Genomic DNA, 57,671 nt, shown 5'->3' with positions numbered 1-57,671 from the left:
GTAGGTAGCTTAGGCTCCATGGACACGGCTCGTGATGTTCGCGGGTTTGCAACGAAATTTTACACGGATGAAGGAAATTATGATTTAGTGGGCAATAATATTCCAGTCTTTTTTATTCAGGATGCCATTAAGTTCCCAGATTTAATCCATGCAGTAAAGCCTGAGCCACATAATGATATGCCGCAAGCTGCCTCTGCTCACGATACGTTTTGGGATTTTGTTGCGAACAATCAGGAGATTGCTCATATGATTATGTGGCATATGTCTGATCGAACAATACCTAGAAGTTTCCGTATGATGGAAGGTTTCGGCGTGCATACATTCCGCTTTGTTAATGACAGGGGAAGATCGAGATTTGTGAAGTTTCATTGGAAGCCTATACTTGGTGTACATTCACTAGTTTGGGATGAGGCTCAGATAATTGCTGGGAAGGACTCAGATTTTCAACGACGGGATTTGTGGGAAGCCATTGAAATTGGAGATTATCCAGAGTTTGAGTTAGGTGTGCAAATACTTGAACCGGAGGATGAATTTAAATTTGAATTTGATATTTTAGATGCAACAAAGCTTTGGCCAGAAGAACTAGTACCAGTAAAGAAAATTGGCAAGATGATCTTAAATCGTAATGTGGATAATGTATTTACTGAAACTGAGCAAGTTGCCTTCCATCCAGGAAATGTTGTACCAGGCATTGACTTTACCAATGATCCACTGTTACAAGGTAGACTCTTCTCTTATTTAGATACACAGTTAATTCGTTTAGGGGGCCCCAATTTTGCGGAAATCCCTATTAATCGTCCTATTTGCCCTGTTCATAATAATCAACGTAATGGTTTTAGTAGACAAACAATTAATCTAGGTAGAGTGAGCTATCATAAAAATTCATTGGCTAATAATACTCCTGCGACTTCCACTGCAAGGGAGGGGGGATATGTTCATTATGAGGAGAAGGTTGAAGGGAGGATCACAAGAGCACGCAGTAAATCTTTTGACGATCATTTTTCACAAGCAAGGCTCTTTTGGAACAGTATGTCCCCGCCAGAAAAACAACATATTATTGACGCTTTTAGCTTTGAGGTTGGAAAAGTCAAAAGTAAATCGGTGCGACAGCAAGTTGTGGATATGTTTGTCCATGTAGATAAAGCAATGGCTTCAACTGTAGCCGACAATGTTGGCGTTAACCGCCCTATTGGCGAACAGTCCAAAGTTACTGCCTCTTCACCTGCACTTAGTCAAGCCAATACCATTAAATTGCCTTATACGCTTAAAGTAGGTGTTTTAATTGGTGATAGCTTTGATGCCACTGAGGTAGGGGAAGTATTGAAGTATTTAACAAGACAAGGTGTACGCTACAGCATTATCTCTGATCGACTAGGAGTTGTGACAGGGAATAATGGTGTTCAATTAACGGCTAGTGACACGTTTATTACAACCGATGCTGTATTATTTGACTCGTTATATGTTGTTGGTGTAAAGGCAAGTAATCAAGCAAAATTTAATACACATATTGCAAATTACATTAATGAGGCATACCGTCATTATAAACCGATTGGGTTTGCTGTTACTGGCACAACGTTTTTTAATATGTCGAATGCGAATGTAGGGCCAGGAATTGTTTTAGCAACTGGTAATAAAGATTTCGCTAAAAAATTTGTAGATGCCATCGCACAACAAAGATTTTGGCAACGAAATATTTATTAAAGTAAAAAAGCAAATACAGTGTAAGATAAAGTGGCCTTTCATTGAATGAAAGGCTTTTACTATTTCTGCAACTTCGCTTGAGTTAACAAATGTTTTTTGTATCGAAAGCGTCAGGTACAGAAGGCTCCCTCCTGAATGGCTGTTTTGCTTTTGATGACTAACATCATGTCGCCACAAGGTATCTGGCTAGAAGTGGATGCAGCTTCACCATGGTGTCATTGATGATATTGCATTCAATTTTTCCAAATGATATGGTGATACATGAGGTGAAAAATATGGAAAAATTTGATATAGCTATCATTGGGGCTGGACCAGGTGGCTATGTGGCTGCCATTCATGCGGCGAAGTATGGCAAAAAGGTCGCATTAATTGAACGAGATAAATTGGGAGGGGCCTGCTATAATGTCGGCTGCATTCCATCTAAGATTTTATTAGAGCATAGTAAACTAGTACAGGCAATAAAGCGGGGAAACAGCTGGGGTATTGAAGTGGCCAATATGGAAATAAATTTTCCTCGATTGATGCAACGAAAAGATACAATTATTCAAGAGCTCCTAACAAATATTGAACAATTTATTATCAACAACCATATAACTTTATATCGCGGTGAGGCGACATTATCTAAAGATTTAACGATTACAGTTGGGAAGAAAACTTTGACTGCAACAGATATTATTTTAGCAACAGGTAGTAAACCATTTGTTCCACCATTTGAAGGGTTAGAAACCTCTACCTATTTTACAACAGATACATTCTTTAATCTTGAAGAGCTACCAGCACAATTAACGATTATTGGTGGTGGTGTGATTGCAGTGGAAATGGCCTTTAGCTTAGCGCCATTAGGAACGAAAGTTACAATGCTTAATCATAGTGAGGATATTTTACAAACGGAAGAGGCAGAAGCAAGACCACTTATTCGAAAAAAGATGAAGGAACTTGGTATTGAGCTTGTGACAGATTTCCAATTTGAAAAATTTGAAGGCAATACCATTCATACATCTAAAGGTATATATACATATGAAAATCTTTTATTTGCCACAGGTCGTCGTCCTAACACAGAAATTGCTCAGCATTTAGAGTTGGCATTTGAAGGGCGTTTAATTGCTGTCAATGAGCATTTACAGACGAGTAAGCCCCATATTTATGCAATTGGTGATTTAGTGGGAGGTTATCAATTAGCGCATTCTGCGAGCACGGAAGGAATCTATGTTGTAGATTATATTGTGGGCAATCAACTGACAACAATTGACCAAACATCTATCCCACGTTGTGTTTATACACATCCTGAAATTGCTACATTTGGTTTACTAGAAGAACAGGTTAAAGAACCTTACACGATGACAAAAATGCCCCTACAGACAAATCCAAAGGCTTTAATGGAAGGGAATACAGATGGCTTTGTGAAGCTGATTACCAAAGAGGGTAGCGGTCAAATTTTAGGTGCTTGTGTTGTGGGAGATGGTGCAACAGAAATGCTGAATGCTATATTGGCGACAAAAAATGCAGGCGGTACAGCCCATTCATTAGCCCAAATGACCTTCCCTCATCCGACTGTGTCTGAACATATTGGAGACGCTGCTAAAGCTGTTTTTGGAAAAGCTATTCACCGATAATTAAAAAGCTATTGACATTAAAAAAATATATGTTAGATTAATTTTATAAGAATACTTGGTATTGAAAAGTTGACTAGGCATCTAGAGGCTTCTATTTTACAAGACGATTTTCGTTTGATTGTAAAATAGGGGCCTTTTTTAATGGCTTAAAGTAAAGAAGAGATAAAAGGAGTGGGAACAATGACAAAAGCAGTAATCATTAATGGGAGTAACTCAAAAAGTTCTAGGGTTATGGCAATCCATGAAAAGGTTGAAAATCATTTAAATGCACAAGGAATAGAAGTCCATTCTAATTATGTTCATGACCTACCAGCTATAGATTTAATAACAGCCAATTTCGCAAGTGAAACTATTCAGGTAGAAAATAAAAGGGTTGAAGAAGCACAAATAATCGTTATTCTAACCCCGATATATAAAGCATCTTTTACGGGGATCTTGAAGACTTACTTAGATCTACTACCCCAAAAAGCACTACTCGGAAAGGTAATATTACCGATCGCAGTTGGCGGTTCTATTGGTCATTTATTAGCATTAGAGTATGCTTTAAAGCCCGTTTTAGCTGTTTTAGGGGCCACATCAATGACACATTCTGTTTATATTGTGGATAAACAAATTATTCGTCTTGATGAAGGAGGTTTTGCCATAGAAGAAGAAGCTATCAACAGATTAGAAGCTGAGTTAAAGCAGTTACGACAGGTATTAATCGTTAATTAAACATGATAAAAGCGCATTATAGGGACATCCTATAATGCGCATTCTTTAATTTACTTCAAGATCTTCTTCATTCTCTACCGGTGTTGGAGAAAGATATAAGAAAGCCTCATCTTGCAAAAGCAATAATTTTTCTTCACAAATTCCATGCGATAAAGGTCCTGAAAAAATAGACTCCCACCATGTCGTTGTTGTTGTCATACATCTACGCCCCCGTTTCGTTTAATATGTAGTTGTATATTTCCCGAGATGAAAAAACTAAAACATTTCATTTGCTCAAATTTCATCGCCCCCTGATGAAGAAAGAGGATTTTTTCCTCTTGATGTTGTATCGTATAGACAATGATAGTTTGTTTCGAAATGAAAAAACTATGTATGTCATTTTTTAAAAAGGGGTGCTTTATTGATGAATTTTACGTCTCAAGATGTGGAAAATATGATTACAGAGCAACGTCAATTTTATTTCTCTCGTGCCACAAAAAGTGTGAAGTTTCGAAAAGAGCAATTAAAAAAGTTAAAGAAATCCATTTTAAAATATGAGAAAGAAATATTGAATGCACTATACTTAGACCTTCGTAAAAGTGAATTTGAAGCATATGCAACTGAGATTGGCATTGTCTTAGATAGTATTTCATATATGGTGAAGCATGTGGAAGAATGGACGCAACCAGAAGCTGTCAAAACACCCGTTCAATATCAGATGGGTAAAAGCTTTATTGTTCGTGAGCCATATGGTGTCACCTTAATTATTGGTCCGTTTAATTATCCATTCCAACTTGTTATGGAACCACTTGTAGGAGCGATAGTTGGTGGAAATACAGCCATCGTCAAACCTTCAGAAACATCTGTACACACTGCAGCCATCGTAAAAAAGGTAATTGAAGAAACATTTCATCCTTCCTATGTACGTGTAGTAGAAGGTGAAAAAGAAGAGGTCACTGCCCTGATCCATGCTTCTTTTGACTATATATTTTTTACAGGAAGTGTAGCAGTTGGCAAAGTGGTGGCTAAGGCAGCTGCAGAACGATTAACGCCCATTGCTTTAGAACTTGGAGGAAAAAGTCCAGCTATTGTGGATCAAACAGCGAACCTTGAAGTAGCAGCGAAGCGAATTGTATGGGGAAAATTCACAAATACTGGACAAACATGTGTGGCACCAGATTATTTACTTGTCCACAAAGATGTTTATGACCGTTTTATGAAAATATTAAAAGAAACGATACGTACTTTTTATGGGAAGAATCCACTGAAAAGCCCTGATTACGGTCGCATTGTGAATCTTAGACAGTTTGATCGTTTACAGCAAATTATCAAGGAAGAACGCGATGCTATTACATTTGGTGGGCGAATAGATCGTGATGATTTATATATTGAGCCAACGATCATTGAGTATGTTAAGTGGACAAGCCCTTCGATGCAGGAAGAGCTCTTTGGTCCCATATTACCTGTCATGATGTATAACGATTTACCACTTGCTATTCATCAAATTCGCCAACTGCCGAAACCTTTAGCGGCATATTTCTTCTCGGAGCATGACAAAGCAATTCAATATTTTTTAGAGGAACTGCCATTCGGTGGAGGATGTATTAATGATACTATTACACATGTTGGTAACTTACATTTACCTTTTGGGGGTGTTGGACCTTCAGGGGTGAAAGCATATCATGGCAAAGCGAGCTTTGAAAACTTTACACACGCTAAATCTATTTTAAAAAAATCTTCCAAGCTTGAGACAAATGTACTTTTCCCACCCTATAAACAAAAGGTGAAAATTGTACGTTCTATTATGAAATAGTAAAAAGGGGGTATCTTAAGATATCCCCATTCAAAAAACCCTCCTTTGTATAGAAGAATGTCCCCAAAAATCCCATCCTAGGCATGTCGAAAAATGCCGATTCGTGATTATAGTTGAAAAATTCGAGGAAAACATATTTTTTTGTTCAAATGAAAGCGTTTTCGTTGAAAAAACAGCGCGGAGACATTTTATTTATCGCGAAATAAGTAGTAAAATAAGTTCAATAGAACGTGGGGGGATTCATATTGTCGTTTTTTGTCGAATAGTAAAAAATGATGACATGAGTGTAGAGATTGATTGGAGGACTATGAAATGTATGCAGAGGAATTGTTAAGTGCATTACCTTTGAAAAAAATAATTGGCATGCTGCCAGACCAAGTAACTGATATCGTAGTAGATTCAAGAAGTGTACAACCAAATAGTATGTTTGTGTGTATTAAAGGATATACAGTGGATGGGCATGACTATGCTCAAAGGGCTGTGGATGGCGGGGCTAAAATTGTTGTAACGGAGCGTGAATTACCGCTAGGTGAGACAATTGCACAAGTAATTGTGAAAGACACAGATCGTGCAGTTGGCTTACTAGCCGCAAAGTTTTTTGATTATCCTTCCAAAGATATTACGATGATCGGGGTAACGGGAACGAATGGTAAAACATCTGTAACAGGTATTATTCAAAATATCATGCATGGTATGGGTGAAAAATCTGCCTTAACTGGCACAATTGGCTTTAATTTAAATGGAATTTTATATGAATCTGCCAATACAACGAGTGATGCGTTATCGACGCAACAAATGATTTTTAGAGCAAAAATGGAAGGCTGTCGTTTAATGACGATGGAGGTTTCATCACATGGGCTAGCACTTGGACGTCTAGCAGGTGTTGACTATGATGTAGCTATTTTTACAAATCTAACGCATGATCATCTTGATTTCCATGGTACGATGGAGGAATATGGCCACGCTAAAGGTTTATTATTCTCCCAGCTTGGACAGGATTTGGAAAAGAATAAATTCGTCGTGCTGAATGCTGATGATGCTTGGTCAGAACGATATGCAGCAATGACACCATTTCCAGTGTGGACATATGGTTTAAAAAATGAAACAGCAGATTTCCGTGCAATTAACTGTGAATATCACGATTATATGACATCTTTTGATGTGGAAATGGCTGAAGGAATTTATCGTGTGAAAATGAATTTACTTGGTGAATTTAATATTTATAATGTATTAGCAGCAATGGTGGCATTTTACGGTCGTGGCTATTCTATGGAGGCCATTATCGAGCAAGTCGAGCAACTTCCACCAGTTAAAGGTCGTATGGAGAAAGTATGTTCAGACCTACCTGTACAAATCTTTGTTGATTATGCACATACACCAGATGCTATTGAGAAAGCGATTGAAGCAGCACAACCATATAAAAAGGGCAAACTTATTTTCTTAGTTGGGACAGGTGGTAATCGCGATAAATCAAAGCGTCCTGCAATGGCTGAGAAGGCGTCGGCAGCAGAGTATGTCATTTTGACAACAGATGACCCACGCTATGAGGACTATAATAGTATTACAGGTGATTTGGCCAAAGGGATGCTACATGACAATTATGCCTGCATCGGAGATCGTGCAGAGGCAGTACGTCATGCCATAGAGGTTGCTGAACCAGGCGATATGATTATTTTTGCTGGTAAAGGCCATGAGGATTATCAAATTATTGAAAATACTAAATTTCCACATAGTGATGCAGAAATAGCAATAGAAGCTGGCCATTTGAAATTTGTTTGATTGAAGATAAGATCTTAGGAAACCCTTTTAGATAGTACTAAAGGGTTTTCTTTTTGGCGATTTCATGTAAAAAGGTTGTACGAAAGGCAAGTCTTCTTTTATTATTATTAAGTATGAAAAAAGGAGAATGACGAGATGAATTCAAATTTAGAAAAAGATATACAATCGCGTCGTACTTTTGCCATTATCAGTCACCCTGATGCTGGGAAAACGACGATTACAGAAAAGCTTTTACTATTTGGTGGCGCCATTCGTGACGCAGGAACAGTAAAAGGGAAAAAAACAGGTAAGTTTGCAACATCTGACTGGATGGAAATCGAAAAGCAACGTGGTATTTCTGTTACTTCTTCCGTGATGCAATTTGATTATAATGGCTCGCGTGTGAACATCTTGGATACCCCTGGTCACCAAGACTTCTCAGAAGATACGTATCGTACATTAATGGCTGTAGATAGTGCTGTCATGGTAGTGGATGCTGCCAAAGGGATCGAGGCACAAACATTAAAGCTATTTAAAGTTTGTAAAATGCGCGGTATTCCGATTTTTACTTTTATTAATAAATTGGACCGTCAAGGGAAAGAGCCTCTTGAGCTAATTGAAGAGCTTGAGGAAGTACTGGGGATCCAAGCATATCCTATGAACTGGCCGATTGGTATGGGAAAAGAATTTCTTGGTATTTACGATCGTTATAATAAACGTATCGAACAGTTCCGTACGGATGAGACTGAGCGCTTCCTGTCAATAGATGAGAATGGCGAGCTTGCAGTAGAACATCCGATGAAAGTCACTTCTTATTATTCTCAAGCAATGGACGACATATTACTATTGAATGAAGCTGGTAATGAATATTCGGAAGAGAAAATTCGTCGTGGCGAATTAACGCCAGTATTCTTTGGTTCAGCTTTAACAAACTTTGGGGTGCAAACATTCCTAGAAACTTACTTACAATTTGCACCAATACCACAGCCTAGAATTACTGAAGACGAACAATTTATTGATCCACTTGAACAAGATGAATTTTCAGGATTCATATTCAAAATTCAAGCAAATATGAATCCTGCGCACCGTGACCGTATTGCCTTTGTACGTATTGTCTCTGGTAAATTTGAGCGTGGTATGAATATGACATTGTCTCGTACAGGGAAATCCTTTAAGGTAACCCAATCTACACAATTCCTTGCCGATGATCGTGAGACTGTAGATGAAGCTGTTGCTGGAGATATTATCGGTTTATATGACACAGGAACTTATCAAATTGGGGACACAGTTGTGGGTGGTAAGAAAACATTTCAATTTGAAAAGTTACCACAGTTTACACCAGAGTTATTTGTCCGTGTGACAGCTAAAAACGTTATGAAATCGAAGCAATTCCATAAAGGGATTTTACAATTAGTACAAGAAGGTGCCATTCAGTATTATAAAACGCTGCATACAGAGGAAGTTATTCTTGGAGCAGTTGGTCAATTGCAATTTGAAGTATTCGAGCATCGTATGAAAAATGAATACAATGTTGAAGTAAGAATGGAGCCAATTGGTTCAAAAATTGCCCGTTGGATTGAGAATGAAGAGGATGTTAAAGAGTCTATGTCTTCTGGTCGTTCAATGCTGGTGAAAGACCGTTTTGACAATCTTGTTTTCTTATTCGAAAATGAGTTTGCCATGCGTTGGTTTGCCGATAAAAATGAAAACATCAAACTTTATAGCCTTCTATAATAGCCAAACACGAATCGACAATTTTGCGATTCGTGTTTTTTTGCAAGGAAAATTGACGCTGGTTGTAGAATATATACAGTAATAGGAAATAGAAGTCTGCAATCGCTAGTTGGAGGGAAATTAGCTAATTTATAAAATAATCTCCTTTTCGGCTATCCTAGGAAGGAAGAGATAGAAAAAGGAGTTTGTTATATGAACATCAGTAATTTTTCAATTAAAAGACCTGTCTTTACTATTGTGACAATGCTTTTTGTCATTCTATTAGGCGGTGTATCGTTATTAAAAATACCTATTACTTTAATTCCGGAGTTAAACCCTCCAATAGGTGTAGTTGTCACCTCTTACCCTGGGGCAAACCCAACGGAGGTGAATGAGAAGATAACCAAGCCTTTAGAGGTCACATTAGCCACTTTACCTGGTATCAAGAAACTACAGTCAACCTCACAAGAAGGAACCAATTTAATCGTGCTTGAGTTCAATTGGTCCACAAATTTGGAAGATGTCCAACTTGATATTTTACAGCGGATTGATATGACACCACTCCCTAATGATGCTAGCAAACCAAGTTTTTTAAAATTTGATCCCTCCCAATTTCCCATTATTCAGCTTTCATTGCGTGCAGAAAATGATGATGTAGATGTGCGCTTATTAGCAGAGGATTTGGAAAAAGAACTGCGTAGGACAGAGGGTGTCGCAAGTGTAAATGTTTCCGGCAAGCTTATAGAAGAAATACAAATAACATTAGATGAAGCAAAGCTAGTCGAAAAAGGCTTAACACAGACAGACATTATTCAAATCGTTCAAGCGAACAATGTATCACTTCCTGGTGATCCTGTTTTAACTGATGATGGAAAAATGTTAACAACACGTATTATTAGTACATTAACTTCACCTGAAAGTATTGCCGATTTAATCGTTTCAGTGAATCCTTTAACGGGTGAAACGTTAACAGTCGGCAATCTTGCAACTGTCAAAAGGGCAGAGCAACAATCCATTACGACAACACGTGCCAATGAGCATTCAGCAGTTCTTATGTCCGTAATACAGGAATCAGGTGCGAATACAGCAGATGTTTCGAAAGAATTTCAACAAACATTACACGAATTGCTAGAGAAGAAACAATATAAGGGAATTACTGCGGATATATTAGTGGACCAAGGCAACTATGTAGATATAGCGATTAGTAACATCGGCTCTTCCTTAATTTTAGGAGGATTATTTGCGATGTTCGTCCTCTTTGTTTTCTTACGAAGCGTGAAGAGCCCTATCATCATTGGTATCGCCATTCCATACTCCGTTATTGTGACATTTGTATTGATGTTTTTTGCCGATTTTTCCCTCAACATTATGACATTAGGTGCTTTAGCATTGGGTATTGGCATGTTGGTGGATAATGCCATCGTTGTTATTGAGAATATTGAAAGACATTTAGGGTTAGAAAAGGACCCTATCGCAGCAGCGACGGAGGGAACAAAGGAAGTTGCTCTTGCTATCACTGCTTCAACGCTAACAACAATAGCGGTATTTATCCCTGTTATGTTCATTGAAGGATTGATTGGTCAAATTTTTACAGAATTTGCGCTCACTATTTCGTTTAGTTTAATTGCTTCTTTAGTAGTTGCTCTCACAGTAGTACCGATGTTAGCGAGTCGCCTTTTAAAAATGAAAAGTATCAACTTTTATGAACAGCGCAGTAAGTCTCTATTTTATAAGCGATACAAATCTTCTATTGTATGGGTTCTACAACATCGTTTGCTAATACTTATTTTCACGATAGTGTGCTTCAGCCTGTCATTATTTGGACTAACTAGAATCGGTACTGAGTTTTTACCACCCACTGATGAAGGTTTTACAACGATAAACGTCAATCTTGAACAGGGTGTCGCTGTATCTGAAACAGAAAAGGTTGTTAGGAAGATTGAGGAACGTTTAAAGCGGGAAAAAGATGTAGATGTTTATGTTAGTTTAATTGGTGGTTCACAACAATCTCAATCACGTGGACAAACTAGCCCCAACCAAGCTGAAATGTATGTGAAGCTAGTGCCTTTAGCAGAAAGAGAACGTTCAATTTTTGAATTTGTCGAGGAGCTAGAGCAAGAATTACAAGAAGAGCTAGATGAGAAAGCTGAACTTACATTTAACGTATCGACAGCCACTGGCTCATCACCACATACGTTAACATTCCGATTAACAGATTCTGAAGAACAAAGGCTCCAACAGGCTGTCCATAAAGTACAGCAAGAATTACAAGCTATCCAGGAAGTAACAAATGTTTCCACGGATTTAGATAATACCGTTCAAGAAATTCAAATTGAGGTCAACCGAGAGAAAGCCAAAGATTATGGATTTGTACCGGCACAAATTGCACAAACTGTAAATCAAATGACAAAAGGGCAGTTAACCTCCCAATTGATCGCAGAGGACGGTGCTGTGTTACCTGTCTACACAGGCTTTGGGCAGACTTTTAATAATAGTGTGGATTCACTAAAAGCTATGCAACTTCGTTCACCAGCGGGATTGTTTGTGAAATTAGAGGATGTTGCAACTGTTTCCATACAGGAGGGTCCGGTCTCCATTCGTCGATCTGATCAGGCAGCAGCAGTGGCATTTTTCGTTGATTATGAATCGAAGGAATCTTTGGGGGGAATTTCCGCTAAGGTAGATAAAGCAATAGAAAGGGTTCATTTATCACCTACTACACAAATTGTGTTTAGTGGCGATCGAGAACTTTATGATAGTGCAATCGATGATATGCTACTAGCGGTAGTCCTAGCAATTGTACTAGTTTATATTGTGATGGCTGCTCAATTTGAATCATTTAAATATCCGTTTGTCATTATGTTTACAGTTCCATTAATGATTATTGGAGTAGCGATTGCCATGTTTGCCACACATACTTTAATCGGTGTGACATCTGTAATAGGAATCTTAGTTCTTGTTGGGATTGTTGTTAATAATGGTATTGTTTTGGTTGATTATATTAATCAACAAAAAGCGAATGGTATGCCAGCTTATGAGGCCATTTTACTTGCTACTCAGGATCGTCTTCGTCCCATTTTAATGACTGCGCTAACAACTATTTTAGGTCTGTTGCCACTTGCACTTGGTATTGGTGAAGGAACAGAGATGAATCAACCAATGGGGGTTGCAGTTATTGGAGGACTTGTGACCTCCACATTACTAACACTTTATATTGTACCGATTGTCTATAGTTTAGTGGATAAAGAAACAAGGAAGATGCGCTAGAATCAAGGGGGGAATGGGAGATGAAAGTTCATTTTTTTACTGGTTTTCCTGGTTTCATTTCGAGTCAATTAATTCGAACGTTGTTCCAAAAAAAACAGACGCAACAGGTCATAGCAATCGTGTTGGCTGGCGAAACCATTAAGGCTCATAAAGAGAAAAGCAAAATATTAGACGAGTTTCCTAATTGTACGATTCGTATTGTAGAAGGCGATATTACATTACCGAATCTCGGTATAGATAATCAAATGATCGAAGAAATTGTACCGCAAATAGAAGTATTATGGCATTTAGCAGCCATTTACGATTTAGCCGTACCACGTGATATCGCGTGGAAGGTGAATGTACATGGGACAACGATGGTTAATGACTTTGTACGCACTTTACCCAATTTAAAACGCTATATGTATTTTAGTACGGCCTACGTGGCAGGTAAACGTGAGGGGATATTGCGTGAAAATGAACTAATTCGACCATCGGCATTTAAAAATAACTATGAAGAAACAAAATACGAGGCTGAGCTCCGAGTGGAGGATTTAAAATCGGAAATTCCACTGACAATTATTAGACCTGGCATTGTGCGGGGACATTCGGAAACAGGTGAAACTATTAAGTTTGATGGGCCTTATTTCTTTTTAAATGTAGTAGAACGTTTAAAATGTTTACCTATTATTCCGTATATTGGACAATCTACTTCTACGATCAATGTAGTACCAGTAGATTATATATTAAATGCTTCAACTTTTCTGGCAACAGAACAGGAGGCTGAAGGCAAGACTCTCCATTTAACAGATCCGAATCCTCACCCCGTGCAGGAAGTGTATCGTACTATGGTGAAGTTAGTGACGAATGCTTACCCGAAGGGACGTTTCCCATTTGCATGGGCGAAACTATCCTTGCAGGTTCCGTTTATTCGGAGAAAACTAGGGGTGGAGCAGGAAACATTAGATTACTTAACATGGAATGCCACATTTGACACGACGGAGGCTCATCATATTTTACAAAAGGGTGGAATTACATGTCCTGATTTTATTCGGACGATGCCGAGAATGATTGATTTTTATTTAGCACATAAAGAAGATAAGAGCTATCACATACAAATTAAGTAAAGTAAAAAACAACATAGATATTTTTGTCAGTTGTAAATGATAGTGCTATAATGTTTGAAAGAAGATACCTTCGACAGTTTGTCAAAGGGGAGTAGCTAACAGGTTTTATAAATTTACCTGGTTTCATATTCGTCAAGATATGGTTTTTGCCAGAATGTGATAGTGAATGGCTCTATGCGTAAAATGATTACTGATGACGTGTAGATGTACCCATACGGTACTAATTTACTTAGCGAGACCTTTGCCTAATTAAGGCAGGGTTTTTTTTCTTTTGTACTTTAGTAGAAATAATTATTTTGGGTATTTAGAGCTTAGAGGAGGCACTAGCATAAATGGAAGCAATATTATTACAATATGGCTGGGTATTGATTGTCCTAGTTGTATTAGAAGGATTACTTGCAGCTGACAACGCAGTAGTAATGGCTGTAATGGTCAAGCATTTACCACAAGAGCAACAAAAAAAGGCACTATTTTATGGACTATTTGGCGCCCTAATTTTCCGTTTCGCTGCTCTTTTTGTCATTACAATTTTGGTAAACTATTGGCAAATCCAGGCGGTAGGCGCAGCTTATCTGCTATTCATGTCAGCGAAAAATATTTATGATTTACGTAAACATAAAGATGATGAGGAAGAAGAATCGACTGAAAAAGCTAGGAAAAAAGGTTCTGGATTCTGGTTAACCGTGCTCAAAGTTGAAGCAGCGGATATTGCATTTGCTATTGATTCAATGCTGGCAGCAGTTGCTATCGCTGTCACGTTGCCTCATTTGGGGAATTTTGATGTTGGTGGCATTAATGGTGGACAATTTATCGTCATGCTTCTTGGTGGATTTATTGGGGTCATTATGATGCGTTTTGCAGCACAATGGTTTGTCAAAGTATTAAATGATTACCCTTCACTTGAAACAGCTGCATTTTTAATTGTTGGCTGGGTAGGTGTGAAACTGGTTGTTTTAACATTAGCCCACGAAAAAGTAGGTATACTACCAGAAGAGTTTCCACATTCCACTGCATGGGAGTTAACATTCTGGATTGTCTTACTAGCCATTGCATTTTTAGGTTATCTAGTAGGCGTTCGGAATAAAAAATAAATTATACGTATTTTGAAAAATAGCTTAGATGGACTCTAAGCTATTTTTTTATAAGTTATATCAATAGGGTTAAATTAAAATTCTTTAATCCATTGTTCATTTTCATACATAATCGTTACTTGGGCGTGTTCGATATTCAGTTCATAGCGAAGATAATCATTCCAAAATTCGAACATTTCTTCTTTCTATATTTAATATCAATGCGGCATAGTCAAATCGATCATGTTACTGACCCACTATGTACTCGACACCAGAGATTTCGTATTTCATAGTAGGGTAGTTCGCAAGTAAGTATTGTTCAGCTTGTGACTTTACCTTTGCTTCTTCATTTTCATCCGGCTGTAAAGATACCCTGAAATTATGAAATAATAAAACAATCCCGACTATTAGTAATAGCACTATTCCTCCGATTGAAAAAATAAATATGCTCCAACCTTTTAACAACCTGTTCATTATTTCTCCTCCAAAATAATAAGTAGTAAACCAGTCGTATTGGGGAAAATTTTTGTTCAATATTACTAATACATTAATTTATATTTATTCTTGTGTCGATAAGTCGAGTAGTATAGATGTAACTATTCCTCTTTCTTTTTTCATGTATTTTTTCTATACTATTATCTATCTAGTTGGGCATCATATGTAGGAGGGGTTGTTAAAGTGCCTTGGAAAAAATCATCAAATAGACTTGTCACACCATTTCAGGTACTTGTTTCTTATTATTTTATAGCAATAGCGATTTCCTTCCTGTTATTACGGCTTCCAGGCGTTCATCAAGAAGGAGTAAGGGTTTCCTTTTTAGATAGTCTATTTACGGCAGTGAGTGCAGTAAGTGTAACTGGTTTAACGACCATTAATATTTCGGAAACGTATACGACATTTGGACTTGTCATGATTCTTGTTATTTTACAGTTAGGCGCGATTGGTATTATGTCACTTGGTACTTTTGTGTGGCTATTAGTCGGGAAAAAAATAGGGATGCGCGAGCGTCAGTTAATTATGATTGATCATAACCAGTACAATTTGTCTGGCGTTGTTAAATTAATACGAGAAATCTTAAAAATCTTAATTGGCATTGAGATAGCAGGTACGATTATCTTAACGCTACACTTTACCAATTATTTTGATACGTTAGAAGAAGCATTCATACACGGAGTATTTGCTTCAATTTCTGCTACAACCAATGGTGGGTTTGATATTACAGGAATGAGCTTATTGCCATTCCATGATGATTATTTTGTACAATTAGTGACAATGGTACTTATCGTGTTAGGGGCAATCGGTTTCCCCGTATTAATTGAATTAAAGACCTTCTTACTCAATCGTCATGCAAATTTTCGATTTAGTTTGTTTACCAAAATCACTACATCTACTTATGCGATATTATTTGTTGGTGGTGCCCTCGTCATTTTACTTCTTGAATCATTCCATTCTTTCAAGGAAATGTCCTGGCATGAGGCGCTTTTTTCAGCGATGTTCCATTCTGTATCAACAAGATCCGCTGGGCTTACAACTTACGATGTAACAACATTTAGTGAAGCGACAGATATTTTCATGAGTTTTCTCATGTTCATTGGATCTTCTCCAAGTTCAGTTGGAGGAGGAATTCGAACAACTACTTTTGCCATCGCCATTTTATTTTTAATTACTTTTGCAAGAGGGAGAGAAGATATTCAAGTGTTTGGACGAGAAATCCATTTAATTGATGTTTTCCGCTCGTTTGTTGTAATCTTATTAGCATTTTTCATGGTTTTAATTGCTACGATTATTTTGCTTATTACAGAGCCACATGCATCGCTTATTCAAATTATTTTTGAAATCACCTCAGCGTTCGGTACCTGTGGTATGTCATTAGGAATTACTTCAGATTTATCGGTGATTGGTAAAATCATCATTATAATTTTAATGTTCATTGGTCGAGTTGGCTTAATATCCTTCTTGTATACATTAGGTGGTGGGGGACGAGGTAAGAAATCGACCTTCCATTATCCAAAGGAACGAGTGATTATTGGCTAATTTATAAGAAGTATACGATGTCTGATAGCTGATAAGAGAGCATCATTTCATCGTATAGTTCTTACTAAAACCGCTAAATGAATAAACTGACATAAAATTTTCAAAAAATTTAAAATAATATTTCCCGAGTGTGAAAATATTTAATGGGTATAATTTACAAAGTATAGATAACCTTTCTTTAAGAATTTTGCCCTAAACTATTTATGGATAGCTATGAATACTTGACTAATAGAACAAGTATGGCAAAAATGGCATAAACAGCTCCGAAGTTCTTTTCATAGGGAAATTTAAGAATTGTTTAAGACAATAAAAAAAGCTAGTCCTGATAGTTAATACAGGGCTAGCGTTTCTTATTAAAGAGAGTGGATTGTTGCAAAGTAAGGTGCTTGACCGTGACGGAAATAGGTTAAAAGATAGCCATCTTTTTGTACAATTTTGCCATCAAGGAAATCTTGGTAATTAAGAGCATGAGGGATAACCAATGTATGCTTAAACAGCTCTTTCTCAGATAGATTAAAGCCTGCAAATTCCTCACCTGCAATAGCTGGATTTTCACGTAGGGCCTGGTATATTACTTTTTGTTTTTCTACTGTTGGACGTTCCTTCCACCATAATTTACGTGGTTGGAATTGCTGAGCCATCAGATAATCCAACTGCATTAAGCCCTTAATTATGTTTAAATTAGCGCCGTCCACAGTTTCTAAAAACATTAATAAACGTCGGAATAAATCTTCTAACTGATGACCAATACGAGACCATCCCTTAGTTTCCCAATACGTACCAAAGCTTTGGAAAAAGTCAAATGGTGTATCAAAGACTTGGGTAACTAAGTATTCGATTGTACGATCCATACGATGATCATTCCAATATTTCTCTAGAACATCCTCTGCATGTTTGATGCGAACAATATCATCAAATGTGAGGACATTATTTGAAAAGATTTCATAAGGGGCTAGATCTACGTAGGTATAACCAAACTTCTCTGCTTCTACTCGAAGTCCTGTACCACGTAAAAGTTTTAAAAACCCAAGCTGAAGTTCTTCTGGTCGCATGGCAAAAACATCATTAAATGTTTGACGAAAGCTTGCGTAATCCTCCTCTGGTAACCCTGCTATTAAATCTAAATGTTGATCGATTTTTCCGCCTTCTTTAACCATGGTCACTGTTCGTTTTAGCTTTTCAAAGTTTTGACGACGTTGAACAAGTGTATTTGTTAAATCATTTGTCGACTGAACACCGATTTCGAAGCGGAACAAACCACTTGGTGCATTGTCATTTAAAAATTGAATAACCTCAGGACGCATAATATCGGCGGTAATTTCAAACTGGAATACAACACCAGGTTTATGTTCATCAATTAAAAACTGGAACATCTCCATGGCATAGCTACGACTTATATTAAAAGTGCGGTCCACAAATTTTATTGTTCTAGCGCCATTATCCATTAGGAATCGAATATCTTCTTTTATTTTTTCACGGTTAAAGTATCGAACACCTACTTCTATAGAAGATAAACAGAATTGGCAGCTAAATGGACAGCCTCTACTTGTTTCAATGTACTGAATCCGTTTCCCAAGATGGGGAAGATCCTCTTCGAAACGAAACGGACTCGCTAATTCACGCAAATCAATTTTAGGTGGTTGAGCGTGAATCTTAACTTTTCCATCCTCCAAATAGCAAATTCCAGGAACATCCTCCAGTAATATTTCACCGTGTAAATAGCGTAACAATTGTTTAAATGACGTTTCTCCTTCGCCCATCACAATGAAATCTACTTCAGGGATACGGCGTAACCAATGGTGAGAATCATAAGATACCTCAGGTCCTCCGAGCAAAATTTTAACATTTGGACAGACCGTTTTTAGCATTTTAATAACGTGAATCGTTTCTTCGATATTCCAGATATAACAACTAAATCCAACGATATCAGGTTTTTTTTGGAATAAATCTGATACAATATTAAAAGCAGGATCTTTAATTGTATACTCTGCTATAATTGGATTAAATTCAGGTGAAGCGGCACCTTTTAAATAGCGTAATGCTAGATTTGTGTGTATATACTTTGCATTTAAAGTAGTTAAAATAGTATTCATGCAATAATCTTCCTTTCAACATCTAATTGTATCAGTCAAGTATCTGACATACAATATAATTCTTTTTACCTATTTATTTTGTGAACGGTTCGTGAAATAATTTAAAATACTTAAATTTACTAAATTTTGTAATAATAGAATCGTGCTGTCATAAAGTATAGTAAAGGCTCAAAATTCGATTTAGAGGTTTTTTACTCTTTTGAAAGGTTCGGTGAGAAAGTTGAAGCAAAATGATATTAATCAATGTTTTGGAAATCTTATGAAAAGTACTTCGTCACCAACACTTATACTCAATAAAGCAGGGAAAATTTTGAACGTCAATGAGGCTGCTATCAAACTTTTTAATCTTAATTTAACGTATATTGGCTATTTGGCAATGGACGAGCCTTCTAATTTTAAATGGACTAAGTTCGTCAAACAATTACAAAATGATTTACGATCGGAAGAAATTTTCAATATTCGCACAGCTGGAAATGAATACGAAATGTTATCTTTTAAATGTTTCTATGACCCAAATACAGAGGAAATTGTTGCGCAAATTTCAACTCTAAATGATGATGTCGCCCATAAATTATACATTAGTCAAGAGCATGAGAGATCCCAATCTTTTAATGCATACGATTACTTACCATATGCTGTTATTGTAAGTGATGCTAGTGGTATTATTCTTGGGCTTAATAAGTATGCAGAGATGTTTCTAAAAGTAGAAAGTTCACAGCTGCTCCATAAAGCCCATCAACATATATTTGATTTATTTACATTGAAAAAAGGGCAGATCACATCATACCTTTCTAAGTTAATGGGTGAAAAACATGCAAGTATTCACGTTGTCGATGAAACACAAGTAAGTAGAACTTGCTATTATGAAATTTCCAGTATCTTTGATGAATACAATAATATTATTGTCACTGTTATTAACGATGAAACAGAAAAGAAGCAACTTCAGCATAAAGTTGAGCATCAACAAGCTTTAAATGTTGTTGGACAAATGGCAGCGAGTATTGCTCATGAAATTCGCAACCCATTAACTTCATTAAAAGGATTTACTGATTTATTAAAGATAAATGCCGATGATGAATCACGCATGTATCTCTCTGTCATTGATAGTGAGCTTCAAAGAATGGAACAAATTTTATCAGAGCTTTTAGTATTGTCCAAGCCGTCAACTATGAAAGTGGAGTTATTAGAACTAGATCATATCGTGAAACAAGTCATTGAGTTCATGCTACCAGATGCTCTCATGAAAAATATTATGATTCAGTACATTTCAACTTCAAATCAAGTATATATTGGCGGAAATGAAAATCGATTAAAGCAAGTGTTAATGAATCTCATCAAAAATGCGATGGAATCCATGAATAATGGCGGTACGATTACTGTAGAAATGACAACAAATGACTGCGCGATTGTTGAACTTACGATCAAAGACGAAGGTGTTGGCATGGATAGCACAACCCTTCAAAACCTATTCCAGCCTTTTTACACGACAAAATCAACAGGGACAGGACTGGGCCTTGCTTTCGTGAAAAAAGTTATAGAAGAGCATGATGGAGTAATAGGTGTTAATAGTGAATTACAGAAGGGGACATGCTTCCATCTGCAGTTCCCGATCTATACATTTAATCAAGTGGATACAATGGAAATGGAAGTATCCACAAAAGATTCTGCCTATTTAGTAACATAAAGAGAGTAAAAATGGTTGCATAACAACAATATAACCTTCTAAATCAAATAATGCTTTTGACAATGCTTTTCTAATATCGCTATAATGTCAAGTATAAAGAGCGAAGTGAGAGGAAAAGAATATGACGTCAGAAGACCTAAAACAATCTTTAAAATTATATATTGTATTGTCACGTGCACTTAAAGCTATCAATGAGACAACACATCAATTAATTCAGGATAATGGTTTAAACCCAACTGAATTTGCTGTTCTAGAGCTTCTTTATCATAAAGGAAGACAACCTTTACAGCAAATCGGCAATAAAATTTTACTTGCCAGTGGGTCTATTACGTATGTCATTGATAAGCTTGAAAAAAGAGGCTATTTATTACGTGTATCTTGTCCTTCAGATCGTCGTGTGACTTATGCTGAAATTACTGATGAAGGTGAAGCATTTATGGCGGAACTATTCCCAAAACACGAGCAGCATTTGCATGAAATAATGAGCGTACTTTCTTCAGAAGAAAAAGAGCAAGCTATTACGTTATTAAAGAAAATAGGACTTTCTATTAAGGATTTATCTTATTAAAAAAGTTGTCTCATTAATTTGAGACAACTTTTTTTATCATGTAAAAAAAGAAAGACGTATGTGGCAAAGATCCAACATCTTATAGCTCAGTAATTGACAAAATAGAAGGACTATAGACAGGGCATTGTCTATAGTCCTTCATGGATTACGAATTATTATTTTTTAGAAATAGTTGCTGCCATGTTCAGCATTGCATCTGTTAAATCTTGCTTATCATTATCGTGAATTGTTAATTTTGTAATGATACCATCTTTTTCAAAAACAACCCCAAGTACTTTCTCTGTATCAAAGTCTACAACATAACCTTCAATATTTTGAACATCTTTGAATACAGCTAATTCATCAGTAGTTAAAGCTACTGTTTCACCTACAGCATTCATATAATCTTGCATAGTTGTTTTTACTTCAGTAAAGCTTGATTGTGATGCCTCAATTGTTTCGATACGCATAAACACTTCATCATCATCATTAGATACTAACATATCTTTTCCTGGCTCTTCTTGTGTCAAAGTGAATCCTGGAAGCTGTTGTAGCTTATAGCTTTGGTCAACACTTTTAGATTCAGTTGCCTTTTCAGTTTTATCTACACCATTTTGTTTATAAGTCACATCTTTTTGTGGCTGTTTGGAAGCATCCTCTGTATTTGTTTCATTTGATGCAGGTGTATCATCTTCCTCTTGTGTCTCACCTGCTGTTTCATCGCCAGATGGTTTTTGATCGGCAGCAGTATTTGACGGCTCATTTTGTTGAGCATCTGAATCCCCTGTTTTTTCAGAGGTATTACAACCCACAACTAATACAGCTGTTAATAATAATGCAAGAATAGAAAATAATTTTTTTTGCATAAAAAACCCTCCTTTTCTAAATTAAACGTTAGTAAAGCTAAAATGTTTCCAAATAATAATGTTATGATGTTAAAGGCAACACTAAAAATAATAATAGTACAAAAACAACATGAGCTACAATAACAAGTGGCATACTTTTCCGCCATTCATACAAGAAGCCCCAAATAATACTTGTCACAAGTGCAGCAACCACACCTAAGATAAAACCACTTAGGGCAATGGAAATTGCACATAAAACTGCAGTAACGAGGACAGCTAAAGTTGGGCGCATAAAGCGTTTTAATTGTTGCTGAATGTAACCACGCCAAAATAATTCTTCACCAATGGCAACAATAAAAACAAGTAAAGCATAGTGCCAAATATTTTGCGGTCCATAGTTTGTTAAAAATTTATGAACAGATTGTACTAAGTTATTATTAATATATGGAGCAAGCCAGTAACCGATGCGAATAACACCATATGTGATGGTACCGTACCCAATACCAAAGAGTAAAAATTGCCATGTAGGTAATTGATCTTCAATCGAACCAGCTAATATGGCAATGGCAATACATACTAGTAAAGTAAATGCATACATGTACCAAAATACTGCTTGGTTAGCAAAGGTAAAAGCAAGCATGCCATAAACGAATAATAGAGAAAGGAGTAATAGTATTGTTTGTTTCGAATTTGTTAGCATATTCGACCTCCATGCTTTAATTTTATCAAAAAAAAAGCCCCATATCATCTATAAAGATAAATAGGGACTATTCAGACTATTAAGCTTCATTAGTATATAAAATTTTGTAACGTTTATGATTGACGACCGTTTTCTCTTCAATTTCAAGGGATTCAAAATTCTCCATATATGATAAATTAACGATTACCGAATTTTCATTTACCTTTTCGACAATACCTTGGAGACCATTTTTAAATTCGATAATATTTCCAACTTCAGCTATTTTCACAGACAGTCAGCTCCTTCATCGACTAATAATATACAGTTTGCATGAAAAATTGGTAAACGTAAAGCTTTTTTTAAATAATTCATAATTTTACACAAAAGATTTAAAAGAAAGGAATAAAACAAATGGAAAAATACGAAAATATGCTTAAACAATTACAAAACGGGGAAATAGGAAGTATCGAAATTCAAAAGGAAGAATTTTACGAATTTCGCGAAATACTTGTAATGCATCCTTTATTTAAACACTTTAGGGGTGAGGCCAAGCAAAATGGACGGATTATCTATACTTACAACGAAATCCCAAGAAGTTAATTTGTCGAACATTGTCGTAAGTTAATGCTGTAAGAAATGAAATATAAATGTATAATAATGGTATGATTATTTGTGTGTGGAGGGTTGTATGAATGGTCAATCTACTCTTGAAACAAATGGAACAAACTCGTGAGATGATGATTCGCTCAGGTGTAGAGAACGGGTTACAAAATGCTAAAACCATTCAACTGAGTCGCAGATTAGATCAGTTAATGAATACTTATTATAGACAGACCGCATTTTTTGATGAAGAAAAAGACCGAGACGAATAAAAAGATTGTTCCAGTATTCAGAGTAATAAACATTTTAAAAATATATGTTTAAAATGCATTTCATTGGGGAAAAACTAACTATGAACACAGCAACATTCTCATTTCCCCCTTTAGAGCAGTGATCCCCCAATCACTTGCTCTCTTTTTTTTGCTTATTCGGTATATATGCAAGCCATATATTTTTTAGTACAAGTTGTAGGAAGAATTTGAATTATTTTATTTATTCGCCTAAACTGAAAGGATAAAGTCACTTAGTGAAACGATTCTAACTTTTATGACAAAGGAGTATGTACATATGAAAAAAGAACGTATTGCATTTATTGGAACTGGCGTGATGGGGGCTAGTATTATAAAACATTTATTGAAAAATGGCCATGAGGTGACAGTGTATACTCGAACAAAAGAGAAAGCAGAGTCACTAGTAGCATTAGGGGCAGCATGGGCCAGTTCACCAGCAGAAGCATTTAGAAATCAAGAAATTGCATTTACAATGGTTGGTTACCCTTCAGATGTTGAGGAAGTTTATTTTGGAGATAGTGGTCTTTTCAAAACAGCTGAACCTGGCAACCTTATCATTGATATGACGACTTCTGAGCCTTCTTTAGCCAAAAAAATTTATGAGCATGCTCAATCTATTGGTGTGGAGGCTTTAGATGCACCTGTATCGGGTGGTGATATCGGTGCGCAAAATGGGACATTGTCCATTATGATTGGTGGCAATTTAGCAGCTTATGATAAAGTTTTACCGCTGATGAAGCATTTTGGGGGAAATATTGTTTATCAGGGTGAAGCAGGTGCTGGGCAGCATACGAAGATGTGTAATCAAATTGCCATAGCTTCAGGTATGATTGGGGTATGCGAATCACTTGCTTATGGTCTCAAGGCAGGACTGGATTTACCAACTGTGTTGCAGTCAATTGCATCAGGTGCAGCAGGTTCATGGTCTCTAAGTAACTTAGCACCACGAATGATTAAAGAAGACTTTGCCCCAGGTTTTTATATCAAACATTTTGTAAAGGATATGAAAATAGCTTTGGATGAATCCAAGAAAATGGGAATCACTTTACCAGGATTAGCGTTAGTCTATGAAATGTATGGAAAATTGGTCGAAGAGGGCTATGGCGAAAATGGTACACAGGCTCTTCTTCAGCATTATAAATAATCAACATTAATATGGATAAAAGAAAACCTGAAGTATCTCAATTTGGAGAGACTTCAGGTTTTTTTTACTCTTTCCCAAAAAGTTGGGCGTCTAATGAAAAGCTAGAAGCACCAGCTAGAGTGAAGTATAGGGCAATTGCACCCAAAGCTAAATCTAATTCGTAACCAGCTAGTCCATCAGCTCCAATAAAGCCAATGCTAAGCTTAGCTGTGAAAATGGCAACAATCATAGTAATTGTTAGTAATGCGCCGAAAATTCTTGTTGCTAAGCCTAAAATAAGGGCAATTCCTCCAACTAATTCAATAATCGCAACGATATACGCCATAAATCCTGGTATACCTAAACTATCAAAAAAGTCTGCAGTGTAGCTGATTCCTCCTTGAAACTTTTGAAAACCATGCACAGCAAAAATAATGCCGAGAACGACACGTAAAATAGTTGAACCAATGTTTTGCATTATAAAGTAGCTCCTTTTCTTTAACTTACAATTCGTAACCTAGTGTATTTTTAAAAACGACTTTTGTCAAGTAACTAAATGTATTTTAAGAACTGAGTGAATAAAAAAGTGATATACTGTTGTATATGAACTACTAACAATGGAGGCATGTACCGTGGATCAAAAAAAAATTTGTCCTCGATTTGAAAAGGCACTAAAAATTTTAAATCATCGTTGGAATACTTTGCTTATTTATCAGTTATTAGATGGTCCTCAGCGGTATTCAACTATTAAAAAACAGTTAAATATAAGCAGCCGCGTATTAACCGAGCGATTAAAGGAGCTAGAGACCGAGGAAATTTTGCTACGCACTGTCATTCCTACTACACCAGTCGTCATTGAGTATGAGCTTACGGAAAAGGGATATGCACTTGCACCAGTGCTAAAGGCAATTGAACAATGGTCTTCTGACTGGGTAACGATAACCAAAGATTAATAAAAAAGATATCCAAGTGAGGGGCTTGGATATCTTTTTTGTTTTTCCTAGAGAAGGCTTGACAAAGGTTCATATTAATGGATCTTTTAGCAGTTATGTTTCAATGAATTTACTGTTATATTGTAAATAATATTAATTTTCTTTAAAAAAAGGTATTTTTTATTACGAAGAGAAATTAATGGATTATTATAGAGAATGTAAGGGAGGGTTTTATGAAAAAGAGTCCAGCAATAGATGTCCAGCATCGAAGTCAGTTAGCGATATACTTATCATTACCGATACTTTCATGGGCTTTCTATGATTTTGCCAATACGATTTTTTCTTCAAATATTAATACGATTTTTTTCCCGTTTTATATGGATGAGGTGTTAGGGACAAATGAAGTCATGCAACAAGTAGCGAGTACCTTTATTTCGTACGCTAATGCTATTGCCAGCTTATTGCTTGTAATATTCTCTCCACTTTTCGGGGTATGGATTGATAACACTGGCTATAAAAAGAGATTTATTGTCTGGTTTGCTTCCATTTCCATTTTGTTTACTTTTATGATGGGGATATTTGCTAATCTACAGACAACAACTCATTACTCAGGCGTACCACTTAGTCTGTTTTTAGTGGTGGCAAGTTTTGTGATTGCAAAGTTTTTCTTTAATTCCAGTCTAGTATTCTATGATTCAATGATGGGGGATTTAGGAACGAAAGAAGAAATGCCACTGATTTCTGGCTATGGTGTTGCAATTGGGTATCTGGGTACACTTTTTGGATTACTCGTTTATTTGTATGTAGGCAGCAGTGATTTTCATCGTGCATTTATACCAACGGCAATATTGTATTTATTATTCTCACTGCCGTTATTTTTGATTAATAAAGATACACCAATCCCAAAATCACAGCGGAAGTCCATGAAATTTTTTGATGGCTATAAAGAAATTATTCAAACATTCAAGGATATGAAGCAATATAAGGCGATCTTTACTTTTATGATAGCTTATTTCTTTTTGAATGATGCCATCGCTACTACGATTGCTATGATGGCTGTATATGCCACTGCCATTGTTGGTTTTAGTTCTGGTCAATTTATCATTCTTTATTTGGTCTCAACTGTCTCAACGATTATTGGCTCTTTGGCATTTGGTTATATTACAAAATCAATAGGTGCTAAACGTGCCATTACGATGGTAGCACTGATTATGATTGTCGCTTTGGTGTTTGCTGTTTTTGCAACAGCACAATGGATGTTTTGGCTTGCTGGTAGTCTATTTGGTATATCACTTGGTTCTATGTGGGTAACATCTAGGACCTATATTATTGAATTGTCACCAGACGAGAAACGTGGACAGTTTTTTGGGTTGTTTGCTTTTTCAGGGAAAGTATCATCCATTATCGGACCAGCCGTATATGGGACAGTTACTTTGTGGATGAAGGATTATGGTACTCTTGCTAGCCGTGTCGCATTATCAACGTTAATTGTGATGACAGTTATCGGCCTATTGGTACATCTAAAAGTTAATGATAAAAATGGAAATAGCAAGTAGGAGAAATGTATTGCCTATGATACAATTGAATTATAAATAGAAGTAGAGAAAGGAGCGGGATTGCATTGGAACATAAAGGAATATTATTAGAAAGTGGCACAAATGAGCTAGAGATTGTTGAATTTGAAGTGGCTAACAATAAATTTGGTATCAATGTTATTAAAGTAAAAGAAATCATTCAACCGATCCCAGTAACATTTATTCCACACGCGCACCCGCATGTAGAAGGAATCATTCAATTACGAGGTGAAGTATTACCAGTTGTGGATATGTTACGAGTATTAGGAATTCAAGGCACTGAGCGTAATCCACAACAAAAATATATTGTTGCTGAATTTAATAAGCAACGTGTAGTGTTCCATGTGGATAACGTGACACAAATTCATCGTATATCTTGGAATCAAATTGAAAAACCTTCAGATATGTATCAAGGTGGAACATCACAAGTAATTGGCGTTATTAAACAAAATGAACAAATGATTCTACTACTCGATTTCGAAAGAATTATGGTGGATATTAATCCTGAATCGGGCATAAGTGTGGAATCTGTTAAAAAGCTAGGCAAACGTGAACGTTCTGGAAAACGTATTTTAATTGCAGAGGATTCGCCATTATTACGTAAGTTATTATTCGATACGATGAGTGAAGCTGGCTATGACAATGTTGAATTCTTTGAAAATGGCCGTGATGCTTATGAATACTTAGAAGGAATTGCGAAGAGTGGTAGTGATATTGCAGAGCATATCCAATTAGTCGTAACTGATATTGAAATGCCACAAATGGATGGTCATCATTTGACAAGAAAAATCAAAGAGCATCCAGATCTTCAAAAGCTTCCGGTTATTATTTTCTCAAGTCTAATTACTGATGATCTTCGTCATAAAGGTGATCAGGTAGGAGCAGAGGATCAAATTAGTAAGCCAGAAATTGCAGAGCTCATCCTACGCGTTGACCAATTGATTCTGTAATGATTGTGGCTTATATGATACTTCACAATTTTAATAATGGGTATCCTGAAAGTATAAATAAATGAAAGTAAAGTCGGATGCCTTTAAAGGATCCGACTTTTTGTATAGGTCTACATAATGTGAACAAAATAAATTGAAGATGTATGAAGGATGTGATTATTTGAATGAACTAAAAACAGCTATTATTGATATCGGCTCCAATACCATTCGCTTAGTGTTATATCAATACAACAATGAAGAAGGGCTTCATGAACTTGGAAATATTAAAACGGTAGCACGTTTGCGTACATATATACTACCCTCTGGAGAGATGTCTCAAGAAGGTATTCAAGTGTTAGTGGAGACTTTATTAACATTTAAAGCAATGTTAGAAGATTTTGAAGTGACAGATGTAAAAGCAGCTGCAACAGCCGCCATCCGTCAAGCAACAAATCGAGACCAAATAATTTCAGAGATGAAAGAACAAACGGGTATCCAAATTGAACTTTTATCAGAAGAAGAGGAAGCTTACTTTGGCTATGTAGCTGTTGCTTATTCCAGTGGCACAAAATCGGCAGTGACCATTGATATTGGTGGTGGTAGTACCGAAATTACGCTGTTTGAAAATAAAGAAATTCAGCAATCACACAGTTTTCCATTCGGGACAGTTTCTCTAAAGCAACGTTTTGTGAAGGGGGACATCATTAATAGCAGTGAAAAAAAGGAACTCATCGCCTTTATTAAAGAGCAATTTCAAACACTATCTTGGATTCAGAATGTTGGTTTACCAATCATTGCAATTGGCGGTAGTGCACGAAATATCGCACAAATTCATCAACAAAAGCATGACTACCCTATTGCCAGTGTCCATGGTTACGAAATGACAAAAGAAAATTTAGATGATTTAAGCTTGTTTTTAGGCCAATTAAGCTTCCAAGAATTGAAGCAACTGGATGGCCTTTCATCTGATCGTGCTGATATTATATTGCCTGCATTAGAGGTATTTAGAGTGTTGATGGACGTTGTCGGAAGCAAGTCATTCCAGCTCACTAAGAAGGGATTACGTGAGGGATTAATCATTAAACGGATCTTACAGACAGATGGGAATGCTTTTGATAAATATAACGTATTTGAAGGGAATGCCAGAAGGCTAGCTCGTCAGTATGGTCGAACTGAAAAAGAAGTTGATTATTTGATGCATTTAGCTGACCAATTGTATCGTGAATGTTGTCATCTAGGCTATTTACAATATAATGCAGAAGATTTGCAGTTATTATCGAAAGCTGCAAAGGTTTTTAACATCGGTGAATATATCGAATTAAGCTCAGCAAGCCAACATACCTTTTATTTGATTGCGAATCAATCTATTGACGGTTTAAATCACCCAGAAAGAGTCAAACTAGCCCTTCTAGCCTCCTATAAAAACAAAGATTATTTTGAACGATTTGCTGCTCCATTTAACTCATGGATGAGTCGTGAGGATTATCGAAAAATACGAGATTTTGGAGCCTTGTTGAAATTTGTCTATGCTTTAAACGTTTCTAAGCGAAATGTTGTACATGCAATTGAGATGCATCCAGAAGAAGATTATGTACAGCTCAATATTTACGTGAAAAATAATGCAGCAGCTGAAAAGTATCAAGCCAACCGACATAAAAAACATTTAGAGCGAGCATTAAAAATTCCAATGACAATCAATTTTATTGAAGAAGGGTGGAATACGGATGACAACGGAAGTAACGAATAATGAGCTAAATGAGGAAGAATTTTTAGAAAATCATAGTCGATTATTAGAGGAAATTGCGAAGCCTCAGTACTATAATAATCGAGAGTTAAGCTGGCTTGCTTTTAATGAGCGCGTGTTAGAGGAAGCGGAGGATGTCAATAATCCTCTGCTAGAGCGGTTAAAATTTTTAGCTATATTCAGCTCGAATCTTGATGAGTTTTTTATGGTGCGTGTTGCTGGACTACAAGATCAAATTCGTGCGGGTTTCCATAAACCTGAAAATAAATCTGGGTTAACACCAAAAGAACAATTAGCCAAAATTGCAGAACGTACGCAAGCATTAGTGCGTCGACAAACTGAAGTATATCGCCATTTAATCTATGATTTACTACCACAGCATAATGTACATATTGCAGACATGAAAGATTTAAATAGCACACAAAAAGCTTTTATCAATGAAATGTTTGCAGAAACTATTTTCCCAGTTCTAACACCTGTAGCAGTAGATGCGTATCGTCCCTTCCCTACATTGCTTGGGAAAACATTGAATTTACTAGTCCTTTTAGAACAGGATGAGTCAGACCTTGAAAGTCGTGAAAAGGTCGCGATCGTTCAAGTCCCATCTGTTTTAGATCGCTATATCAAAGTGCCATCTGAAGAAGGTAAAACAGTAGTTGTCTTGTTGGAGGATGTCATTGTAGCGAATATTGAGAAGCTATTTTATGGCTATAGTGTAAAATCAGCGCAAGCTTTCCGTTTAACAAGAAATGCAGATTTAACGATTCACGAAGAGGGGGCAAGGGATCTTCTCGTTGAAATTGAAAAAGAGCTGAAAAAAAGAAAATGGGGAGTCGGAAGCCGTCTTGAAGTTCGGGTTGGAGAAATGAACGAGGAAGTGCTTCTATACTTATTAGATGAATTTGAAATTGAAGAAAATGATGTTTTTCATATTGATGGTCCTTTAGATTTAACTTTTATGTTCTCTTTTGTCAAAGGCATAGCTGTTGGTCGTGAACATCTTGAGTATGAAAGCTTTATTCCACAACCACCTTTAGACTTACAATCCGATGAAAATATTTTTGAAAAAGCACTTCAACAAGATATCTTTTTCCATCATCCATATGAATCATTCGCACCAATCGTTGATTTTATCTCAGAGGCAGCAGTCAATCCGAATGTATTAGCAATTAAACAAACATTATATCGAGTAAGTGGCAATTCACCGATAATTCAAGCACTGAAGCTAGCCGCGGAAAATGGTAAACAAGTAACGGTCTTAGTTGAACTAAAGGCCAGATTTGATGAAGAAAATAATGTGCATTGGGCAAAACAGCTAGAACAAGCAGGATGCCTTGTTATTTATGGGATGAATAATTTAAAAACACACTCCAAAATCACATTAGTCGTTAGTCGTCGAAATGGTAAAATCGAACGTTTTGTTCATCTGGGGACAGGAAATTATAACGATGCCACTGCAAAAATTTATACAGATATGGGCATAATAACGACAGATAAGGAGTTTGGTATTGATGCGACAAACTTCTTTAACTATTTAAGTGGTTATACCGAAAAGCCCACATTTAATCATTTGGTCGTGGCACCTTTTGATATTCGAGACGAATTTATTCGTTTAATGGATGAAGAAATTGCTTGTCATAAAAAATACGGTAATGGTTTTATCCGTGCCAAAATGAATTCATTGACAGATAAAGATCTCATGATGAAGCTATATGAGGCTTCAATTGCTGGTGTAAAGGTAGAGCTCATTATACGTGGTATTTGTTGTATTAGACCTGGTATTCCTGGCATTAGTGATAATATTACCGTGACAAGTATAGTAGGTCGGTTCCTTGAACACTCTCGAATCTATTGGTTCCATCATCATGGGGAAAATAAAGTATATTTATCTTCAGCTGATATGATGACACGTAATATGATTAAACGTGTGGAAATTTTATTCCCTGTATATGCAAGTGAAGCAAAAACTCGTATTATTGACATAATGAACACACAATTAATGGATACTGCTAAGGCACGTATTCAAGATTCCAATGGTAAGTATCATTATAAAGATTTTGATCGTAGTGAAGATCCGTTGAATAGTCAGGAGATTTTCTTACAGGATGCATTAAAGCCTACGCTGGACGAAGAATAAAGCAAACACGCTACTTAGTGAGGGATAGAATGAAAAAATATAGAGAGAGTGTAGCGCCATTTGCAGATTATCAACAACTCATTCAAATGAATCCATTTGATGCAGTCATCTGTTTGAGAAAAGTTGATAAGAAGGCATTCGAGGTCGTTGATTTTAATGATAAACTACTATCATTTATGGAGCTGCAAGATAAGGCAGCTACGAACGCTGAACGTTTTTTTACCAAACAATGCTGGCTGCAGTTGTCGAATTTTCTAAACGAAGAAGTCCATACACAGCATGTCCTGAAATTAGGTACCGGTCTTCATGAACGAGCATTTGCGATTCATGTACAACATTTTTCTAACTCAATGGTTGCCGTTATTTTGAGAGAAATAAAAATAGAAGAAAAACCATATTTACAATATGTGGAACAGCATGTGGATCCTGTGCTAACGGTAGATTTACAAGGTCGGATTATTCATCAAAATGTTGCTGTTACCTCAGCACTATCTAAAGAGAAGCACAGCCTAATAGGACGAGATATTTTTTCATTATTGGAAAGTAAATATATTAACGAGTTTAAATTATTGTTTGCCAAAACAATTGAAGGTTCAGCTTTTGGTATGCCGAAGTGCTTATTTAAGGACCAATTGCTAAGTAAAGAGCCTTTTTACTTACGAACTCACCCAACCTATTATAATGGTGTGGTGATAGGTGTCCATCTATTTGTTAAAGATGCAAATTCATTTATGAATGATCATGAGGCATTTTATTACCTAGCCTTGATGGATGAATTGACAGGTATTTGGAATCGCAAGGCATTTAAGGAGCATTGGCTACATCATCTAAATGACAAAAAGCAGGAGCACAAGCAAGCAGCCCTTATTTTAGTGGATATTGATCGTTTTAAAAAGTTTAATGAATCCCTAGGTGAAAGTAAGGGAGATGAGCTCATGCGTATGTTTAGCCAAAGACTTAATGAGCTATGCTATTCAAAATGTTCGCTTTATCGCTATAACAGTGATGAGTTTATTTTTGTGCTAAAAGATGCAACTATTCAAAAAATTGAACTTACTGCTAATGCCATCTTGGATATTTTAAAACAGCCATTTATGATAGATGAACAAGAATATTTTATTAGCGTTTCAGTGGGTATCTCCCTTAGTCCAGCAGATGGGAAGGATTTAGAGACACTTGTAAGGAAAGCCGATAAAGCATTATTTTCTGTTAAAGAACATGGACGATCTCATTATCGTTATTATCGTGAAGATATGACAGCAATTTTCCCAAATGAAGCTTTAATGGAGGCTCATCTACGCCGTGCTATTGAATTTAATGAGCTCAGTCTCCATCTCCAACCACAGATGGATTTAACAAATAATAGTATCAACAGTTTTGAAGCTTTATTGCGATGGAATAACCGCAAATTTGGCTTTGTGTCACCTGCACAATTTATTCCTATTGCGGAGGCTTCAGGGTTAATTATTGAAATTGGTGATTGGATTATTGACGAGGTTTGTCGACATCAAAAAGAATGGCAATCGAAAGGTTATCGTCCTGTACGCATAGCTGTCAATATATCACCAAAACAGTTTAGGAAAGAAAACTTTGCCCGAAAAATAAAGGCGGCTTTGAAGAAATACGAAGTGCCACCTGAACTACTGGAAGTAGAAATAACAGAAAGCTCTATGACAAATGTTCATGAAACATTTTCGATTCTTACAGAACTGAAGCAATTAGGGGTATATGTGTCGGTAGATGACTTTGGAACAGGCTATTCATCATTAAGTTATCTGAAGCGTTACCCAATAGATATCATAAAAATCGATCAATCGTTTATTCGTGATATCGCTAAAGATGACAAAAATGAGGCTATCATTAAAGCTATTATTTCGATGTCTCATAATTTAGGGTTAGAGGTAATTGCGGAAGGAATTGAGGAGCTCATACAAGTCGATTTTCTCAAGCGCCATCATTGTCAAAAAGGACAAGGTTATTTATATAATAAACCATTACCAGTTGAAACAATTGTTCAAAAATATTTTGTCAGCTAGTTTACATGTAGCACTCATCACTAAAGAGATGAAGTGCTACTTTTTTATTTGACGCTTTTGATGCCATTCAACACAATCGCTGTAAATTGGTTCATTTCAGCAACGAGATCAAAATCTTCACTGTGGATTAACCAATCATAAACGTTGGCACGCATACAACGTTGTATGATTGCTTGAATTTTAGTAGCTGATAAATCATGTCTAAATTCACCTTGTAGTAGGCCTTCCTCGATATAAGTATTCATAATTTGAAAGATCTTGCGTTCCCGATTGATTAAATAGTGATCCTGTTTAACATGGTCTGTCATTGCAGCAGTATACACAGTGCGCAACAGGTCCTTACCCACAACATTTGTTAAATACCTCATTTGTTCCTGATACACTAATAAAATTTTTTCACTTGCTGGTAATGTATGGCCAATATTTTTTTCAACAGTGCTGTAAAAACTATCTAGTTCCTTAAATTTCTCTAAAATAACATCATATTTAGAAGGGAAATGTGTATAAAATGTACCCTTTGAAACATGACAAGTTTTTGTAATTTGTTCAACACTGACGTGTTCAAATCCAAATTTGTTAAATAAATCTAATGATGTTTTTAATAATTTATCACGCGTTTCTAATGCCTTTTTTTGTCTGCTCGTTAGTGAATCCATTGTAGCGAATTACCTCCAATATTAAGTATTGTAAAATATTTATTAATATAAAAATTCTGAAAATATAAAATTTTTAATTGACGAGATGGATTTCTTTTGATTATGATTTAATTGACCGAGGTCAATGACCGGAGTCGTTAAAATAGCTCGTTTATAATGTTACGACAAAAAATTGGAGTTGGCTAGTGTATCATCCAGCATTATTGCTGAATTTTTCAAGGATTGGGGGAGTTCTAAATGAAGGAGAAGTTAGGTTTTATCGGCTTAGGAAATATGGGATTACCAATGTCTATTAATTTATTAAAGGCAAACTATGAGGTGTATGGCTTTGATACAAATGCGAAAGCTATGGAGCAATTTACAGCAGCTGGCGGTATGGGTCTTGAGACTGCAAAGGATATTGCCATGCAATGTGATGTGGTGATGACTAGCTTGCCAACCCCTCAAATTGTAGAAATGGTGTATCTGTCAGAGCAAGGTATTTTACGTCATGCTAAGAAAGGTGCCTTACTCATTGACTTTAGTACTGTCAATCCCGACTTGAATGATTCGTTACATAAAGAAGCAAAAGTGTTGGGATTACGATATTTAGGAGCACCAGTAAGTGGTGGGGTCATAGGAGCTGTAAACGCTACCTTAACGATAATGGTTGGTGGTGACAAGGAAGATTATGAAAGTGCAACTGGAATATTCGGAATAGTCGGAAAGAATGTCTATCACCTTGGTTTATCTTCAAGTGTTGGTACTCGTCTTAAATTATTAAATAATCTAATGATTGGGTTTTATACTGAGGCTGTCGCTGAAACGATTGTACTTGGTGAAAAAATGGGGATTGATGCAGATACGTTGTATGAAGTTTTAAGTAATAGCTATGGTCAAAGTCGGATTTATGAACGTAACTATTTGGAATATATGAAAAATAACAACTATGCACCTGGCTTTTCGACGAATCTATTATTGAAAGATTTAAAGTTAGCGAAGGAAATGGCAGATGAAGCTGGAGTATCTCTTCGAATCGGCGAAAAATTGGTGGAACTTTATAGTGAAATTGCTCAGCAGGGCTATGGTGAAAATGATATGTCTGCAGCCTATTTAAGCTTAAAGGATAAATGTAAAATAGAACAACTATAAGAGGAGGAAATGATTATGACAACAGCACAAGAGGTAAAAACATTAACGCATTTTATTGGTGGACAGTTAGTAGAAGGGAAAAGTGGCCGTTTTGGTTCAGTATACAATCCAACAACAGGTGATGTCATTGCGAAGGTGCCACTGGCAACAGTAGAAGAGACACGAGAGGCTATCGAGCAAGCCCATGCTTCCTTTCCAACATGGCGTGATACATCAGTGGCTAAACGTGCAGAAATTGTCTTAAAGTTCCGTAATCTTATTACTGAGAATATGGAGGAGCTATTGCAAATTATTTGTTTAGAAAGTGGAAAAACATTGGAAGATGCGAAAGGAGAAATTACACGAGGGCTTGAATCTGTTGACTTAGCCATCGGTGCACCTCATCTCATGAAAGGGGAATACTCTGTTAATGTTGGAGGCCAAATAAACGCTTATTCTGCAAAATATCCATTGGGGGTGGTTGCGGCTATTTCACCATTTAACTTCCCAATCATGGTGCCTCTAGCTCAAACAAGTATGGCCATCGCGGTAGGAAATGCGGTTGTTTTAAAAGCATCTGAACGTGTGCCGATGACTGCTTTGTATGTTAGTGAGCTGTGGAAAAAAGCTGGCTTACCAGATGGCATTTGGACTGTCGTGAATGGTGATAAAGATGCGGTCAATGAACTTTTAGAAAACCCAACTGTGCAAGCGATTTCATTTGTAGGATCAACGCCAGTAGCCAAGTATATTTATGAAACAGGTTCTAAGTATGGAAAACGTGTAACGGCACTTGGTGGTGGGAAAAATAATATGATCGTGATGCCAGATGCAGATCTTGAACACGTTGCGAATGCCTTTATTGGGGCAGCGTATGGAGCAGCATCTCAGCGTTGTATGGCGATATCTACAATCATGCCTGTAGGCAAAGATACTGCAGATCGACTAGTGGCGATCCTAAAGGAAAAGATTACTAATCTAAAGGTAGGGCCATATACAAATCCTGATTCAGATTTCGGCCCAGTTATTTCTCAACAATCAAAAGAAGCAATACTTGCTGCAATAGATCGTGGAGAATCAGAGGGGGCGTCAATTATTTGTGATGGTCGTGAGCTGGACATTGTCAAAGAGTCTAAAGGATTCTATGTAGGACCTACATTATTAGATCATGTAAAGCCTGGTATGGAAATTTATGAGCAAGAAGTATTTGGTCCTGCTCGTAATGTTGTACGTGTAGACTCTCTGGAGGAAGCCATTGAACTCATTAATAAGCATGAGTTAGGTAATGGGGTCACTATCTTTACGAATGATGGATTAGCAGCTCGTAAATTCACAACAGAAATAGATGTCGGCATGGTAGGAGTGAATGTGCCAATTCCTATTCCAGTTGGCTACCATAACTTTGCTGGCTTTAAAGGCTCTCGTTTTGGTGAGGGACATATGTTTGGTCCAGATCAGGCGCGATTCTTTACAAAAACAAAGACAATTTCAGAACGTTGGATGGCAGGTAATGCATCCACTGCATCGACATTTGCATTCCCAAGCAATAACGATTAATACAAACAAAGAGCTGTAGCGATATACAGCTCTTTTTCTAAAATAACAGAAAGGGATGGGGTGTAATCATAGGTACAATGATGGCGATCATATTATTCTCAATAGGGATGTAGGAGGAATGTTGTATGCAAGGAAAAACAGTCTTCATTACAGGGGCCGCTCGAGGGATTGGTCTTTCCATGGCACAGGCATTTGCCGAGCAAGGGGCAAATGTAGTGATTACGGATAAAAACGAACAGCTTTTAAGAGAGGCCGTTGCACAAAATCCTTCCTTAACGGCTTATACATGTGATGTGACAGAAGAACAAGCTATACAAAAAGCCATTGATTTTACAATCAATCAATTTACAACGTTAGATATTTTAATCAATAATGCGGGATTTCAACATGTCTCACTTATTGAAGATTTCAAGACTGAAATTTTTGAAACCATGCAAAAAGTAATGGTGGTTGCCCCATTTATTGCGATGAAATATGCATTACCCCATATGAAGAAAAATCAATATGGTCGTATTATCAATATGGCCTCCATTAATGGTGTAATTGGATTTGCTGGTAAGGTGGGATACAATGCGGCGAAGCATGGCGTTATTGGGCTAACGAAGGTTGCCGCACTTGAGGTAGCGGAGTATGGAATTACGGTAAATGCTATTTGCCCAGGATATGTGGATACGGAATTAGTCCGTAATCAATTTAAAGATTTAGCGATAACAAGAGGAGTTCAAGTGGAAGAAGTACTTGAAGAGGTGCTCTATCCACTTGTACCGCAAAAACGGTTACTTGATGTCTCAGAAATTACAGGACTTGCTTTATATTTGGCAAGTGATTTAGCTAAAGGTTTAACTGGTCAGGCCATCCTTTTAGATGGCGGTTATACAGCTCAATAGTGTAGGAGGGAGCAAAATGATTCAAACAAAAACAATCTTTACCGTTCATTCACCAGGAACTATTGTTTATGGGCGTGATTCATTTGAAGAGGTGGGCGAGTATGCTAAAAAGCTTGGCACCAAGGCACTTATTATTAGTGATCCAATTATGGACAGCTTAGGTTTTGTGAAGCAATGTAGAAACTTCTTAAAAACACATGGACTAGAAGCGGTTTCATATCTGGGGGTGGTTACTGAGCCAGATGATACGTATGTAGGAGGAGGACTACATCTTCTACAGCAAGAAGGCTGTGATGTCATCATTTCCGTTGGTGGTGGAAGCTGCATTGATACAGGAAAGGCAATTGCAGTGGTGGCTACAAACGGCGGCTACATAGGAGATTACATGAAAATGGCAAAAATTGCAGAGCAACCCCCAATTCCACATATCGCCATTCCAACGACGGCTGGTACAGGCTCTGAAGCAACAGATGCAACTGTTATTACCAATACAAAGAGTGACGTCAAAATGATGATTAAGCAGCCTGCCTTTATGCCTTCAGTTGCTATAGTCGATCCTATTTTAACAATAACTTCACCGCCTGCAATTACAGCAGCAACAGGTATTGATGCCTTAAGCCATGCCATTGAAAGTTATTTGTCGCGTTTAGCCCATCCATATTCGAATGTACTTGCATTATCTGCCATGGATTTAATCGTCCATAACATATTGAAAGTTTATGAACAAGGTGATGATGTTGATGCGAGAGAAGCTATGTCATTAGGCTCCATGCAAGCAGGACTATCTTTCTCAAATGCTTCTGTTGCGTTAGTACATGGAATGTCTCGTCCAATCGGTGCACTATTCCATGTACCGCACGGCATTTCTAATGCGATGCTTTTACCAGCGGTTTTAGAATTCTCAAAAGAAGCTTGTATAGATCGGCTAGCAGTTTTAGGACAGTTCTTTAATAAAAGAAATGAAATATTATCACAAGAAGAGCTTGCTCATTTAGCCATAACTTCCATTAAGACACTGTGTAAACTTATGAATATAGGAAATTTAAAACAGTGGGGAATAGAGGGAGAGGCGTATTTTAAGGCTATCCCTAAAATGGCTGAAGACGCCATTGCAAGTGGTAGTCCTGGTAATAACCCAAGGATACCAACAAAAGAGGAATTAATGGAGCTATATCATATAGCATACAGCTATGAATTTTAAATATTTCGAGAGCTATTCATTATTCTGGATAGCTCTTTTAAGATTTGTTATAGAAAATAAATGAGTTATAGACAGAATTAATATGACATATCCAAGAAAATATAGTAAAATTTTAATGAATCATCATTCATTTTTAATAAAGGGGGAAATGGAATGTTGCAGGGAAAAACAATTATCATTACAGGTGGATCAAGTGGGATGGGTCTTTATATGGCGAAGCAATTCGTAGCTGAAGGTGCAAATGTTGTCATAACTGGACGCAATGAGGAACGTTTAGCAGAGGCAAAAAAATTCATTGCAGAGGCTGGTTCCTCAATTGAAACTTTCCAAATGGATGTACGAGTACCAGAACATACTGAGGCAATGCTAGCGTTTGCTGTTGAAAAATTTGGACAAGTTGATGGTCTTGTTAATAATGCGGCTGGTAATTTTATCGTACGTGCTGAGGACTTATCACCGAACGGTTGGAAGGCAGTAGTGGATATCGTGTTAAATGGTACTTTCTTCTGTTCTTCAACAGTTGGTAAGTATTGGATTGAAAATAATATAAAAGGTTCTATTCTGAACATGGTGGCCACGTATGCTTGGAATGCAGGTGCTGGTGTTATCCATTCGGCTGCAGCAAAAGCTGGCGTATTATCACTGACGAGAACATTAGCAGTAGAATGGGGAAAGCAGTATGGTATTCGCGTAAATGCTATAGCACCAGGGCCAATTGAACGAACTGGTGGTGCAGACAAACTTTGGGAGTCAGAAGCAGCTGCTGCACGTACATTAGATTCTGTTCCATTAGGTCGCACGGGTACACCCGAAGAAATAGCAGATTTAGCTACATTTATGATGTCTAACAAGGCAAGTTATATGAACGGAGAATGTGTAACACTGGATGGTGGCCAGTGGCTCAATCAATATCCATTCTAAAAATGGTTGCATAACGAAGAGCCGGATTGACGCATACTAAGGGCAAAGAAAGGAGTTTTGCTAATGGGTATGTGGTTAATACCGGCTCTTATTGCCATTGTCATTATTTCTGTTATTTCGTTTGTATCCACGCTGAAAATTGCAAAAATGACTTCTGAAAGGAAGTCTGAAAAGGATACACCGATTTCAGAAACAGTCGAAGAGTATTCAACAATGTTGAATCCAATTGTATGGGTATATGGGATATTTTTACTTTTTTTAGGGATTATGATTTTTTATTATTGGAGTAAGGCGGGCTATTAGAAATTAACCATCCTCAATCAGTTACGAAAAACCTAACTATTGAGGATGTACTTAGTTTTTGTTGATTTGCCTCATATAATTCGTTATTCCTGAAAAACTCTTCCCGTCCTGATCATGGTCATACATAGAAAAGTTGTGATATGATGAAAGGGAAGGACTGTTCTGCACAGCGAGGACAGAAAAGGAGAAGAAGTTCATGATTTCAACTAACAGCAAAGACTTATTAGCAATGCCAATTAGTGATTTTATCATTTCCTCTGAAAAAGTTGCGCATGTACAAAGTGGAAATAGTGCTGAACATGCACTCCTTGTACTAACACGTACAGGGTATTCGTCCATACCTGTATTAGATTTGAAATATCGGCTTCAAGGTTTACTGAGCATGAAAATGATAACGGAATCGATTCTAGGACTCGAACATATTGAGTATGAAAAGCTTCCTGATATTAAAGTTGACTCGATTATGGAAAAAGAGATCGCTGTATTAAAGTTGTCAGATACATTTCAGCGTGCTTTGGATTTAGTCATTAACCACGCATTTTTATGTGTAGTGGACGAAGATGGTACATTTGCAGGGATATTAACGAGACGTGTTATTTTAAAGCAATTGAAAAAATATATTTATCAAAAAGAGTAGTAGTTTAAGAGGGAACTCAGATGAAAATCATGAGGCCCTCTTTGCTTGTACTGGAGGTTTACAGATTGATGGCAACAGAGGCAGAGATTTTAAAAATTTTGGCTGAGGAACGCAATATGCGGAAAGCAGCTGAACGTCTATTTCTATCCCAACCAGCCCTTTCTCAGCGTTTACAAACCATTGAAAAGGACTGGGGTGCACAATTATTTATACGTTCACAAAAAGGTTTAACAGCAACACCTGCTGGTGAACAGGTTATTGCCTATGCCAAGGAAATGCTAGCCAAAAAAGAAGAAATTTTTGAAACGATTCAATCCTTAACAACAAAGGTAAATGGGACATTGAAGATTGCCTGTGCGTCTATTGTTGGTCAAAACTGGTTACCTAAAATATTAAAGGAATTTGTATCCAAATATCCCGAGGCGAAAATTTCGCTCATGACGGGCTGGAGTTCGGAAATTGTGAAAGCACTTTATGAAGGCGAGGCACATATTGGAATTGTACGTGGTCAAGTAGATTGGAAAGGGGAAAAGATACACCTTTTCAGAGACACTCTTTATTTAGTGGATAAAGAGGTTAAGACGATTGAAGATGTGCTGAAGACAGACCGTCCATTTATTCAATACAAAAGTGATTCCAACTACTATCAAGAAATTCAACAATGGTGGCAGCAGCACTTTGCTTCAAATCCTAGAAAACAAATTTTAGTAGATCAAATTGAAATTTGTAAACAAATGGCTTTAAATGGTATAGGATATGCTATACTACCATCCATTACTTTAAATGACCATGATGAAATTCATAAAATACCTTTAACAAATGATGAAAAGGAATTTGGGCTTACACGAGATACATGGCTTATTGGCTATGAATCATCTTTTGAATTGCGACAGGTAGAGGCATTTGTAGAAGTAGTGCAAGACCATGCTCGTTGTTTGTTTGACTATACAAAATAAGAAATTAGGCAGTTCCAGTCTATTACGGGATTGCCTTTTTCGCTTTGGATGCGTATTTCTTAAGAGTTTATGAATATTCATGAAGATATCATAAGAAATGGAACAAAATGCAATTTAAAACGTATAATTATGTAACCATCTACTTACATAAAAAGGGGTTGAGCTTTTGAAAAAGACAAAAATGACGGCACTGACCTTATTAGTATTGCTTATGATGAGCCTTATGCTGCCTTCTACTCAGGCGCAAGCTGCTGCTGCAACATTAGAGGTCAAAGCAACAGCAGGTATTTCAGGTAAAGCTAAATACCAATCAGTAGTGCCATTACAAGTTACAGTGAAAAATAACGGTGCAGATTTTTCTGGAGATATGGCGATAAATTCTGCCAATTCTTATGAGGCTGCATCCGCACTTGTCGTTCCAATCGATATAGCAGCAGGAGAAGAAAAGACATTTACTTTCTATCTAGATGGATTAGCTGACTATGGTTATTCGGACGCAGATTTATTTGCCTTTTATGAAGGGAATATTGAAAAGGGAAAAAAGGTTGCCTATAAAGGAACCAAGCGCCTACAATCTAATTTTTTAGATCCTGCCTCAACATTTATCTATACATTAACAGATAAAAGTGATCGACTAGCGGCACTTTTACGTTTATCTACATTTGTTCCTCAAAATAATGTGGAAGTATTTAATATCAACCAGTTAAAGGATTATACTTTCCCAGAAAATGAACAAGGACTTGCGATGGCCAATGTCATCGTTGTAGATGAAGTAGCAATAGCTGACTTATCACAAAAACAACAAGAGTCATTGCTGAAATGGGTACAAGATGGCGGTACTCTACTCTTAGGGGCTTCTGATCAAGTGGATGTCACAGCAGGAATTTTTAAAGAATATTTACCAATGTCATTATCAAAAGAGATGACTTCTGTCTCTGCTGAGACGTTAACAAAATTGTCTGGTGGTGGGATTTTCACACAGCCTATTTCGATTCATACGTCTACTGATCATGAAGGAAGTTTACCAGTATTAACGGATAATAATGCAGTACTAGCTTCAAAGAAAAAAGTTGGCAGTGGTGAAATCATTCAAACAGCCTTCTCTCTAGGTGATCAACCACTCGCTTCAATGGATGGTTATGCAGCCCTTTTAGCTAAGACGATTGATGTTCAAAGTATTTCACAGCAAGGAATGATGAGGCAGGGACAATCACCACTCGATCAAATTTCTTATGAGCTTCGTAACATTAATGAATTATTCCCGTCCTTTGAAGTATCAGTGAGCTATATGCTTATTGTCATTATTCTTTATATCTTAATCATTGGCCCAGTTCTTTACTTTGTTCTGAAAAAAATGGACAAGCGTGAGCATGCATGGTGGATTATTCCGGTGTTCTCGATTGTTCTTTCGATTGGTCTCTTCATTGTTGGAGCAAAAGATCGGATTGTTCAGCCACAAGTTCAACAATCTGCATTTTATAAAGTCAATGAGGATAGTAGTTTGAATGGGTATTATGTTGAATCCATTTTAACGAATCGTAGTGGGGATTTTGTGGTAAATGCTGATAAAAACACAACTGCTATTGCCATGAGAAACAATAATAATTTCACTGGAACAGTAGGTAATTTACATGAATCTTCCTATATTAAAGAAAATGCCAACGGTTCAACGTTAGCATTACGTGATTTAAATTATTGGTCTGTTCAATCATTTGGAGGAAAAACATCAGCTCAAAATATTGGCAAGATGGATGTTGATATAACTTTGAAAAATGAAAAGCTGACAGGAACGGTTAAAAATAATTTCCCATTTGCATTAAAAGATGTCACATTAATTTCTGGTGTGAAAGAAGTGAAACTGGGTGATATTGAAGCGAATGGAACTTTACAGGTAGATAAGGAAATGAAAACTACCGTTCTTCAAAAGCCATCTGTATTTAATAGTTATAATTATAGTTACCCATCGAAGAAGGATGAGGTAGATCCAATGCGGATTGAACGAATGAAAACATTAGCATTGCCACTTGTAGAAAATGATAGACAGCCAATACTTACAGCATGGACAGACCAAGCTATTGTGGGGGCTGAACTTGAAACAAGTGCTAATATGTCACCAATTACAATGCTCGTTCAACCGTTTAAAGGGAAAGTGGAACTATCAGGTCCATTTACTATGAAGCGCAATAATTTTACGTATACACTAAACGCACTATCTGCTAGTGGATATTTCGATAAAATTGAAGAGGAATTGAATAACTGGTATCTATCTGATGGTTTATATGAATTAACGATGGCAATGCCTGATCAATTTATGGACGCTGTGGAATCACTTAACGAGCTAACAATTTCCAATAAGGATGTTAAGCGTATGCAGCTGTCGATATGGAATAATGAAACGAATATGTATGAGCCATTGGTGGATACAAAGCAAGTATTTACGGATAAAATTATGAATTACATTAATCAAGATGGTGAGGTTCGAATTGAGATTAAATATGGTCCAGATCCATCTGGTGAACAAACGAAGTTACCTGAAATAGAGCTGAAGGGAGTGGCAAAATAATGATTGAAATTCGTGACTTAACGAAACGATACGGCTCCTTTACGGCACTAGATCATTTGAATTTGTCCTTAGAAGAAGGCATTGTGTTTGGTTTTGTTGGCGCTAATGGAGCGGGGAAATCAACAACATTCTCTATTTTAGCGACATTATTGTCACCGACTTCTGGTGATGCGCTAATAAACGGCAAAAGTGTTGTTAAAGAACCGAAGGAAGTACGTAAGCAAATTGGTTATATGCCTGATTTCTTTGGTGTCTATGATCAGTTAAAAGTTGATGAATATTTAGACTTTTATGGGGCGAGCTATGGTATTCAACTGGCAGAACGTCAAGTACTGATTCCACAGCTATTAGAACTTGTAAACTTAACAAATAAACGCTATGACTACGTAGATTTGTTATCACGTGGGATGAAGCAACGCTTATGTCTTGCCCGTGCACTTATCCATGACCCAAAGGTGTTGATTTTAGATGAACCTGCGTCAGGATTAGATCCACGCGCACGTGTAGAAATGCGGGATATTTTACGAAATTTAAAAACTATGGGAAAAACAATCCTAATTTCTTCTCATATTTTGCCTGAGCTTGCTGAAATGTGTGATGAAATTGGTGTTATTGATAACGGTAAATTAATTGCGCACGGCAATGTTGCTGCGATTCAGGCACAGCTACAGGGAGAAAAGCGCATTGTGATGAAAGTAACAGATCGTATAAATGAAGTACGTGCATTTTTAGAAGAAGATCCTCATATCTCGTCTATTGATGTGATCGATAATCGTCTAGAAATAGCATTTAATTATCGAGGCACAGACGCCGAGCAGGTGGCGTTACTGAAAAAGGCAGTGCTTATCGATTTACCAATTTATGCTTTGAGTGAGGAAGAAAAAGATTTAGAGGATGTCTTTATGGCGATTACGAAGGGAGCGGACAGTCAATGATGGAAAGATTTTATAATCCAGTATTTGTGAAAGAGTTGAAGTTACGTTTCCGTTCTTTTAAAAGCTTCTCAGGATTGATGTTTTATTTAGCTGTACTTTGTATTTTCATTGCAGGCTTTTTATTGCTTACGACCGAATTTACTGGCAAAGGATTCTTTAGACCAGAAACAAGCTTTATGATGTTTGCTGTATTAACCATTTTGCAAATGGCATTAGTTTTATTCATTACACCTAGTTTAACTGCAGGAGCAATTAGTAGTGAACGTGAAAAGCAAACCCTAAATATTTTGCTAACAACGACACAAAGTTCTACACAAATTGTGATTGGGAAATTATTATCTTCTGTGTCGTTTCTAGTTCTAATGCTAGTAGCAGGATTACCATTATATAGTTTAGTATTCCTATTTGGTGGAGTTTCACCTTCCCAGCTTGTTTCGATATTTTTATTTTATTTAGTTACTGTAGTAGCAATAGGTAGTATCGGCGTCATGTTTTCAACGATTACAAAAAGAACGATTGTCGCGATGATTGCCACATATGGATCTATTATCTTTTTAGGCGGTATTACAGCGTTTTTCTTCTTTTTAACAATGGCCTTCCATCAAATGGGTAATGCTGTTGGTACAAGTACCTCCTTTATGACTTATTTTTGGGCATCGATTAATCCTGGTGCCCTAATGCTGACACTTATTTCACCGGAAATGGGTAATGCGTTAGCTGAGCTTTCAGGAGTGGAGCTACCTGTATGGATTACTTATTTAATTGCTTATGTATTGATTATTGTACTTTGTTTAACGATTGCGATTAAAAAATTACGTGCCAACATGAAAAGTAACCGATGAGGAGGAATTATTATGGAGCATCGTAAGCAATTACGAAAATATATTCAGCGTGCAAAATCGAGTTTAACACTTGAAAAAAGCATTCCTATTGCACAATATGGTCTGTTTTTGGCATTGCTTTCGAGTGCTTCTCTCGTTCTTATTTCAAGATTATTTGTCTGGCCATATTATCGCCAAATAGCGTTGGTTGTCTTTGTTACCCTTATTGTTGCAACAATGGTTTTCATATGGTGGAGACGTGTCAAAGAGAAAGAAGCTTTGCATACACTGGATCATTATTTTTCACATAATGAGTTGGTTACTGCTTTATCATTTAAAGATGATCAAGACCCTCTTGTTCAAGCATTATTATCAAAAGCGATACAAAAAGTTGAACAAGCTTTTATAGACTTTAAGGCTCGAAAGAAAAATTTATTTCGACCCAAGGCGTTTATTGGCCTATTTGTCACAGCTATTGTCCTGGCAATTCTTTATGTGTTTCCAGCGGCTACTCAAATAGAAGCAATAGAAGTTGAAAAAGAGCAAGCGGTCATCGACGACATGAAGAAGGAAGTTGCTGAGCTGGAGAAAAAAGCACAGACAAAAGAAGTGAAAGAGCAATTGAAAGAACTTCAAAATACGTTAAAAGAAGCAGAAACAGCTGAAGAGGCACTACGAGAAGTGGTGAAGAAGCAAAAGGAGCTTGCCCTGAAGGAGCAGCAATTAAAGGATAAACAAACGGCTAGTCAAGATGGTGTTACTGACGAACAAGGCTTATCGAAAGAAGAGGTTGAGCAACTGAAGGAGCTTGCTCAAATGCAGCAAGGTCTAACACAAAATGCAAATGCCACACAAACAGCTATGAGTAAACTTGGTAAACCAGCAAGTAATTCCTTACAAAATGCGATTGCTAGTGCAAATAATGCAAGTACTAACAATCAAAATAATAAACAACAAGGAAGTCAACCGTCATCCGGTAATTCCCAGTTAAGCAATCAACAAGGGCAGGCAGGCCAGTCGGGTCAAAATAATGCTCAAAGTGGTTCACAACAACAAAATAGTAATAGCCAAGGCCAAGGCCAAGGCCAGGGCCAAGGACAAGGCCAGGGTCAAGGACAAGGCCAGGGACAAGGCCAGGGTCAAGGACAAGGACAAGGACAAGGCCAAGGCCAGGGTCAAGGACAAGGAGCTGGCCGTGGTCCAGGTAGTCGAAATTTATTGACGACACCGAATCGGATTGGTGGGTCAAACGAGACGTCAGTGGATGGTGGAGCTTTAGGTGATGGTTCCCATGTCTCTGAGCAACAAGGGAATGCCCCGATAACAAAGGGCTCCATTAGACCGTATGAAGAAGTAATTGGCTCCTATAAAGACAGCTACTTAGAAAGCTCAGAGCGTTTACAATTACCGAAGGATTTACAAAATGTCGTGCAATCTTATTTCACGTCAATTGAGTCGCAGTAGGAGGAAATGAAATGGCATTTACAGAGCAACAGTATGTAGAAATGAGTACAAAATTACAACAAGTTAAAGATGAAATCCATCGCTTTATTGTAGGGCAAGAGGATGCAATTGATTATACTTTGTATGCTGTACTAGCAGATGGTCATGCATTATTAGAAGGTTTACCAGGCTTAGGGAAGACGATGTTAATCCGTACAATTTCTGAAGTTCTTGACCTGTCGTTTTCACGTATTCAATTTACACCAGATCTTATGCCAGCGGATATAACTGGGACAAGCATGATTGAACGTGCCCCAGATGGTAAACAGCAATTTACGTTTCAGCCTGGTCCGATTTTTAGTCAGATGGTGTTAGCAGATGAGATAAATCGCGCTACACCTAAAACTCAAAGTGCTTTGTTGGAAGCAATGGGAGAAAAAACGGTAACGATTTTGGGAGATACAAAAAAAATGGCTAGACCATTTTTCGTGTTAGCGACGCAAAATCCTATTGAGATGGAAGGAACGTATCCGTTACCTGAAGCACAGATGGACCGATTCCTTTGTAAAATTCTTGTACCTTACCCTGAAAAAAATGAACTAATGGAAATTATGAAGCGAACAACAGGTGCTCAGGAAATTGGTTTACAAAAACTGATGAATACAGAGGCTCTAATAGAAGCACAGCAAATGGTGAAAGAAGTAATGGTTGCGGATGAAATGCTGGAATTTGCAACTGATTTAGTAGTGGCAACACATCCTGAAAGATCTGATGCTTTAGAAGAGGTCAAGCAATATGCTATGTATGGCAGTGGACCTCGTGGTTTGCAAAGTTTAATAAAATTAGCAAAAGCTAGAGCGCTGATGAATGGTCGGTTCCATGTTTCAGTAGCTGATATTAAATCTGTAGCAAAACCTGTATTACGTCATCGGATGCTGTTGAATTATGAAGGGGAGGCTTCAGGAAAGACAGCAGATGATGTAATTGATGTTATTTTAGAAAAAGTTCAGCAAGGTGTTAGCAAGTGACAGCAAAATACTTATTGCCCGAAGACTGGTTAGCGAAAATCAGTCGCTTTCAAATAGCGACTGCCTCCAAACTACGCGGGCAGCATAAAGGCTCGCATCGTTCACAGCGCTTTGGGGCATCTCTCGATTTTTCAGATTTTCGAGAATATCATTTAGGTGATGATGTGCGCCAAGTGGATTGGAACGTCTTTGCCCGAACGGATAAATACTTTATTAAAAGATTTTTAGATGAACAAGAAATGCGCGTACACATACTACTCGATACCACAAAATCAATGGGAACGGATGCCAAGTGGCTATTTGCTCGTCAAATAGTGGCATCACTCGGTTTCATGGTACTTGGTCGAGACGATCGTTTGTCTTTTTCTTTTCTCCAAGATGAAGCGAAGCCACCGTTTCGCCGGAAGGGCGCAATGTATCGCCGAGCATTTTTACAAATAGTAACAGATATAGAGGAAGCGAGTTATTTAAATCCTTTTGCACAGGGTGCCTTAAAGGCTTTACCAAAGGATAGTACAGTGTTATTTATTGTTACAGATGGACTGGAGTCAATTGAGGAATGGGAGCAACTTTTAAAAAGGCTACCACGCTATGCTGGCGATGTTCGTGTTTTACAAATTGTGACGCAAGAAGAACTATCACCAAATTATTCGGGGGATGTTCGCCTTCTTGATCGTGAAACGGGTAACGATGTCAATGTGACAATGTCCTCAAAAGTACTAGAAACCTATCATGCAAGACGGTTATTACATGAAGAAGAGTTTGATGCCATTTGTCGTCGCTTTGGCATTCGAAAATTACAATTGAAAGTGGAAGATGGTTTGCAACATGCAACCTTTCAGCAATTATTAAAAGCACATTGGATTAGGTGAGGTGAGCCGTATTGGGCTTTAGTCAAATTATATTTAGCTGGACGGCCATCATCCCGGTCATTGTCCTACTCTATTATTTCTTTCGTAAAAAATATACAGATCAGACTGTCTCTTCAACACTTTTCTGGTCTGAAATTATGCAGGAAACTCGTGTATCGCCTTATTTAAAGCATTTACAAAAGAATGCCTTACTGTATTTACAGTTGCTAGCATTGCTGCTACTCGTTTTGGCACTCATGAATCCCTATGTAAAAAAATCAACGATTGTTGGTGCGCAAACAATATTTATTGTTGATACTTCTGCTACGATGCTGGCAGGCAAAGGCCAATCTACCTTTGACACACATAAACAGGAAATGTTGACGCTCATGGATGAATTGAATGGAAGACCGGTCACCTTGATTACGACTGGCTCTGCACCAAAAGCCGTTTTACAGCAAGAAACCAATGGAAAAGACATCGAAAAAGTTATTAAAGACTTACAAGTAACTTATGAAACGGCAGAAATGAATAAGGCGCTTGATGTTGCTCAGGCATTTGTTGGAGATACACCAACTTCGATCTATGTTTTTACAGATACACTAGATAAAAAACAACTACCAATGGACAAAGACTCCGTAAAATGGCTAGTAAGAGGGGCTGCTAAGGACTTAACAAATATCGCCATTACTCGATTTGCTGCAACAACAGATGGACAGGCAACACTGGCGCTTGTGCAGCTTCATAATGATACAAATACCGAGCAAAAGGTCACACTGGCATTACAAAATGCTGAGGGTGAAGAGTTGGTAGCTGAGCGTGTCGTTGTGCCTCCGAATGAAGCGATAACGAAAACATTTAAGGATTTACCATTAGAAAAATCAATAACAGCTATCATTGATGCACAAGATGATTATGCCATAGATAATCAACAAACGGTTTTACTGCAAACAGCTACATCAAAGATTGTGGTTGATCAAGGCATGCATCAATTAATTCAAAAAGGATTCCAATCCGTAAGCAGTGGCGTGAAAATCGTTCCATCTTTACAGGTAGCTGACAATCAGGATGCTACAGTGATCACCAATCAAACAGCCTTGTTGGAAAAGATGGATAAACCTCTTGTGTTATTTGGCCGTGATGATGTCGAAAAAGTGGAAGTAAGTGGCATAGTAAGTGCTAAAAGTGATGCTTTATTTGCTTTTAGCGAGCTAAAGGATATTTATGTGAGTGCCCTTTATCCTGGATTTGCTAAATATCAAACCATTGCTTCTGTTGGAGAACAGCCGTTTATACAGCGCTCTCCTAAAGGTGATATCGTTGTATTAGCTGATATTGCTGATACAGATTGGCCACTACATCCATCCTTCCCGTTATTCTTATGGAGTACCGAGCAGCAGGTATCAGAATCAGTTGGGTCACTTGGTATTTTCACACCAAATGAACAGCGAACAGTAGCTTTAGCACAAGGAGACTGGAGTGTATATTCACAAGAAGATGAGTTTCTATCATCAGTTACGAAGGGTATGCTAACGGCACCAAAACAGCCAGGCATATATTTGGTACGTTCCAATAATGAAGAAAAACATTTTATAGTGCAATTACAAGCACAAGAACGTGTCATTGAGCAAGGAACAAGCTATACATTAGGGGACATTTCCGATATTGGAAAGGCAGAGATTTCGAAGGCTTCCTTTGTACCTTGGCTTATACTTATTATTCTAGTATTACTTGTTTCAGAGTGGGAGGTGCAACGACGTCGTGGATTTACGAATTGATATGCCATTAGTATTGTTGCTATTACTTCCATTACTAGCCTATTTCGGATGGACCTATTGGCGAGAACGACAGCGACTAAAAAATAGTCATATTATCGTACTTATTATTCGCGTGGTAGCAATAGGCTGTTTGGTTTTTGCACTGGCAGGGCCGTATCTTTTATTACCTATAAAAGAAGAGCAAATTGTGTATCTAGTAGACCGCTCAGCTTCCATGAATGGGACTGAAGATGAGATGGTACAGTTTATTCAGGAGAGTCTACAATCAAAAAAAGATCAACAACTTGCAGGGCTGTATTCGTTTTCATCAACTTTACAAACAGAAGCCATTATGACTAATACGTTAAAGGAAGTACCAAAGTTTACAGAAATAAAGGCAACTGATCAAACGAATATTGAACAGAGTCTACAGCTTGCAACAGGTATTGTTAATCCGAAAAAGGCAACACGTTTTGTGCTATTAACAGATGGTAATGAGACCAAGGGAGATGCTCTAGAATTCGCTACGAAGTTTAAAGGTTCCAACGTTAGTGTGGATGTTGTGCCTTTTAGTCAACCTGTTGTCAATGATGTTTCATTAAAAAGCTTTGTGTCCCCGCAGGTTGCCTATGTAGGTGAGCAACAACAATTGGTAACAGAAGTTCATGCAACAACAGCAGGTAAAGGTGAGTTATTATTATATGAAAATGATGAGCTTATCCACCGCGAAGCAGTTGAGCTAGCTGAAGGTACCAATATGTTTACCTATAAACATGCAGCGACTGGTGAAGGACTTGTGAAATATGAAGCAGTTGTCCAAGTAGGGCAGGATGCTATATTTGAAAACAATAAATTAACAAGTGTCACAATGGTACAAAGTGAACCACATTTACTCATTGTGAATGGTTATGAAACAGCTTCACCTATAGCGGCAGCACTTGGCCAACAATCAATAGCCTATGATGTAAAAGCACCTGAGAGTTTGCCGAATGAACTATCCAGTTATTTGCAATATAATGCCATTATTTTTGATAATGTACCTGGACATTTAGTCGGTGAGGCGAAAATGAGTGTGATAGAGCAAGCAGTCAAAAACTTCGGTGTTGGTTTTGCAATGGTTGGTGGAGAAAATAGCTTTGGTTTGGGAGGCTATTTTAAAACGCCAATTGAAACATTATTGCCTGTTGAAATGGAGATTAAGGGAAAGGAACAATTACCTTCACTAGGGCTTGTTATCGTGCTAGATCGCTCTGGTAGTATGTCAGGATCAAAGCTAGAGCTTGCCAAGGAAGCGGCAGCACGTTCAGTTGAAATGCTGCGTGATGAAGATACATTAGGGTTTATAGCATTTGATGATCGCCCTTGGGAAATTATAGAGGCTGGTCCGCTTAACAATAAAGAAGAGGCAGTGGATACCATTTTATCCGTCACACCAGGTGGTGGAACAGAGATCTATGGTTCACTTGCTAAAGCATATGAAAACCTAGCAGATTTAAAGCTACAACGTAAGCATATTATTCTTTTAACAGATGGACAATCACAGCCAGGAAATTATGAAGATCTAATTGAACAAGGAAAAGAAAACGGTATAACTTTATCGACAGTAGCGATTGGTCAAGATGCAGATGCTAACTTATTGGAAGCTCTTAGTGATATGGGTAGCGGCCGTTTCTACGATGTTATCGATGAGCAAACTATTCCTTCTATTTTATCTCGTGAAACGGCTATGATTTCCCGTACCTATATTGAGGATAACCCATTTTATCCAGCTATTTATAATGCAGCGGGATGGAATACGCTATTTGCCAATGGCGTTCCACAAATGAATGCTTATATTGGAACAACTACAAAACAGGGTGCTACTGTTGTGGCAGAAAGCGAAAAGGAAGATCCAGTGTTAGCACAATGGCAATATGGTCTAGGAAAAACATTCGCCTTTACTTCTGATTCAACAGGTAAATGGACAGGAGACTGGGCAAGATGGCAGGATTGGGGCACATTTTGGCAAACACTTATTTCACAAATGCTCCCAAGTTATAATGAAGTGGCTTATGATGTAAGGTTAGAATCAGACGGATCCTTTATGATTACAGATCCTACAAATGAAGCAGCATTTTTAGATATTGTTGCGGTTAATGAAGCAGGTGAAGAGCTAGACACACAGCTTGAAACGATATCCGCCTCTCAAGTTCGGGCTGTAGTACAAGCTGAGCCGGGATTAATCTTCTTCCGTATAGCTGACGAAAAGCAAACTATTTATCAGGCCGGACTTAGTGTTCCTTATAGTACTGAATATGAACTTCTTCCTGTTAATCATAAATTAATAGAAGAGTTAACCCAACAAACGGGTGGTGCTGTTTTAAAAGAACCACAAGAAGTGTTCCGTGACTTTACAAAACAAGGAGCAGACCGACAAAACATTGCGACATGGCTTCTCCTAGCAGGTATGCTCTTATTCTTTATCGATATTACAATAAGACGTTTTGGTTGGAACTTCCTAACGAAGCCGAAGAAAAAAGACCAACATGTAGAGGATCACCCTGTACAGGCAGAGGGCACGAATGTGGCACAGTTACTTAAGGGTATGAAAAAACGTTCATAATTTGAATGGAAGCAGTGCAAAATAAACGAATTTTGCACTGCTTTTTGTATTCTTTTTGGGGTGGATGACCTCAACTCCAAATTTAGATCAAAGTGATTGAAATAGACTTGAACCCGCTCAAAGATAAGTGAAAAAGCTAAACAAATAGATGAAAAGAGCACATCCAAAATAATTATTAAAGAGAGGATCTTAAATACTTTACTAGCACCGTTTTTCGTAAATTGCTAGCAACTGCAACACCTAAGATTGCACCAATTGTGCTTGATGTTAAAAAAGCAGGCATGAAAAATAATGAAGCTACGGATGTCCCTATTAGTATCTTTGCATAGGGTACTGCCACAAGCGAAGCAAGAAGCCCAGTGCCGATTACTTCACCAAGGCCTGCTAACCACATTTTACGGCTGTATTTATAGGCAAGCCCCGCGCATAATGCGCCAATAACACTACCAGGAATGGCTAATAGAGAGCCTGTCCCTGTAAGGATCCGAATGATGGCCGTAACAAGGGCAACTATCACTGTAGGTATGGGTCCGAGTATAATCGCTCCTATCACGTTAATAGCGTGCTGCACAGGATAGGCACGGGCGATCCCGGTTGGTATAGATATAAAGGTTGAACCTGCAACAGCAATCGATACTAATAAAGACATAATTGTTAATTTGCGAATAGACATCTTTTGTGCACTCCTTTCCATTTTAAACACTAGAAAAATGAAAAAGCCGCCTCCTTCAAACAACAGGAAGCGGCCTTGCATATCCATTGTAAATAGCAAGAAGCGCCACTTCCCTCCGCTAGTATGAACTAGATCAGGTTCGAAGGGTCCGTATATAATCATATACGTCTCAGCCTTGTAAAGACTCCCCTAGTGGTGTTAAGCGATTTAATTTTTCGATAATAAATGTACCATATTACAAATAATTGTCAACGGACTAATTTGAATCAGGTTGCATAAGATGCGGAGCCTTTTTCAATGTCCAAATGAGCGCTAGTAAGAAGCATGTCATTAAAATAATTGCTCCAAATATATACGGACTGTTCATGTCCCAATCAAATAATAAGCCTGCGAGTGCAGGACCAATCATATTTCCAAGACTCATATAAGCATTGGTAAGCCCAGCGGCTAAGCCTTGCTCATTGCCAGCAAGCTTTGAAATCAGTGTGTTAACTGCTGGACGAATAAGAGTTGTTGCCGTTGAGAAAATCGTTGCGACAACTAAAATAAGTGCGAAGCCAGAAACAAATAATATTAGAAAAATAGCTATAGCAGCAATAAATAAATTGACTAATACAACTTTCATTTCCCCAAAGCGCTTAAAGAGTGGTGTGATAATGAACATTTGCACAACAACACCAAATGCGCCACCTACAGTTAAGATGATAGCAATATCGGTAGGTGTGTAATTAAATTTGTCTGTCACAAATAATGATAATGTCGTTTGGAAATTAGCAATTCCGAACGAGAACACAAGCATTATAATTAGCATTACAAAATATGGCATCTGGACTGAACGTGCCATCTGCTTCGCCAGATTGTCTTGCTTTTGTGCTTTCTGAGCTGCAGTTGTTTTAGTAGAAGGTAATAACAACAACGAAAGGAGAGAGGCAATAATAGCAGCTCCTCCGGCCATAAAGAATGGGAAATGCAAACTAACTTTAGATAGGAATCCGCCAATACCTGGTCCAATCATAAAACCAAGAGACATAGCGGCACCTAACATGCCCATCCCTTTTCCTCGTTCTTCATAGGTAGTGATATCTGCTACAAACGCCATAATCGGTGGTGCTACAAAGGCAGAACCTAATCCTCCTAAGAAACGAGCAACAAAAAGCATCCATACATCTGTAGATAGCCCAAACGAAATTTGCCCAATACCAGTTACAATCAGACCAAAAACAATCAAATTTTTTCGACCATACCGATCCGAAAGATTCCCAGCAATTGGAGAAAATATGAATTGTGCAAAGGCGAACGTTGCAATTAACATGCCAAGAACTTGTCCTGCTGCACCAAATATGTGTAAGTACTTAGGCATAACAGGAATAATAATTCCGATACTCCCCATTGCGATAAACATATTAAACATTAAAATATACAAAGCCGCCTTGTTTGACTTCTGCTGGGTCATCGAATACCCCCCTTTTTTCTATTGAAACATTATTACAGTCTATCATAAAGAAATATTGCTTGGCTATTGGATTATAGTCGTAGATGAATGACCTGGTCATCGGTATGAAGATATTTTTTTGCCTCTGAATAATACTGTTGATTTACGTTGCGTGCAGCGCTCTCCGCGGGCACACAGTAAGCCGCAACCCTCGCTAACGCGCGGTTTGTTGCGACTCACGTTTTGTGCGTTCTGAGCAGGAGTAGCCGCTCTCCACTCCGATCAACTAGTATCGCATTCTCTTTCGGAGCAAAAGGGGGAAAATTAAGCAGTAAGCTTAATCGCTCTTATGAATAGCTGAAAACACAAAAGCACTACTGCGAATAAAGGATCTATTTAAAAAAATTATAATGAACCATAATTAAAAAAGAACGAATTATTTTGTCTTAATTTAAGGCATTAAGTACGGTCTTTTGATTTTCAAAGTTAGAAAGAAAACAATGTTACATTTATTAATGATTATAACTACCTTAAAACCAAACAATTCATCAAATTAAGATTCCTCTCAATACAAGGATTTTTTCAAATGAAGTTTTAAGGTGGTTGATTTTATGATTTAATTACTTACTTATATAAAAGGAGCGTTAATCCAATCACTGGAATAACGCTCCTTTTATTATGCTTGCTTGGCTCAAAACCTTCTGAGCCCATTTTATTAAATACAGCATCATAAGAAACTGAAGAATTACTATACAATGAAAATGTGATTGAATATAAGTGATAGCAGACTAACAACAGTAGCACCACCATCTATATTTAATTCTACTTATCCATTCTCCGTAGATGGGCTTGCACCCATTAAATCCGCTACATTCCCATTTTTGATTAACACCATAAGCAAACGCCAAATAAAAGAGGTGTTTTTTCCCAATTGGAGAATGTAGTACTAATGGGAAATTTAAAGGGGTGGCAAAAAATATGAATAACAATAATGAAAAAAAATATAAATATAAAATTTATCCAAAATCAGAAAGACTAACTGTAGTCTTTTTATTTACTTCCGTCCTAGTTTGGGGGTTTTATGATAGATTTACGACAGGTCATTGGGGAGTTCCATTGTATTTGATAATCATGACTTTTGTCTTTAATTTAATTGTTAGAAGTTATTATAATAGAAAAGAAAAAAAGAAGATACAGGACTATAATTCTACGAAAGTACCTAAGGATGGTAATGTGAAAAAATGAGTCCGGTGCAATACGAGGACACTGAAAAAGTCCACAAGATGACAAAAGCGATTGTGAGAACGGATTTACGTTTTCACAATCGCTTTTTCTTTCATTTCTTACATTATAGTAT

General features: G+C 37.3%; 48 protein-coding genes and 1 riboswitch (1 of these 49 running past the window's edge). Of the genes, 38 read left to right on the top strand and 10 right to left on the bottom strand.

Features of this window, described 5'->3' with window-relative positions; translation table 11 throughout:
• The 3 genes from AO843_RS15755 to ssuE form a co-directional block, all read left to right on the top strand.
• On the top strand, positions 1–1,701 hold the 3' portion of the coding sequence (locus AO843_RS15755) for a catalase (protein ID WP_054612045.1). Its footprint begins 381 nt before the window's first position; only the last 1,701 of its 2,082 coding nucleotides appear in the window; its start codon lies beyond the left edge, outside the window; the stop codon is at positions 1,699–1,701.
• A 275-nt stretch (positions 1,702–1,976) separates the two neighbouring features.
• Positions 1,977–3,314 (top strand): dihydrolipoyl dehydrogenase, encoded by a 1,338-nt coding sequence (gene lpdA, locus AO843_RS15750; protein ID WP_054612072.1) that lies wholly within the window; start codon positions 1,977–1,979, stop codon positions 3,312–3,314.
• A gap of 180 nt (positions 3,315–3,494) precedes the next feature.
• A complete protein-coding gene (ssuE, locus tag AO843_RS15745) occupies positions 3,495–4,028 on the top strand; it encodes an NADPH-dependent FMN reductase (RefSeq protein WP_054612044.1) in 534 nt (177 codons plus the stop codon).
• A 45-nt stretch (positions 4,029–4,073) separates the two neighbouring features.
• Here ssuE and AO843_RS24870 read toward each other — a convergent pair whose 3' ends face one another.
• On the bottom strand, positions 4,074–4,226 hold the full coding sequence (locus tag AO843_RS24870; protein WP_197278939.1) for a hypothetical protein: 153 nt from the start codon (positions 4,224–4,226) through the stop codon (positions 4,074–4,076).
• Between the two features lie 205 nt (positions 4,227–4,431).
• Between AO843_RS24870 and AO843_RS15740 the strand changes: the two genes are divergently transcribed.
• The 6 genes from AO843_RS15740 to AO843_RS15715 all read left to right on the top strand — a co-directional run bounded on the left by AO843_RS15740 (position 4,432) and on the right by AO843_RS15715 (position 14,755).
• On the top strand, positions 4,432–5,820 hold the full coding sequence (locus tag AO843_RS15740) for an aldehyde dehydrogenase (RefSeq protein ID WP_054612043.1): 1,389 nt from the start codon (positions 4,432–4,434) through the stop codon (positions 5,818–5,820).
• A gap of 312 nt (positions 5,821–6,132) precedes the next feature.
• The gene (locus tag AO843_RS15735) at positions 6,133–7,599 is read left to right on the top strand and encodes a UDP-N-acetylmuramoyl-L-alanyl-D-glutamate--2,6-diaminopimelate ligase (RefSeq protein ID WP_054612042.1); all 1,467 of its coding nucleotides are present in this window, start codon (positions 6,133–6,135) and stop codon (positions 7,597–7,599) included.
• 135 nt (positions 7,600–7,734) lie between these two features.
• Entirely contained in the window at positions 7,735–9,312 is a 1,578-nt protein-coding gene (locus tag AO843_RS15730; RefSeq protein ID WP_054612041.1) for a peptide chain release factor 3, read from the top strand.
• A gap of 192 nt (positions 9,313–9,504) precedes the next feature.
• Entirely contained in the window at positions 9,505–12,558 is a 3,054-nt protein-coding gene (locus tag AO843_RS15725; protein WP_054612040.1) for an efflux RND transporter permease subunit, read from the top strand.
• Positions 12,559–12,578: 20 nt separating this feature from the next.
• A complete protein-coding gene (locus AO843_RS15720) occupies positions 12,579–13,664 on the top strand; it encodes an SDR family oxidoreductase (RefSeq protein ID WP_054612039.1) in 1,086 nt (361 codons plus the stop codon).
• 332 nt (positions 13,665–13,996) lie between these two features.
• Entirely contained in the window at positions 13,997–14,755 is a 759-nt protein-coding gene (locus AO843_RS15715) for a TerC family protein (protein WP_054612038.1), read from the top strand.
• 225 nt (positions 14,756–14,980) lie between these two features.
• Here AO843_RS15715 and AO843_RS15710 read toward each other — a convergent pair whose 3' ends face one another.
• Positions 14,981–15,208, bottom strand: a complete 228-nt coding sequence (locus AO843_RS15710; protein WP_054612037.1) for a hypothetical protein — start codon at positions 15,206–15,208, stop codon at positions 14,981–14,983.
• A 204-nt stretch (positions 15,209–15,412) separates the two neighbouring features.
• On the opposite strand from AO843_RS15710, the gene AO843_RS15705 reads away from it, so the two are divergent.
• A complete protein-coding gene (locus AO843_RS15705; protein WP_054612036.1) occupies positions 15,413–16,768 on the top strand; it encodes a TrkH family potassium uptake protein in 1,356 nt (451 codons plus the stop codon).
• 353 nt (positions 16,769–17,121) lie between these two features.
• Here AO843_RS15705 and AO843_RS15700 read toward each other — a convergent pair whose 3' ends face one another.
• Complete coding sequence (locus AO843_RS15700; protein ID WP_054612035.1) at positions 17,122–18,861, bottom strand: B12-binding domain-containing radical SAM protein; 1,740 nt, start codon at positions 18,859–18,861, stop codon at positions 17,122–17,124.
• Between the two features lie 310 nt (positions 18,862–19,171).
• Between AO843_RS15700 and AO843_RS15695 the strand changes: the two genes are divergently transcribed.
• Positions 19,172–20,545 carry an ATP-binding protein gene (locus AO843_RS15695; protein WP_231630171.1) on the top strand — a complete coding sequence of 458 codons (1,374 nt, stop codon included), beginning with the start codon at positions 19,172–19,174 and terminating at the stop codon, positions 20,543–20,545.
• A 121-nt stretch (positions 20,546–20,666) separates the two neighbouring features.
• Positions 20,667–21,113 carry a MarR family winged helix-turn-helix transcriptional regulator gene (locus AO843_RS15690; protein ID WP_054612033.1) on the top strand — a complete coding sequence of 149 codons (447 nt, stop codon included), beginning with the start codon at positions 20,667–20,669 and terminating at the stop codon, positions 21,111–21,113.
• Between the two features lie 155 nt (positions 21,114–21,268).
• On the opposite strand, the gene AO843_RS15685 is transcribed toward AO843_RS15690, so the two are convergent.
• From AO843_RS15685 to AO843_RS15675, 3 genes are all read right to left on the bottom strand, one after another.
• Positions 21,269–21,958 carry a hypothetical protein gene (locus AO843_RS15685; RefSeq protein ID WP_054612032.1) on the bottom strand — a complete coding sequence of 230 codons (690 nt, stop codon included), beginning with the start codon at positions 21,956–21,958 and terminating at the stop codon, positions 21,269–21,271.
• Positions 21,959–22,019: 61 nt separating this feature from the next.
• Positions 22,020–22,637, bottom strand: a complete 618-nt coding sequence (locus AO843_RS15680) for a CPBP family intramembrane glutamic endopeptidase (protein ID WP_054612031.1) — start codon at positions 22,635–22,637, stop codon at positions 22,020–22,022.
• 79 nt (positions 22,638–22,716) lie between these two features.
• A complete protein-coding gene (locus AO843_RS15675; protein WP_054612030.1) occupies positions 22,717–22,905 on the bottom strand; it encodes a YkvS family protein in 189 nt (62 codons plus the stop codon).
• 122 nt (positions 22,906–23,027) lie between these two features.
• Between AO843_RS15675 and AO843_RS15670 the strand changes: the two genes are divergently transcribed.
• The 3 genes from AO843_RS15670 (at position 23,028) to AO843_RS15660 (ending at position 24,650) form a co-directional block, all read left to right on the top strand.
• On the top strand, positions 23,028–23,216 hold the full coding sequence (locus tag AO843_RS15670; RefSeq protein WP_054612029.1) for a hypothetical protein: 189 nt from the start codon (positions 23,028–23,030) through the stop codon (positions 23,214–23,216).
• Between the two features lie 92 nt (positions 23,217–23,308).
• Entirely contained in the window at positions 23,309–23,488 is a 180-nt protein-coding gene (locus tag AO843_RS15665; RefSeq protein WP_054612028.1) for an aspartyl-phosphate phosphatase Spo0E family protein, read from the top strand.
• Between the two features lie 295 nt (positions 23,489–23,783).
• Entirely contained in the window at positions 23,784–24,650 is an 867-nt protein-coding gene (locus tag AO843_RS15660; RefSeq protein ID WP_054612027.1) for an NAD(P)-dependent oxidoreductase, read from the top strand.
• A gap of 64 nt (positions 24,651–24,714) precedes the next feature.
• Here the strand turns inward: AO843_RS15660 and AO843_RS15655 are convergent, their stop codons facing one another.
• Positions 24,715–25,107: a DoxX family protein gene (locus AO843_RS15655; protein ID WP_054612026.1), complete on the bottom strand. Its 393-nt coding sequence runs from the start codon at positions 25,105–25,107 to the stop codon at positions 24,715–24,717.
• Between the two features lie 154 nt (positions 25,108–25,261).
• Between AO843_RS15655 and AO843_RS15650 the strand changes: the two genes are divergently transcribed.
• The 6 genes from AO843_RS15650 (at position 25,262) to AO843_RS15625 (ending at position 33,981) form a co-directional block, all read left to right on the top strand.
• Positions 25,262–25,582 carry a winged helix-turn-helix transcriptional regulator gene (locus AO843_RS15650; protein WP_054612025.1) on the top strand — a complete coding sequence of 107 codons (321 nt, stop codon included), beginning with the start codon at positions 25,262–25,264 and terminating at the stop codon, positions 25,580–25,582.
• Between the two features lie 212 nt (positions 25,583–25,794).
• Positions 25,795–27,117 carry an MFS transporter gene (locus AO843_RS15645; protein WP_054612024.1) on the top strand — a complete coding sequence of 441 codons (1,323 nt, stop codon included), beginning with the start codon at positions 25,795–25,797 and terminating at the stop codon, positions 27,115–27,117.
• 65 nt (positions 27,118–27,182) lie between these two features.
• Entirely contained in the window at positions 27,183–28,085 is a 903-nt protein-coding gene (locus AO843_RS15640; RefSeq protein WP_054612023.1) for a chemotaxis protein, read from the top strand.
• Between the two features lie 160 nt (positions 28,086–28,245).
• Entirely contained in the window at positions 28,246–29,811 is a 1,566-nt protein-coding gene (locus AO843_RS15635) for a Ppx/GppA family phosphatase (protein ID WP_054612022.1), read from the top strand.
• On the top strand, positions 29,789–31,945 hold the full coding sequence (locus AO843_RS15630) for an RNA degradosome polyphosphate kinase (protein ID WP_054612021.1): 2,157 nt from the start codon (positions 29,789–29,791) through the stop codon (positions 31,943–31,945). The genes AO843_RS15635 and AO843_RS15630 overlap by 23 nt, the downstream gene beginning before the upstream one ends.
• Before the next feature lie 29 nt (positions 31,946–31,974).
• On the top strand, positions 31,975–33,981 hold the full coding sequence (locus tag AO843_RS15625) for a putative bifunctional diguanylate cyclase/phosphodiesterase (protein ID WP_054612020.1): 2,007 nt from the start codon (positions 31,975–31,977) through the stop codon (positions 33,979–33,981).
• Between the two features lie 44 nt (positions 33,982–34,025).
• Here the strand turns inward: AO843_RS15625 and AO843_RS15620 are convergent, their stop codons facing one another.
• Positions 34,026–34,637 carry a TetR/AcrR family transcriptional regulator gene (locus AO843_RS15620; RefSeq protein WP_054612019.1) on the bottom strand — a complete coding sequence of 204 codons (612 nt, stop codon included), beginning with the start codon at positions 34,635–34,637 and terminating at the stop codon, positions 34,026–34,028.
• Between the two features lie 237 nt (positions 34,638–34,874).
• Here AO843_RS15620 and AO843_RS15615 point away from each other — a divergent pair, with 237 nt between their 5' ends.
• From AO843_RS15615 to AO843_RS15540, 16 genes are all read left to right on the top strand, one after another.
• On the top strand, positions 34,875–35,768 hold the full coding sequence (locus tag AO843_RS15615) for an NAD(P)-dependent oxidoreductase (RefSeq protein WP_054612018.1): 894 nt from the start codon (positions 34,875–34,877) through the stop codon (positions 35,766–35,768).
• Between the two features lie 15 nt (positions 35,769–35,783).
• A complete protein-coding gene (locus tag AO843_RS15610) occupies positions 35,784–37,304 on the top strand; it encodes a CoA-acylating methylmalonate-semialdehyde dehydrogenase (RefSeq protein WP_054612017.1) in 1,521 nt (506 codons plus the stop codon).
• A 125-nt stretch (positions 37,305–37,429) separates the two neighbouring features.
• Positions 37,430–38,191, top strand: coding sequence for a 3-hydroxybutyrate dehydrogenase (locus tag AO843_RS15605; protein ID WP_054612016.1), 762 nt, complete (start codon positions 37,430–37,432; stop codon positions 38,189–38,191).
• Positions 38,192–38,207: 16 nt separating this feature from the next.
• Positions 38,208–39,392, top strand: coding sequence for an iron-containing alcohol dehydrogenase (locus AO843_RS15600; protein WP_054612015.1), 1,185 nt, complete (start codon positions 38,208–38,210; stop codon positions 39,390–39,392).
• Positions 39,393–39,545: 153 nt separating this feature from the next.
• Entirely contained in the window at positions 39,546–40,313 is a 768-nt protein-coding gene (gene fadH / locus AO843_RS15595) for a 2,4-dienoyl-CoA reductase (RefSeq protein ID WP_054612014.1), read from the top strand.
• A 63-nt stretch (positions 40,314–40,376) separates the two neighbouring features.
• Positions 40,377–40,616 carry a hypothetical protein gene (locus AO843_RS15590; RefSeq protein WP_054612013.1) on the top strand — a complete coding sequence of 80 codons (240 nt, stop codon included), beginning with the start codon at positions 40,377–40,379 and terminating at the stop codon, positions 40,614–40,616.
• A 196-nt stretch (positions 40,617–40,812) separates the two neighbouring features.
• Positions 40,813–41,253, top strand: coding sequence for a cyclic-di-AMP-binding protein CbpB (gene cbpB, locus AO843_RS15585; protein ID WP_008174114.1), 441 nt, complete (start codon positions 40,813–40,815; stop codon positions 41,251–41,253).
• Between the two features lie 68 nt (positions 41,254–41,321).
• A complete protein-coding gene (locus tag AO843_RS15580; protein ID WP_054612012.1) occupies positions 41,322–42,209 on the top strand; it encodes a LysR family transcriptional regulator in 888 nt (295 codons plus the stop codon).
• 166 nt (positions 42,210–42,375) lie between these two features.
• On the top strand, positions 42,376–44,772 hold the full coding sequence (locus AO843_RS15575) for a hypothetical protein (RefSeq protein ID WP_054612011.1): 2,397 nt from the start codon (positions 42,376–42,378) through the stop codon (positions 44,770–44,772).
• The gene (locus tag AO843_RS15570) at positions 44,772–45,707 is read left to right on the top strand and encodes an ABC transporter ATP-binding protein (RefSeq protein WP_054612010.1); all 936 of its coding nucleotides are present in this window, start codon (positions 44,772–44,774) and stop codon (positions 45,705–45,707) included. Before AO843_RS15575 ends, AO843_RS15570 begins: the two co-directional genes overlap by 1 nt.
• On the top strand, positions 45,704–46,549 hold the full coding sequence (locus tag AO843_RS15565) for an ABC transporter permease (RefSeq protein WP_054612009.1): 846 nt from the start codon (positions 45,704–45,706) through the stop codon (positions 46,547–46,549). The genes AO843_RS15570 and AO843_RS15565 overlap by 4 nt, the downstream gene beginning before the upstream one ends.
• Before the next feature lie 12 nt (positions 46,550–46,561).
• Positions 46,562–47,992, top strand: a complete 1,431-nt coding sequence (locus AO843_RS15560) for a hypothetical protein (protein WP_054612008.1) — start codon at positions 46,562–46,564, stop codon at positions 47,990–47,992.
• Positions 47,993–48,003: 11 nt separating this feature from the next.
• Positions 48,004–48,999, top strand: a complete 996-nt coding sequence (locus AO843_RS15555) for an AAA family ATPase (RefSeq protein WP_054612007.1) — start codon at positions 48,004–48,006, stop codon at positions 48,997–48,999.
• Complete coding sequence (locus AO843_RS15550) at positions 48,996–49,871, top strand: DUF58 domain-containing protein (protein WP_054612006.1); 876 nt, start codon at positions 48,996–48,998, stop codon at positions 49,869–49,871. Before AO843_RS15555 ends, AO843_RS15550 begins: the two co-directional genes overlap by 4 nt.
• Before the next feature lie 11 nt (positions 49,872–49,882).
• Positions 49,883–51,628 (top strand): vWA domain-containing protein, encoded by a 1,746-nt coding sequence (locus AO843_RS15545; protein ID WP_054612005.1) that lies wholly within the window; start codon positions 49,883–49,885, stop codon positions 51,626–51,628.
• Positions 51,612–54,209: a VWA domain-containing protein gene (locus AO843_RS15540; protein ID WP_054612004.1), complete on the top strand. Its 2,598-nt coding sequence runs from the start codon at positions 51,612–51,614 to the stop codon at positions 54,207–54,209. Before AO843_RS15545 ends, AO843_RS15540 begins: the two co-directional genes overlap by 17 nt.
• A 175-nt stretch (positions 54,210–54,384) precedes the next feature.
• Here AO843_RS15540 and thiW read toward each other — a convergent pair whose 3' ends face one another.
• Positions 54,385–54,882, bottom strand: a complete 498-nt coding sequence (gene thiW, locus AO843_RS15535; protein WP_054612071.1) for an energy coupling factor transporter S component ThiW — start codon at positions 54,880–54,882, stop codon at positions 54,385–54,387.
• A 93-nt stretch (positions 54,883–54,975) separates the two neighbouring features.
• Positions 54,976–55,083, bottom strand: a riboswitch (TPP riboswitch).
• A 55-nt stretch (positions 55,084–55,138) separates the two neighbouring features.
• Entirely contained in the window at positions 55,139–56,335 is a 1,197-nt protein-coding gene (locus tag AO843_RS15530; RefSeq protein ID WP_054612003.1) for an MFS transporter, read from the bottom strand.
• Between the two features lie 957 nt (positions 56,336–57,292).
• Here AO843_RS15530 and AO843_RS15525 point away from each other — a divergent pair.
• Entirely contained in the window at positions 57,293–57,559 is a 267-nt protein-coding gene (locus tag AO843_RS15525; protein ID WP_054612002.1) for a hypothetical protein, read from the top strand.
• Positions 57,560–57,671 lie beyond the last annotated feature (112 nt).

The organism is Lysinibacillus sp. ZYM-1 (assembly GCF_001308875.1).
Lineage (GTDB): Bacteria > Bacillota > Bacilli > Bacillales_A > Planococcaceae > Lysinibacillus.
This window is presented reverse-complemented; position numbering and strand designations above follow the sequence as displayed.

Bases quoted from the DNA above. Each gene is read 5' to 3' on its own strand.
- lpdA (WP_054612072.1), top strand. From the start codon at position 1,977: ATGGAAAAATTTGATATAGCTATCATTGGGGCTGGACCAGGTGGCTAT.
- ssuE (WP_054612044.1), top strand. From the start codon at position 3,495: ATGACAAAAGCAGTAATCATTAATGGGAGTAACTCAAAAAGTTCTAGG.
- AO843_RS24870 (WP_197278939.1), bottom strand. From the start codon at position 4,226: ATGACAACAACAACGACATGGTGGGAGTCTATTTTTTCAGGACCTTTA.
- AO843_RS15740 (WP_054612043.1), top strand. From the start codon at position 4,432: ATGAATTTTACGTCTCAAGATGTGGAAAATATGATTACAGAGCAACGT.
- AO843_RS15735 (WP_054612042.1), top strand. From the start codon at position 6,133: ATGTATGCAGAGGAATTGTTAAGTGCATTACCTTTGAAAAAAATAATT.
- AO843_RS15730 (WP_054612041.1), top strand. From the start codon at position 7,735: ATGAATTCAAATTTAGAAAAAGATATACAATCGCGTCGTACTTTTGCC.
- AO843_RS15725 (WP_054612040.1), top strand. From the start codon at position 9,505: ATGAACATCAGTAATTTTTCAATTAAAAGACCTGTCTTTACTATTGTG.
- AO843_RS15720 (WP_054612039.1), top strand. From the start codon at position 12,579: ATGAAAGTTCATTTTTTTACTGGTTTTCCTGGTTTCATTTCGAGTCAA.
- AO843_RS15715 (WP_054612038.1), top strand. From the start codon at position 13,997: ATGGAAGCAATATTATTACAATATGGCTGGGTATTGATTGTCCTAGTT.
- AO843_RS15710 (WP_054612037.1), bottom strand. From the start codon at position 15,208: ATGAACAGGTTGTTAAAAGGTTGGAGCATATTTATTTTTTCAATCGGA.
- AO843_RS15700 (WP_054612035.1), bottom strand. From the start codon at position 18,861: ATGAATACTATTTTAACTACTTTAAATGCAAAGTATATACACACAAAT.
- AO843_RS15690 (WP_054612033.1), top strand. From the start codon at position 20,667: ATGACGTCAGAAGACCTAAAACAATCTTTAAAATTATATATTGTATTG.
- AO843_RS15685 (WP_054612032.1), bottom strand. From the start codon at position 21,958: ATGCAAAAAAAATTATTTTCTATTCTTGCATTATTATTAACAGCTGTA.
- AO843_RS15680 (WP_054612031.1), bottom strand. From the start codon at position 22,637: ATGCTAACAAATTCGAAACAAACAATACTATTACTCCTTTCTCTATTA.
- AO843_RS15670 (WP_054612029.1), top strand. From the start codon at position 23,028: ATGGAAAAATACGAAAATATGCTTAAACAATTACAAAACGGGGAAATA.
- AO843_RS15665 (WP_054612028.1), top strand. From the start codon at position 23,309: ATGGTCAATCTACTCTTGAAACAAATGGAACAAACTCGTGAGATGATG.
- AO843_RS15660 (WP_054612027.1), top strand. From the start codon at position 23,784: ATGAAAAAAGAACGTATTGCATTTATTGGAACTGGCGTGATGGGGGCT.
- AO843_RS15655 (WP_054612026.1), bottom strand. From the start codon at position 25,107: ATGCAAAACATTGGTTCAACTATTTTACGTGTCGTTCTCGGCATTATT.
- AO843_RS15645 (WP_054612024.1), top strand. From the start codon at position 25,795: ATGAAAAAGAGTCCAGCAATAGATGTCCAGCATCGAAGTCAGTTAGCG.
- AO843_RS15630 (WP_054612021.1), top strand. From the start codon at position 29,789: ATGACAACGGAAGTAACGAATAATGAGCTAAATGAGGAAGAATTTTTA.
- AO843_RS15625 (WP_054612020.1), top strand. From the start codon at position 31,975: ATGAAAAAATATAGAGAGAGTGTAGCGCCATTTGCAGATTATCAACAA.
- AO843_RS15620 (WP_054612019.1), bottom strand. From the start codon at position 34,637: ATGGATTCACTAACGAGCAGACAAAAAAAGGCATTAGAAACGCGTGAT.
- AO843_RS15615 (WP_054612018.1), top strand. From the start codon at position 34,875: ATGAAGGAGAAGTTAGGTTTTATCGGCTTAGGAAATATGGGATTACCA.
- AO843_RS15610 (WP_054612017.1), top strand. From the start codon at position 35,784: ATGACAACAGCACAAGAGGTAAAAACATTAACGCATTTTATTGGTGGA.
- AO843_RS15605 (WP_054612016.1), top strand. From the start codon at position 37,430: ATGCAAGGAAAAACAGTCTTCATTACAGGGGCCGCTCGAGGGATTGGT.
- AO843_RS15600 (WP_054612015.1), top strand. From the start codon at position 38,208: ATGATTCAAACAAAAACAATCTTTACCGTTCATTCACCAGGAACTATT.
- fadH (WP_054612014.1), top strand. From the start codon at position 39,546: ATGTTGCAGGGAAAAACAATTATCATTACAGGTGGATCAAGTGGGATG.
- AO843_RS15590 (WP_054612013.1), top strand. From the start codon at position 40,377: ATGGGTATGTGGTTAATACCGGCTCTTATTGCCATTGTCATTATTTCT.
- cbpB (WP_008174114.1), top strand. From the start codon at position 40,813: ATGATTTCAACTAACAGCAAAGACTTATTAGCAATGCCAATTAGTGAT.
- AO843_RS15580 (WP_054612012.1), top strand. From the start codon at position 41,322: ATGGCAACAGAGGCAGAGATTTTAAAAATTTTGGCTGAGGAACGCAAT.
- AO843_RS15570 (WP_054612010.1), top strand. From the start codon at position 44,772: ATGATTGAAATTCGTGACTTAACGAAACGATACGGCTCCTTTACGGCA.
- AO843_RS15565 (WP_054612009.1), top strand. From the start codon at position 45,704: ATGATGGAAAGATTTTATAATCCAGTATTTGTGAAAGAGTTGAAGTTA.
- AO843_RS15560 (WP_054612008.1), top strand. From the start codon at position 46,562: ATGGAGCATCGTAAGCAATTACGAAAATATATTCAGCGTGCAAAATCG.
- AO843_RS15555 (WP_054612007.1), top strand. From the start codon at position 48,004: ATGGCATTTACAGAGCAACAGTATGTAGAAATGAGTACAAAATTACAA.
- thiW (WP_054612071.1), bottom strand. From the start codon at position 54,882: ATGTCTATTCGCAAATTAACAATTATGTCTTTATTAGTATCGATTGCT.
- AO843_RS15530 (WP_054612003.1), bottom strand. From the start codon at position 56,335: ATGACCCAGCAGAAGTCAAACAAGGCGGCTTTGTATATTTTAATGTTT.
- AO843_RS15525 (WP_054612002.1), top strand. From the start codon at position 57,293: ATGAATAACAATAATGAAAAAAAATATAAATATAAAATTTATCCAAAA.